We start from the raw sequence: 56103 nt of genomic DNA on the forward strand, positions 1-56103 counted from the left end.
TGATCGCGGGTGAGGCAGAGTTACTGACGATTGCGACTCACCCCACGTTTCAAAGACAAGGTCTCGGGTTTCAGACCATGCGCATCTGGCACGACCGGGCAGTCACTTTGCAGGCAAACCGCGCATTTCTGGACGTGGCTGCCGACAATGTTGCAGCAATCGCGCTGTACGGGCGATGCGGGTATCGCCAGTGCGGTCGGCGCAAAGGTTATTATTCTAGAAAAACAGGCCCAAATATCGATGCTCTTGTGATGGAACGCGCACTGCCCTAACGGCAACCAAAGATTTTTTAGACCATTTGGTCAGAAATCAATTGACCATGACGGTTGCAAACGTCCTTAATTCCCGCCATCACAACACTTATGCTCGCTAAAAGTGGGTAAACGGGGCTAATCTGACCTCGTGCCAACAAAAAAATGGGAGACTTAAATGACCCTGATGAAATCCTTGATGGGTGCTGCCGCTGCTGTCGCTCTGACCGCAGGTGCAGCTTTCGCTGAACCGGCGCTGATCTTTGACCTGGGCGGCAAGTTCGACAAATCTTTCAACGAAGCCGCATATAATGGCGCGCAGCGTTGGGCCGATGAGACCGGCGGCGAATACCGCGAGATCGAGATCCAGTCGGAAGCACAGCGCGAACAGGCTCTGCGCCGTTTCGCAGAATCAGGTGCAAACCCGATCATCACCATGGGCTTTGGTATGGCTGATCCATTGTCGGCCGTTGCAGGTGACTATCCTGAAACCAAATTCGTGGCTGTCGACGTGAACTGGTTGGACATCCCCAACATCCGCCAGATCGGCTTTGCCGAGCATGAAGGATCGTACCTGGTTGGCATGATGGCAGCGATGGCATCGAAATCGGGCACCGTTGGCTTTATCGGCGGTATGGACATTCCGCTGATCCGCCACTTTGGCTGCGGATACGCACAAGGCGCCAAAGCCGTGAACCCGGACATCAATGTTGTCGCCAACATGACCGGCACCACCCCTGCGGCGTGGAACGATCCTGTAAAAGGTTCGGAACTTACAAAAGCACAGATCAGCCAGGGTGCTGACGTGATCTATGCCGCAGCTGGTGGTACAGGTGTAGGCGTTCTGCAAACGGCAGCTGACGAAGGCATCCTGTCGATCGGCGTGGACAGCAACCAGAACCACCTGCATCCGGGCAAGGTCCTGACGTCGATGCTGAAGCGTGTGGACGTCGCGGTGTATGACGCGATGAAAGCAGGTGACGCCGTAGAAACCGGCGTGTTCACAATGGGTCTGGCCGAGGAAGGTGTTGGCGTCGCCATGGACGATAACAACAAAGAACTTGTTTCGGCCCAAATGAACGATGCGGTGGAAGAAGCCCGCAAAGCCATCATCAACGGCGATATCACCGTTGTCAGCTATTACGAGAACGACAGCTGCCCCGCACTGCAGTTCTGATACCGCGCGGGGCGGAAGGAACCCTCCCGCCCTGCCATCCACTCTGCCATCCGTGCCACCTGCCGGATGGGCTTTTCGGCAGTTGAGGGTAAGACATGACCGTCCCCGCCATTGAGCTCAAAGGGATTTCCAAATCCTTTGGGCCGGTTCAGGCCAACAAAGACATCTCAATCAGCGTCGCCCCCGGTACGATCCATGGGATTATCGGTGAAAACGGTGCGGGCAAATCCACGCTGATGAGCATCCTCTACGGCTTTTACAAAGCCGACAAAGGTGAAATTTGGATCAACGGGACAAAGACCGAAATCCCTGACAGCCAGGCGGCTATCGCCTCGGGCATCGGGATGGTGTTTCAGCATTTCAAGCTGGTGGAGAATTTCACGGTTCTGGAAAACATCGTTCTGGGTGCTGAAGATGGCGGCCTTCTGGCTCCGTCTCTGGCCAAGGCGCGTAAAGAACTGAAAGAATTGGAAGAAGAATACGAACTGTTCGTTGACCCCGACAAACGCATTGATGAGATCGGTGTGGGGATGCAGCAGCGCGTCGAGATTTTGAAGGCTTTGTATCGCAAGGCCGAGATTCTGATTCTGGATGAACCGACTGGTGTTCTGACCCCGGCTGAAGCTGACCAGCTGTTCCGTATCCTGGATCGTCTGCGGGCCGAAGGGAAAACGATCATTGTGATCACCCACAAGCTGCGCGAAATCATGGAAAACACCGATACCGTTTCGGTCATGCGCCGTGGGCAGATGACAGCTACGGTGAAAACTTCGGACACCAGCCCGGAAGAACTGGCCGAGCTGATGGTAGGCCGCAAGGTTTTGCTGCAAGTCGACAAGGTGCCTGCGACGCCGGGCAAACCCATCCTTGAGATCGAAAAGCTGAGCGTTTTTGATTCCGCTGGTGTTGAACGGGTTAAAGGTATCGACCTGACCGTTCGTGCCGGTGAGATCGTTGGCATTGCCGGTGTGGCGGGCAATGGACAGTCGGAGTTGCTAGAGGTTCTGGGCGGGATGCGTCCGGGACAAGGCTCGATCAAGCTGAATGGCGAACCGCTGGCACTAAGCGGTGCCGGATCAGACGGTCAGGCGCGTCGTGCACAGCGCATCGCGCATGTGCCCGAAGACCGTCAGCGCGAAGGCCTGATTATGGATTTCCACGCGTGGGAGAACGTGGCCTTTGGCTATCACCGGGACCCCGCTTATCAGCGTGGCCTGTTCATGGACAATTCCGCGCTGCGCGCTGATACCGAAGCCAAGATCGAGAAATTCGATGTTCGGCCACCGGATCCTTGGCTTGCCGCCAAGAGCTTTTCGGGCGGGAACCAGCAGAAAATCGTCGTTGCCCGCGAAATCGAGCGAAACCCTGACCTGCTGCTGGTCGGCCAGCCGACACGTGGCGTTGATATTGGTGCGATCGAGTTCATTCACAAGCAGATCGTTGCCCTGCGCGACCAAGGCAAGGCGATCCTGCTGGTTTCGGTTGAGTTGGAAGAGATCTTCTCGCTGTCCGACCGGATCGCAGTGATGTTCGACGGGCATATCATGGGCGAACGCCTGCCCAGCGAAACAGATGAAAAAGAACTTGGCCTGCTGATGGCCGGTGTTGCAGGAGAGGCCGCGTAGGATGGAAAAAATGCCTAAATGGGCCGATGTCGTTCTGATCCCGCTGATCAGTCTGTTGCTGGCCGCTTTCCTGTCTGCGCTAGTCATCCTCGCCATCGGAGAAAACCCCGTCGAAGCTGTTAAGCTGATGGTTACAGGCGCGTTGGGGTCAACCTATGGCTGGGGCTATACGCTCTATTACGCGACAAACTTCATGTTTACCGGCCTTGCGGTCGCCGTCGCATTCCACGCCCGCTTGTTCAACATTGGTGGCGAAGGTCAGGCGATGTTGGGCGGTCTTGGGGTGGCCATGGTTTGCCTGTACGTCGACTGGCCGCATTGGAGCATTGCATTGCTTGCGGCCTGCGCGGCATCAATGCTGTTCGGTGCGTTTTGGGCCGCTATCCCAGCCTACCTTCAGGCCAAGCGCGGCAGCCATATCGTGATTACCACGATCATGTTCAATTTCATTGCCGCTGCCTTTCTGAACTACATGTTGGTCAACATCATGCGCCCGCAAGGGTCGCAGGACCCGGCAACCGCGCGATTCCCCGAAACCGTCCATCTGCCAACTTTCCAGTCAATGTTCTCGACCGCAGAAAACGTGGTGTTCCGGGGGGCTCCGGTAAACATTACATTCTTCATTGCGTTGCTGGCCTGTGTCGTCGTCTGGGCGCTGATCTGGCGGACCCGGCTGGGCTATGAAATCCGAGCTTATGGCCACTCTGAAACCGGCGCGGTCTATGCCGGTATCTCACCGGTTCGCATTACTATTGTTGCGATGCTGATCTCGGGTGCGCTGGCAGGTTTGATGGCCATCAATAACGTCATGGGCGAGGCGGAGCGCCTTGTCCTGAACTCGACCGAAGGCGCTGGGTTCATCGGGATTGCCGTGGCCCTTATGGGGCGCTCACATCCTTTCGGCGTATTGCTGGCCGCGCTTTTGTTCGGGTTCCTGTATCAGGGCGGGGCCGAGCTGGCACTGTGGGCATCGATCCCGCGCGAGCTGATCGTGGTCATTCAGGCGCTGGTGATCCTGTTCACCGGTGCGCTGGACAACATGGTACGGATGCCGCTTGAGAAACTGTTCCTTGGTATGCGGAAGAGGGCAGAGTAATGGACTTCTTTGTAACCCTCATCCAGGTTCTGGATTCGACCATCCGCCTATCTACGCCTCTTTTGCTGGCCTGTTTGGCCGGTCTGTATTCGGAACGGGCTGGCATTTTCGACATCGGGCTGGAAGGCAAAATGCTGGTGGCCGCGTTCTTTTCTGCGGCTGTCGCGGCGGTTACGGGTTCAGTCTGGCTGGGCTTGCTGGCAGGCATCGGATCCTCATTGGCGCTGTCAGGGCTGCACGGGTTGGCATCGATAACCTTCCGGGGCAACCAGCTGATTTCGGGTGTCGCAATAAACTTTCTCGCCTCGGGCCTGACAGTGCTTGTCGCCCAAAGCTGGTTCCAACAGGGCGGTCGAACGCCCTCGCTCTTTGGTGGCGGCCGGTTCGAGCCTATCAACTTTCCATTTGCCGATGCGCTTGGAGGGGTTCCGATTGTCGGCCCGATCTATTCCGAACTGCTCTCGGGCCATTCGATCCTTGTTTATGTGGCATTCCTGATGGTTCCAGCAACGTGGTGGGTGCTTTTCCGCACACGGTTCGGCCTGCGCCTGCGGGCTGTGGGTGAAAACCCGGCAGCCGTCGACACGGCAGGTGTATCCGTGGTTGGCCTGCGCTTCGCAGCCGTCGCGATCTGTGGCGTACTTTGTGGTATCGCGGGCGCTTATCTGGCGACGGCTTTGCAGGCGGGGTTCGTCAAGGAAATGACCGCTGGTCGTGGCTTTATTGCGCTGGCCGCCTTGATCTTTGCCAAATGGCGCCCGTGGCACGCCATGTGGGCCTGTTTGCTGTTTGGCCTGCTTCAGGCGGTAGCACTTCGGTTCCAAAACATCGATCTTGGTGGCGTAGTGATTCCGGTCCAGGTGATGGACGCCCTGCCCTATATCCTGACAGTTGTTATTCTGGCCGGTTTTGTCGGCAAGGCCGTGCCACCACGGGCAGGCGGAGAGCCCTACATCAAAGAGCGCTGATAAGGCCAGTTCCGAATGGAGTTTCAGTCCTGTTCGCTGCAAGGCGGCATGCAGAGTTGATTTTGCATGCCGCAACCGTTCTAAGAGGGTATGCACGTATACCTTCCCATAGCCGAAGTTTCTGTCAGCCCATTCCTGCTGTTGGGGATCGGTGGGGTCGTCGGTGTTTTATCTGGCATGTTCGGTGTCGGCGGAGGATTTTTGATCACTCCGCTGCTGTTTTTTATCGGCATTCCCCCGGCGGTTGCCGTTGCGACATCAGCCAATCAGGTTGTCGCTTCCTCCATTTCGGGATTGTTGGCCCATCTCAGGCGCAAGACCGTGGACCTGAAAATGGGAAGCGTTCTGCTGACCGGAGGGTTGTTTGGCGCGGCCCTGGGTATGGTGGTTTTCAATTTTCTCAAGCATCTCGGACAGGTCGATCTGGCTGTACAGATTTGTTATGTCGTGTTTCTGGGGGCCATCGGAACCCTGATGTTCATTGAAAGCCTTGCCGCCATCCGAAAAGCCAGAAAGTCCGGGTATCAACCTGCCCCCAAGCGACGCCAGCGTACATGGGTTCACGCACTGCCCTTCAAGATGCGGTTTCGGGCATCAAGCCTGTACATCTCGGTCATACCACCTGCACTGGTCGGGTTTGGTGTTGGCATCCTGTCGGCGATCATGGGTGTCGGCGGCGGGTTCATCATGGTACCCGCGATGATCTATGTTCTTGGCATTCCGACCAAAGTGGTTATCGGGACATCCCTGTTCCAGATCATTTTCGTCGCCGGTTTCACAACCATGATACATGCGTCGACAAATTTCAGCGTCGACATAGTGCTTGCCCTGTTCTTGTTGCTTGGCGGCGTTCTGGGCGCGCAATTGGGGACGCAGATCGGTGCACGTCTGAAAGCCGAACAGCTGCGCATTTTGTTGGCGTTGCTGGTCATGGGCGTTGCCGGAAAGATCGGATTTGACCTTCTATTGCCGCCGTTGGAGATCTTTTCTCTGGCAGAGCCTGGAGGGGTATGATGTTGTTTTCCCCGTACCACGCGACAATAACCGCTCTTGAATTCGAGTTTGATAGAAGGCAAGCCAAGACCCAGAGCAAAGTGACGGTATCATGCATATTTACCTGCCCATAGCCGAAGTCTCGGTAAATGCATTTCTACTCCTTGGTCTGGGTGGAATGGTTGGAATTCTGTCGGGGATGTTCGGGGTCGGCGGCGGGTTTCTCATGACGCCGCTGCTGTTTTTCATTGGCATACCACCGGCTGTTGCGGTTGCGACAGAGGCCAATCAGATTGTTGCATCGTCCTTTTCCGGGGTGCTGGCCCATTTTCGACGAAAGACCGTTGACCTCAAGATGGGTACGGTTTTGTTGACAGGCGGTCTAGTCGGGGCTGCATTGGGCGTTGTTGTCTTTAACTATCTAAAAAGCCTGGGCCAGGTCGACCTTCTGGTAACCCTTTGTTACGTGGTCTTCCTTGGTATCATTGGCAGCCTGATGTTCATCGAAAGCCTGAGGGCGCTGCGCAAAGCCAAGAAAGGCGGGGCAGCTCCAGCCAAGCGCCGCCAACGTGGCTGGGTTCATTCGATGCCCTTCAAGATGCGCTTTCGCACATCAGGTCTTTATATCTCGGTCATTCCACCGGTTGTAGTTGGTCTAAGCGTCGGGGTCTTGTCCGCGATTATGGGGGTCGGTGGCGGCTTCATCATGGTCCCGGCGATGATTTACCTGCTGGGAATGCCCACGAAAGTCGTTGTCGGCACATCGTTGTTTCAGATCATCTTCGTAACCGCATTTACCACGATGCTGCACGCGACCACCAACTATACAGTGGACATTGTCCTGGCGGTTTTGCTGCTGGTCGGGGGCGTCATTGGCGCCCAGATCGGAACCGTAATCGGTTCGCGCATGCCGGCAGAACAACTACGCGTTCTGTTGGCGGCGCTGGTTCTGGTCGTCTGCGGCAAGCTGGCCCTTGATTTGCTTCTTGAACCATCCGAGCTTTATTCGCTTGGCAACAGCGGGGGGCATTAAGAATGCTGCGCTATGTCTTTGCCGCTTTGTGCCTGTTCTGCCTGCCCGCCGCAGCCGATGAAGAGCAGGTCGTCCTGGGCCTCAGCCAGGATCGTGTTGCGATCACTGCCGACTTTGACGGGTCTGAGATCCTCATTTTCGGGGCCATCAAACGGGAATCACCCATTCCGCCAGGCCCACCAGTCGCGGTTATTGTAGCGGTTGCAGGCCCGTCCGAGCCCGTAACGGTTCGCCGCAAAGAGCGAAAGCTTGGGATTTGGGTAAACACCGATAGCGTTCTGGTCGACCTGGCACCAAGTTTCTACGCAGTTGCCACCAGCGAACCGTTGGATCAAATTCTGACCGATACCGAAGACCTGCGTCACCGCATTTCGATCGAACGCGCGATCCGGTCGGTCGGAGCGGCGATGCACATCCGTGGTGCTCAGGATTTTGCAGATGCCGTGATCCGTATCCGTGAATCTGAACAGCTGTATTCCATCCGCGAGAACACTGTGGCCGTGGACGAACAAACCTTGTTCCGGACGTCAATTGACATGCCTGCGGACCTGACCGAAGGGGATTACTCAGCTCGGATCTTCCTGACCCGCGGAGGAGAGGTTGTATCGCAATACGAAACCAAAATCGACGTCCGCAAAGTCGGGTTGGAGCGGTTTCTGTACAATATGTCCCGTCAGCAACCCGTTTGGTACGGGCTGATGTCATTGGTTATCGCAATTGCCGCGGGTTGGGGCGCGTCGACAGCGTTCCGACTGTTGCGGGAAAACTGACACTCACCCCCTGCCGATATAGGGCATGGTCGTGGCCATGACCGTCATGAACTGCACATTCGCCTCGGGCGGCAGGGTGGCCATATGCAGAACGGAACGCGCGGCATCTTCAACCGCCATGGTTGGGTCCGGCGTCTGGCCTGCCGCCTGCGCCGCATCCACCAGATCCTGAACCATCTGCGTGCGTGCATTGCCGATATCGATCTGACCACATGCAATTCCAAAGGATCGCCCATCCAGTGAAAGGCTGCGCGTCAGCCCGGTAATGGCATGTTTGGTCGCCGAATAATGTACAGAATTCGGGCGCGGAACATGCGCAGCAATCGAGCCGTTATTGATGATCCGCCCGCCCTGCGGGCTTTGATGACGCATGATCCCAAAGGCCTCGCGCGCGCATAGAAACATACCGTTCAGGTTGACGTTGACGGTTTGATACCAATCGTCCAGCGCGATTTCGTCGACTGTGCCGCCGCGGGCAAAAATACCAGCGTTGTTAAACAGAACATCAAGTCGCCCTGTCCGATCCATGAAGGCGTGGAACGCCTGTTTGACGGCGTCCGGGTCGGTCACATCTGCGGGTAATGCTATGGCCGCCGGGTATTCCTGCGCGAGGGCATTCAGCTTGTCCGCGCTGCGCGCCAGCAGCCCGACCGTCCAGCCCTGCACCAGAAAAAGCTCGGCGGTGGCCCGACCTATGCCAGAGCTTGCACCAGTTACGATGATGGAACCCATGTCTCTTCTGTCTCCAGTGTGAGTGAAACTGCGGGGACCGCGCGCAAATCATCAATCTGCAACGGGTGGGTGGGTTTCGACAGCCGGTTACGGACCACCCAGATCAAACGCTCTTGTGCGCGTGTGATCGCAACATAAGCCAAACGCTTCCACAAAGGTTGCCCAGCCTCGGAACGGCCCATACGGGCCGCGGCGTAAATGTCAGGGGCAAACACCTGAACCGTGTCCCACTGTGATCCTTGTGCCTTATGTATCGTCACCGCAGCCCCGTGCAAAAACGTCGCCCCCATACGGGCAGCAAAAGGAATGAAGGGCTCTTCCTCATCCGGTTTTTCGATCTGGACAATCGACGCAGCGCTGACCTGTGGGTCTTCGGCCCCCATCACATGCAAGCGCGAAAACCCCGGTTTGCGACCGGGACCAAGATAAACAACCTGGGCTCCTTTGATCAGGCCGCGCGCCTCAAGATCCAACCGCTTCTTGCGGTGCTTCAACGGCAACTCGATCCCGTCGCAGATCAGCGGCTCACCTTCCAAAAGCTCTGTATCCGGTGCGCCATGAACTTGCCTGAACGCCTGTATCAAACGAATGCGCGTGGCGTTGCGCCAGACGAGAACCGGGCTGCGCGCCATCAGATCAACTTCGACCCGCTGCCCCCAAACGACCCTGTCATCCCGCCGGGCAGTGTCTTCGACCAGACGCTCAAATTCTTCATATCCCATCGACGGATCGGCAAGAGCGTGCGCCAGATCCAGGATCGGGTTATCCGCGTCCTGCCGATGCACCCGCTGAAGCGTCAGCTTTCGCGGTTCGGGCAAGGCTTCAAACACCATGCTGCCGGACTGATTGACTGGAGCCAGCTGTGCGGGATCACCGAACAGTAGAAGGGTCGGGAAAATCTCTTTCAGGTCCTCGAACTGACGATCATCCAGCATCGATGCCTCATCGACAAACCCGATATCCAGCGGTTCCTCACGTCGTTTCCAACCGGTTATGAAATCTGAACCGCGCAATCCGGCTGCGGCCAGCGCACCGGGGATCGATTTGTTGTTACGATAAAACGCAGCAGCACGGTCCAAAGCTTCGTCTGTCAGACCTTCGATCTCGGGGCGCTCATCATTTCCGGCCAGCCACTCGGCGATACGCTCGTATTCCGGGTCATAGACCGGCGTATAAAGGATGCGGTGAATCGTGGTCGCAGGCACGCCGCGCAATCGCAGAACGCTTGCAGCCTTGTTCGTCGGGGCCAGGATGGCAAGGCTGCGCTTGTCTTTCGATTTGCGGCTTTCGTAATCGCCGGACACGACCTGAACACCGGTCTCAGCCAGCGCCTTATATAGTTCTGCCAGCAGCAACGTTTTGCCGGACCCGGCCTTGCCGATGACAGCCATCACGCCAGACTTCCTTGCCCCCGGTAATTTCAGAAGGGCATCGTCCTCGAGGTCGACACCGGCTGAGCGCAGCATCTCGGCGATGCTGTCATACGCGGCGGCCTGATCATCTGAGAAGGTCACGTTGGGCAAAGACATGGCGCGACCCTACAGGGCCGCGCCAACCATCACCAGATGCGGAATTGCGTTTTCCGGTCCTTAGGCAGACAAGGCAAATCGGTGCAGTTTGGATCGCCCGAAAGCCGCCTTGAACCACATGCGCGAAAGCTCACGCGGGATCCCTGCCCGTTCAGCCACGCGGTTGCAATCATCCGCTGAATAGGGCCACAACCCAACCGAGATCTGGTCACGCCCTTTGCCTTGGGTTCCAAGAACCTTGGGGGACGACCCGATCAGACGATAGATCCGGATCATACGGGCATCAAAAACACCGGCAATATGCGTCAGGCCAAAGCCTTCCATCATCTCGCCCCCGCTTAGCATGATGGCCCCGGCAGTGTGCGGGCTGGCTGTGCGGGACAGGCAGAACCGGGTCACCTCCCAGATCAGCGGGCTGCAAATCGGCTTGCCGCCGTTGAGATGCCCAAACACGTCATTGATCATTACCCGGCCTGTTGTCGGCAATACCCGCATCGACCCGCCATGGCTGCCATCCGGTTCTTCCCAGATGACATAAAGCGGGTTGAGGTCGTCGTACTCATCCCGCTCTTCTCCTTTTTTGTTGACATGGACATCCCACCCCAACCGGGTTTTGAACTGATCTGCGCGATCCTTGAACATCCCCTCAGCCAGAGTCGGAAATCTGTGTAACTCATCGGCATATAGATAACGCAACATGACTTTTCCCCTTGTCGTCCTGTGCAGGAACGAAGGGGGTACAGAGTCGTGGTTAATATTGCGTTTTGAGGACGCTCTGGCCTTAAACGACTATTAATCCCCGGCTGAGTGCCGTTGCGATTGCGTGGGTCGTGTTAAGGGCTCCGAGTTTCGACCGGGCGCTTTCAATGTAAACGCGTAGCGTGTGTTCGGAAATCGACAGGGAATGCGCCACCTGAGCACGGCTGTAACCCAGTGCCAAAAGGGTAATGGCGTCGATTTCACGGGGTGACAGGCCGCGCGTGGCATCCGGTTGCCTGTCCTTTTCAAACTCCAGCGCTTTGCGGTTGATGTAGTGCGCAACAAGAATCAACTCACGCCCGTAGGTCGAGATAAAGGTCTGCCAGGTTTGATCGTCGCAGCTGTGGTTAACGGTAAAAAGAGCGAACTGACCGTTTGGCCCTCGGATCGGGATCGAGTATCCCTGATTGCCGACCCCATGGTCGTGGGCATCCTGAAGGAATGATTTGGCCACCTTGCTGGACCAGTCCAGAGACTTCCAGTCAACTGGGTGAAATCGCTGGAAACACCCCAGAATTACAGGGTCGATACGATGATAGTTTTTTTCCCTGTATCGTTCGTCCCAGGCGTCTGAGTAGGTCGTATAGCCGTATTGGTCCCCCGCGCCGTCAACCCAATGATATGTCAGATGTGCGACCTTCAAAGTGTCTCGCAGACACTCGGCAACGATGCTGAGCTCTTCAAGCGTGCTGGTGTTTTCCAAATCCTGCAGGATTTGACCCAAATCGGTTTTCGTTCCCATCCGCGGGCGCCCGTGCCTCGTTCTTCAGGGACGCAATCTCGGCCGCGGCAATCAGTCTTGTATCATCAAGCTGTTCTGCAAGCGCGCTCAACCCATTCGCAACGGCGAACGCATTGAGGTCCGATAGTACGTCCAATATCCACTCATTTTGCGCCATCAGGGTCTCTCTGAAACAGTTAACGAAGCGTTAACACAACCATAACATGTATGATCTTTTTCGACCTATTCACCGGTTTCTACTCCCCAAAAATAGCGGGAGTAAGAATCGCAAGCATTTGAAACCATGAAAAAGGTCTGCAAACAGCAAACCACCCGCGAACCGGCAGTGCGATTCGCGGGTGGTTTTTGTCTAACGTCCTTAACTTTATCAGCCTGCGTCCAAAACTTCTTCGAGAGTGCGCAGCCCGGTACGCGGCGCCTGAACAAGCACAGACATGTTGCCCGGCTTGTGTTCATTCCGCAGCATTTTCATATGTGCTTCCGGTAGGTCGTTCCAGGCAAACACCTCGGACATACAGGGATCCAGGCGGCGCTCGACCATCAGCTTGTTCGCCGCCGCCGCCTGTTTCAGATGGGCAAAATGCGAACCCTGCAGGCGTTTCTGGTGCATCCACATGTAACGCACATCGAATGTGCAGTTGAACCCGGACGTCCCCGCACAAATCACAACCATGCCGCCTTTTTTCACCACGAAAGTCGAGACCGGGAAGGTGCTCTCGCCCGGATGCTCGAACACCATGTCGACATTGTTGCCCTTGCCGGTGATGTCCCAGATTGCCTTGCCGAATTTGCGGGCCTCTTTGAACCACTCGGCGTATTCGGGCGTATTGACCGTGGGCAGTTGACCCCAGCAATTAAAGTCGCGGCGGTTCAGAACCCCCTTTGCGCCCAGACCCATGACGAAATCACGCTTGCTTTCGTCCGAGATCACCCCGATCGCGTTTGCCCCGGCTGTGTTGATCAACTGGATTGCATAAGATCCCAGACCGCCCGAGGCACCCCAGACCAGAACGTTCTGACCCGGTTTCAGGTCATGCGGTTCGTGACCAAACAGCATACGATAAGCTGTCGCGAGTGTCAGCGTGTAGCAGGCCGCTTCTTCCCAAGTCAGGTGCTTGGGGCGCGGCATCAACTGCTGAGCCTGCACGCGTGTGAACTGGCTGAATGAGCCGTCAGGTGTTTCATAGCCCCAGATCCGCTGGCTGGTCGAATACATTGGGTCGCCGCCGTTGCATTCTTCGTCGTCGCCATCGTCCTGGTTGCAGTGGATGACAACTTCGTCGCCAACCTTCCACCGCTTGACCTTGTCACCAACGGCCCAGACGATACCCGATGCATCAGAGCCCGCGACATGGTACGGTGCCTTGTGGCCATCAAAGGGGCTGATCGGCTGGCCCAGTGCAGCCCAGACACCGTTGTAATTAACGCCTGCAGCCATCACCAGAACAAGCACCTCATTGCTGTCCAGCGTGGGTACATCGACCACTTCCTGCTGCATCGCAGTGTTTGGCTCGCCATGGCGTTCCTTTCGGATGGCCCAGGCGTACATTTGTTTCGGGACATATCCCATCGGAGGGATCTCACCCATTTCATAGAGGTCTTTTTCGGGTGCCTCATACGACGCGATACCGGTTTCGGTGTCCAAAGCCATGCTGGCCTCCTTTTCCAATACTTTTGCCGCGACGCAGAATCGCGCGCTTTATCAGATGAAATATTGGCCATAGCGAAATATTGCAACCGTTTTTGATGCAATATTGTAATTTTATGACCCAGCAGTTGCAGAAATTATTTTGCAGACGCAGAATTTGAGGGGCGCGCGGAAACCGGTACAGATGCTGCATAATACTCCAGCAGATCACCGCGTTGCCCAGATGCAGAAAGAATATCTCCCTGCCGCTTGAGAATCCGTCGTTCAATCAACTGGTCCAAAGCGCTTGATATGGCCGGCGCATTGTCTTGGGTCTGCTTACCGTCGCGTTCCATCATCGTCTGAATAGAGGACCGCAGATCCTGTTCCGCCATCGGCCCATTGTCACGTATCAGCAAACAGGCCGCAGGGGCCGGAACCAACGGGATCGCGTTCTGGATACGCTGCATCAATGTGCGCGCCAGATCGGTCATCATGTCGTCACTGCCTTCGGCCCGGAACTCTTTCAGGGAAATCGGCATTCCGTACCGGACCGATGCCAGCCCAAACCGCTTGTAGCGCCCGATCACTCGCCGCCAGAACTGCTTGAAAATCCATCGCGCGATGACACCGATCCGGGCTCGAAAACGACGCTCTTTTCCCAGTGCCGCACGGGTAAGAATAGTGTCTTCAAGCACACGGTCATAATTCAAAGCGACGGGAACGAATACAACATCACGCCCCTGCGACGTCGTCCCATCCATTATGTACTTGAGCAATCCAAGCTTTGGGCGGGCGAGCGCTCCTGTCAGGCTTAAACCACCTTCTGGAAACATGGCTTGCGTCACACCGGCTTCGGTCGCATGGCGCACATAGGTGGACAAAACCTGCCGGTAGAGCTCGCTGCCTGACTTGCGCCGGATAAAGTAGGCCCCCATTGCACGGATCAACCGGCTGAGCGGCCAAACCCGAGCCCATTCTCCTACCGCGTAGGATAAAGCAGAGTGCGGGGCCGCCAGATATGTAACCAACACATAGTCCATGTTGCTTCTGTGGTTCATCACAAAAACAACGGTTGCATCAGGGTCGATGGTCCTGACCGCGTCTTCGTCTTCGTAGCTAAGCCGCACCTCGTAGAACGTGTTGCTTAGCAGCCGGGCCAAACGGATCGCAAAACTGAAATAGGCGAAGGCGGAAAAGGACGGCACGATTTCGCGGGCATAGCGGCGTGCCTGCTCGGACGCGACGGCTTCGGGTATTCCGGTTTCAAGGGCGTGATGCTGGACCGCTTTACCGACCTGTGGATCATAAATCAGCCGTTGAATCATGTCGTGCCGACGAGCCAGCTTGAACGGTTGGATCGGACGTTGCAAGCGCTGGTTCAAACGCGCCACGGCACGTTCCAACCGGCGGCGGAAGAACCATCGGACTGACGGGAACAGGAAATGCGAAGCGAAAGTAACCATGGCAAAGACCACGATCAGCACAAAAAGCCAAAGCGGAAGTTCCACGGTTTGCGTCATGGCCGCACCTTGCCACCAATCGCAGCTGCTCACAATCTGAACAATTGCAGGATGCCGCAACGCAGCGAATTGACTTGTCCCGAAAATTGCGCTTTAGAACCCATAGACGTAATTTTATTGCCCACCGAAACGCGAGGCCCCTTCATGACGCAGATGCAGAAAGATCGCCCCTGGCTCATCCGGACCTATGCCGGTCATTCTACCGCCAAGGCCTCGAACGCGCTATATCGTGGCAACCTCGCCAAAGGGCAAACCGGTCTTTCGGTAGCCTTCGATCTGCCCACCCAGACCGGATATGACAGTGACCACACGTTGGCACGTGGCGAAGTTGGCAAGGTCGGGGTGCCCGTCTGCCATCTGGGCGATATGCGGGTTTTGTTCGATCAGATTCCGCTGGAACAGATGAACACGTCAATGACGATCAACGCGACCGCCCCTTGGTTGCTTGCCCTTTACATCGCCGCAGCCGAGGAACAAGGCGCTGACATTTCCAAGTTGCAGGGCACAGTCCAGAACGACCTGATCAAGGAGTATCTGAGCCGGGGCACTTATGTCTGTCCGCCAAAACCGTCGCTGAAGATGATCGCGGACGTGGCCGAGTATTGCTATTCCAATGTCCCCAAGTGGAACCCGATGAATGTGTGTTCCTATCATTTGCAAGAGGCTGGCGCGACACCGGAACAAGAACTTGCTTATGCGCTGGCAACAGCCATCGCCGTGCTGGACGAATTGCGCCCACGAGTACCTGCCGAGGATTTCCCCGCGCTTTGCGGCCGGATTTCCTTTTTTGTGAATGCTGGTATCCGCTTTGTCACTGAAATGTGCAAAATGCGCGCATTTGTCGATCTTTGGGACGAAATCCTGCAACAGCGATATGGTGTCGAGAACCCAAAGTTCCGCCGCTTCCGCTATGGTGTGCAGGTGAACTCTCTGGGGCTGACCGAGCAACAACCTGAGAACAATGTCTACCGCATCCTGATCGAGATGCTGGCCGTAACCCTGTCGAAGAATGCACGCGCCCGTGCGGTGCAGTTGCCTGCCTGGAACGAGGCGCTTGGCCTGCCACGCCCCTGGGACCAGCAATGGTCCATGCGGATGCAGCAGATTCTGGCCTATGAAACTGACCTGTTGGAATTCGATGACCTGTTCGATGGCAACCCTGCCGTTGATGGCAAGGTCGAAGAATTGAAAGCAGGCGCGCGGGCAGAGCTTGCGAATCTGGATGCGATGGGCGGTGCGGTTGCATCAATCGAGTATATGAAATCCCGCCTTGTGGATTCCAACGCTGAACGTCTGAACCGGATCGAACGCAACGAAACTGTGGTCGTCGGCGTGAACAAATGGATGGAAGGCGAGGCTTCGCCCCTTCAGACCGAAGATGGCGGCATCATGGTCGTTGATCCTGCGGTAGAACAGGAACAGATCGACCGCCTGAACGCGTGGCGGGCTGAGCGCGACGAAGCGGCTGTTACAGCGACCTTGTCCGCGTTGCGCCAGGCGGCTCAGACAGGAGCGAACGTCATGGAGCCGTCCATTGCCGCTGCCAAGGCGGGTGTGACAACCGGGGAGTGGGCCGAAGAGATGCGCAAGGTTTTCGGCACTTATCGTGGCCCGACCGGCGTTTCCGGTTCGGTCTCGAACAAGACCGAAGGGTTGGAGGACCTGCGCGCGGCGGTTGATGCCGTCAGCGACAAACTGGGACGGCGCCTGAAATTCCTGGTTGGAAAACCGGGGTTGGACGGCCATTCCAACGGCGCCGAACAAATCGCGTTCCGTGCCCGCGACTGCGGCATGGATATCAGCTATGAGGGTATCCGGCTGACCCCGGAAGAAATTGTCACCTCAGCCCGCGATGATGACGCACATGTCATCGGGTTGTCGATCCTGTCCGGTAGCCATCTGCCTTTGGTCGAAGATGTAATGGATCGGCTGCAAAAGGCTGGCCTGTCTCACATTCCCGTGGTTGTCGGCGGAATTATTCCGGATGAAGATGCCGCAAAATTGAAAGCCATGGGTGTAGCCAAGGTTTACACCCCCAAAAACTTTGAACTTAATGCGATCATGAGCGATATTGTAACGCTGGTTGACCCCAAAAACCTCGCAGCCGAGTAACTGAGGTTTTAGAACCTTAATTCCCCGTTTCTTCGCTTTGGATATTTGGGATGGAATAAACCATTCGCTAGAATTACGGTGCGCGCTCAAGTGTACCGTAAAATATATCCTTTGGAGATGAATGATGGGGTTCAATCTTGAACAGATGTCGCGCAAAGACCTTTTGGCATTGCGCGACGATGTCGAAAAAGCCTTGGTAGGAGCGGAAAAACGCGAGCGCCGTGAGGCTTTGAAAGCCGCAGAAAAAGCTGCCGCAGAATTCGGGTATTCGCTGTCCGAACTTTCAGGCGATGCACCCCGCGCATCCAAGCAAAAGAAAACAAAAGAAAAATACCGCAATCCTGGCAATCCGGAACAAACCTGGACAGGTCGCGGCCGCAAGCCGAAATGGGTGCACGATGCGTTGCAGGCGGGTACCGATATCTCCGATCTTGAAATCTGATCAGGGCGGATCAAAACAATGACAATTCATATCGGCGCTGAAAAAGGCGAAATTGCAGACACTGTCCTATTACCCGGAGATCCTTATCGGGCGAAATGGGCAGCCGAGACGTTTTTGGACGATGTGAAACAGGTCAATAACGTCCGGGGAATGCTTGGGTTTACCGGAAATTGGAAGGGAAATCCTGTAACGATACAGGGTAGCGGCATGGGAATGCCCTCGCTCTCCATTTACGTAAACGAGTTAATTCGCGATTACGGTGCAAAAACCCTGATCCGAATTGGGTCGTGTGGCGGAATGCAGGACAGTGTCAAAATTCGAGACGTCATTCTGGCAATGACTTCGACGACGCTGAGTACGCCGTCACGCGGTATCATGAAAGAACTGAATTTTGCGCCCTGCGCCGATTGGAGCTTGTTGCAGGCGGCCGCGAAGGTGGCGGCTGCCAAAGGAACCCCTACCCATGTCGGTGGGATTTATTCTTCGGACGTTTTCTATGATGAGCGCCCGGACCTGAACGAACAGATGGTGCGTCACGGGATTCTCGGCGTCGAAATGGAGGCGGCCGAGCTCTATATCCTGGCAGCGCGCCACAAATGTCGTGCTCTGGCAGTTCTCACCGTTTCCGATCACCTTCTGACGGGAGAGGCTCTGCCATCCTCGGAACGTGAAAGCAGCTTTGGAGACATGGTGGAAATCGCGCTACAGGCCGCATTCCCGGGCAACTAGCAGTAAGGTGGGTGCCCGCCGATCCTAACGCCCGTGCGTGCGATCATAGCCATTGCGCGCCGGGCTTTCCCAGCCATCCAGGTCTGTGACCGTCGCGGCAAATGTTTCGACCAACAAGGGATAACACGCGGCGGTGTCCGAGGAATGCTCGGACGAGCAATCCCCACCCGGACAGGCGCTGAGATTGCCAAGCAGATCGATTTCGGCAAAGAATTCCAGATAGTCGCCGGGGCGAACGGGCGATGCTTTCATGAAATACTGACCAGTATCCCGAGTGAAACCAGTACACATGAAGACGTTCAGAACGTCGTGCACCGCGGGTTCGGCCTCATCCATCGGGATATTCAGATGATCCGCCAACGCGCGGGTCAGGTTGGAATGGCAGCAATGATGATACTGCGTGCCGGACAGCAAATTGCCCGTATATGGATCACAACGCGTGCCAATCACGTCATGAACCGACCCCCCATGGGTATCGATCCCGTACCATTCCAGTGTATCCGCTATGATCGTGGCCATCGGCCGCAGATGTGGGAAACTGGACCACATCCGCTCTCCGGTGGTCAGGTGCGTGCCATGCAGAGCCCGCGTTTTTCCGGAATAAAAGCGCTCGGACAAATCATTGCGGTTCCACAGGTTCAAATCGCCAACCTGCGGTCCTTCAACCGATGTGATACGAAAGAAATGCCCGGCAGGTACATCAAAACAGCGCGCCTCACGCGGAGGAACCAGGACTTCGCCGGTTTGGACTGCCCGTTGGCGTACAGATCTGATCCAGGGCAAATCTGGTCGCGGCAAGGCATCGTTCGGATAACAAATGACAGGGGCGACCGAACGACGGGCTTCGGCATCTTCTGGGGGGCGGGCAGTATTCTCAGAACCGGTCATGGCGTGCAGAGTGGCGGATTCTATGGCTCGCGAAAAGCCCTATTCTCAACCATCACTTGCCTTAAGACAGCGCATAGGTTGGTCCGGCGCAGCGACTGCCGCTCCACAAAAGCTACACCGCCAGATGCCATGGCGTCTGTCCTGTCGCCAACGACAATCCCGTGTCAGCGTGGAATGGCGCGACCGCCAGAAAAAATAGGCGAACACTCCGGCGGCCAACAAAAGCAGAAGAACAGGCATTCCTCTGCTTTGCCGATTGACCGAAGTTTTTCAAGGGCTGTCGTATTGGATCAGGCCGCGTTTGCGTATTCGAACAGCTCGGGCTCTTTGTCGGCTTTAACCGGTTCCGGCGTGTAGTAGGCCCATGCCTGCTCCAGCAGTTTCAGCGCTTCTTTAGTGTCGATTTTTTGTTTGGATGTGTTTGCATTCATTGGAGTGATCCTGACTTAAACTCATCACTCCTCCCTGAGCGAAAAATAAGGCAATGCAGCCGGGGCTACATCGCCTTATTTTGCAAGATCGACATGCGTTTGCCGCAATTCGGTGCAGGTGATTATACCGCGCGTTCGACCATCATCTTTTTAATCTCGGCAATCGCCTTGGCCGGGTTCAGACCTTTGGGACAGGTCTTGGCGCAATTCATGATGGTGTGGCAGCGATAAAGCTTGAACGGATCTTCCAACTCGTCCAGGCGCTCACCCGTGGCCTCATCCCGGCTGTCGATGATCCAGCGGTATGCGTGCAACAGAGCAGCGGGGCCAAGATACCGATCGCCATTCCACCAATAGCTCGGGCACGAGGTCGAGCAGCTGGCGCACATCACACACTCATAGAGACCATCCAGCTTTTTCCGGTCTTCGATCGACTGCTTCCACTCCTTTGCAGGGCGGTTGGTCTTGGTTTCCAGCCACGGCATGATCGACGCATGCTGGGCATAAAAATGGGTCAGATCAGGGATCAGATCTTTGACCACAGGCATATGCGGCAGCGGATAGATTTTCACGTCGCCCTTGATCTCATCCATGCCATAGATACAGGCCAGTGTGTTGATCCCGTCGATATTCATCGCGCACGAGCCGCAGATGCCTTCACGGCATGATCGGCGAAATGTCAGGGTCGGGTCGATTTCGTTCTTGATCTTGATCAGCGCGTCCAAAACCATCGGCCCGCACGTGTCCATATCGACAAAGTAGGTATCGACACGGGGGTTCTGACCATCATCCGGGTTCCAGCGATAGATCTGGAACTTGCGCACATTGGTCGCGCCATCCGGCTTGGGCCAGGTCTTGCCGGTCGTAATCCGGGAATTTTTGGGCAGGGTCAGTTGAACCATGTCAATTCTCCATTCAGCACAAGGCCGCCTTTCAGCCTGTCCGGGCGCGCTGGGACGCCCCTCGGTTATAATGCCCCCAATGGGCGATGTTCACGTCAAAATCCGGCGCGAGCCAGTCCGCAACGCACTGCGGATCATCACAGTCGATATCAAAGCGCAGGAATCGCGAGTTGCCGTCGAAATAGGTCTCTACCTCGGCATGGTGCACATCATACATATGCGCCCAGCCGTGTTTCACTTCATCCGCACTCTGCCCATTGGCTTTGCAGCACCGATCCAGATACCCGCCACCGGAATGGTTGGCGCGCGAAGCTATCCAGTCATCCCTGTCCCTCGTGTTCAGCAAGAAATAGGCATTCGGGTAAGCTGCATGCAATTCACGGAAGAAACGCGCCCCGTCCAACATGAAGCGCGAACTGACAAAAGCGATGTCAGTGAAGGCCCGCACCGCTCCGAACCCGTCCAGTGGTCGTCGCCCCATTGCAATGTTGGTCAGCATGCGGTGCGCAAGATTTCGACCCTGGTCATCTTCCCAATGAACCGACGGTATCCCGCTTTTCTGAAACAGCCTGTGAAACGAGGTCGTCGCACAGCGGTTCAGCCCGATCAGGATGATCTTGGGATCGCCTGAACCGGATTGCAGGACCTCGACCGTCATGACAAACACCGGACACGGACCGACCCTTGGCCAATGGCCGTTGCGGTCTTCGTGGGTATTTGGCGCTTGCTCACCATTGCCTGCTGTCCGAGCCTTTTAGAACGTACGTGCCTTGGGCGCGATTTTCTTCAGGCTGATGCCACCTTCGTCTTCGGTCGTCAGCGGATCGACGATCACGGGACGATAGCTAAGCTCGACCTGGTTGCCTTCGACCCGGCTAACCGTATGGACGCGCCAATTTTCGTCATCACGTGCAGAGAAATCCTCGTGCGCGTGGGCACCACGGGATTCCTTGCGCGCCTCTGCGCCGACGATCGTGGCCAGCGCGTTGGGCATCAGGTTGGTCAATTCCAGCGTTTCCATCAGGTCACTGTTCCAGACCAGCGACCGGTCGGTGACTTTCAGATCGTCCATCTTGGCAGCGATTGCCGTCATCTTCTCGACGCCTTCGGCCATGGTCTTGGCGGTACGGAATACGGCAGCATCCGCTTGCATGGTTTTCTGCATCTCAAGCCGCAACTCGGCGGTCGGGATGGAACCGCTGGCATTGCGCACCGCGTCGAACCGATCAAAGGCCTTGTCGACCGATGCCTGGTTCAGAACTGGGTTCGCAGCTTCCGCATCCACGACTTTGCCTGCCCGGATCGCCGCCGCGCGGCCAAAGACCACAAGGTCAATCAGCGAGTTCGAGCCCAAGCGGTTCGCGCCGTGGACCGAGGCGCAACCGGCCTCGCCCACTGCCATCAGGCCCGGCACCACAGCTGTCGGGTTCTCGGCCGTTGGGTTCAGAACTTCACCCCAATAGTTTGTGGGGATACCGCCCATGTTGTAATGCACGGTTGGCAGAACCGGGATCGGTTCCTTGGTGACATCCACGCCGGCAAAGATCTTGGCGCTTTCCGAGATGCCGGGCAGACGTTCTGCCAAAGCCTCGGCTGGCAGGTGACTGAGGTTCAGGTGAATATGATCCCCCTCCGCACCGACACCACGACCTTCGCGGATTTCCAAGGTCATCGAACGCGAGACGTAATCGCGCGGTGCCAGGTCCTTGTACTGGGGCGCATACCGCTCCATGAACCGTTCACCTTCCGAGTTGGTCAGGTAACCACCCTCACCACGCGCACCTTCGGTGATCAGGCAGCCCGAACCGTAGATGCCGGTCGGGTGGAACTGGACGAATTCCATATCCTGCAGCGCCAAGCCCGCGCGGGCCACCATACCGCCACCGTCACCGGTGCAGGTATGGGCCGAGGTCGCGCTGAAATAGGCGCGGCCATACCCGCCGGTCGCCAGCACAACCATCTTGGCATTGAAGACATGCATCGTGCCATCGTCCAGCTTCCAGCAGACAACACCCTGACACTGACCGTCATCGGACATGATCAGGTCGATAGCGAAGTACTCGATATAAAACTCAGCATTGTTCTTCAGCGACTGGCCATAGAGCGTATGAAGGATCGCGTGGCCGGTCCTGTCCGCAGCGGCACAGGTGCGCTGTACTGCCGGGCCTTCGCCGAATTCAGTGGTGTGACCACCAAACGGGCGTTGATAGATCTTACCCTCTTCGGTTCGGCTGAACGGAACGCCATAGTGCTCCAGTTCGTAAACAGCCTTGGGCGCTTCCCGCGCGAGGTATTCCATCGCATCAGTGTCGCCCAGCCAATCCGAGCCTTTCACAGTGTCGTACATATGCCACTGCCAATGGTCGGGGCCCATGTTTGACAACGACGCGGCGATTCCTCCCTGAGCCGCCACGGTGTGCGAACGGGTTGGGAAAACCTTGGTCACACAGGCCGTGCGCAGACCCTGTTCCGCCATACCCAGCGTCGCCCGCAAACCGGCCCCACCGGCGCCGACAACGACCACGTCATATTCATGCGTTTCGTATTCGTATGCAGCCATTTCTTTCAGCTCCGGGAATTAGAGGGCAATGCGCGCGATGGCGAAGATACCAGCCGCTGCTGCGCCGTAGGACAGGCAGGTCAACAGAATGATCAGGACCTTTTCAAGCGTGCCGTGAACATAGTCTTCAAGCATCACCTGCGCACCGTCCGCGAAGTGTTTGAAGCCAACCGCCAGCGTCAGTGCTGCTACGATGGCAGGGAAAGGTCGCGAGTAGTAGTCGAGAACGACCTCGAATGGCTGGCCCAGGATCGGACCAAATGTAAATACAAACAACGGCACAAGGATCAGCAAAGCAACCGAGCTGACTTTCATCGCCCAGAAATGGGCAGTGCCGGATTTCGCCGAGCCAAGTCCAGCGGCACGTTTGCGGTCGGTCAGATAACGCATGTCAGGCCTCCAATCACGCGACGAGGACAAGGGTCAGAAGGGTCAAGACGACCGATCCGATGACAACGGCCCAACCCAGCTTGGTCGCCGTCGGAAGGTCCAGACCAACCGCGTTGTCCCAGATCAGGTGCCGCACACCGGCCAACGTGTGATACCAAAGCCCCCAAACGGATAGCGCCATCACAAGGTCTCCAAGCATCGAGGTTATTACCCCATTCGCTACCGCAAACGCCTCGGGCGAAGTTGCTGCGGCCAGAAACCACCAGACGATCAACAGAGCTGCGAGCAGAAGGGCGTTGCCGGTGATGCGCGTCAGGATGGACGTGATCGACGTCAACTGCGGGCGATAAATCGACAGATGCGGCGAAAGTGGGCGATTGCCCCGATTTACATCGGCCATGGCGGCTCCTTTTCGGTTGGCTACCGAACGTTTTACTGGTTTTTGCGACACTGTCACGTGCTGCGAGTGCAAAAACCATCAAATTGCGCTCAATTACACGGATAATTCGAATATGTGATCACACAAAATAATCTCGTGATCACATATCACTTTCCGCGCTGTCAATGTTAGCGTTTTCAAGGCCAAAGAGATGTGATCACGAATCTCTCAAGCCGTCATTTCAGGTCTGCTGTTTGCTGCGTCACTTCGCGCAGCAGTTTTCGGCGAATTCGTTCCGGGTAATCCGCGAACCCGGTGGCGGAAACGACAAAAGCACCTTCGCCCACGATGACATTCTCAAAGAAATACGCCGTCAGATCCGGTTCGCTTTCCTCAATAGCCAGCGCGTTGACAACGATCCCCTCGGCGCGCAGGGCCGCATGTACCCGCGTCGGCTCAATCCCTTCATTGGACACACCGTCCCCTGACAGGTCTATCAGGTGCCGTCGGCAGTCTGAAACCGAATCGAATGAACTCAGGGTCATTTGAAGCGCCTCGCCGATTGCCGTCGAAAAATTCCGCCAGATGCGCGGATCGGCGGCGACCTGGTCTGAAAACTGATCCAGCGTGGCAAAGCTATCGATACGGGTCCAAGGAATAGTGATCCGCTGGCGCGATGAGCCGGTCCACTGCACCAGCATCAGCCGCGCCTGCCCCCGCACCAGCGCCTCGGACACGATCGGGTCGCGCAAACCTGCGGCCAACCCATCCATCTGAATGCGATATTCGCTGCTATCGACTGAACCAGAAACATCCACGGCTAAAGCCAAGGCCAGATCGCAGGCCTGAGCCGCCGGTGCCAGAGTGACGCTGGCCAATATTGCGCGTAGCAGGTTCATTGTGCAAACCTATCACGCCTTGCAAGCCGTGGCGTCACATATCCGTCAGATCACCTATTTGGGCATCAAAGCCCAATAATCGAGATCCAGCAGAACGTCTGGCAGGTAACGCCCTTCTTCGTTTTTCAGCTTGAACGGATCACCGCCCTTGGTCGCGACCAGACGCAATCGCACAGCGCCTATGCCGGCAACCCCGGTTTCCGCTTTGTCCAGAACTTCGGACCACGCCTTGATCGTATCACCCGCAAAACACGGGTTAGCATGGGCACCACCATTCAAGCCGACAATCATCTGCGCATTTGCAAGGCCATTGAAGGACAATGTCCGCGCCATCGAGATTACATGCCCACCATAAATGAGCCTGCCTTCCGGACGGAACGTCAGGTCGTAATGCACCTTGGCGGTGTTCTGCCACAGACGTGTGGCCAGCATATGTTCGGCCTCTTCGACGGTGACACCATCCACATGATCGATGGTTTCACCGATCTTATAATCGCCCCAGCGATGCGCCTCGCCCGCGAGGGCAAAATCATAGTTTGCAAAATCGAGCCCTTCCGGCACGGTCAGGTCCTGCGGATCAAGTACAGCCTTCAAATCAGGAACAACCGTCTCGGGCGCGGGTGCATCCATGTTTGCCTTGCGCACCATGACCCAGCGCACATATTCAAGAACCACCTCGTCCAATTGGTTCAACCCGCGGGTACGAACCCAGACAACACCGGTTTTTCCGTTGGAATTCTGCTTCAGGCCGATAACCTCTGATACGGATCGCAGCGTATCGCCAGCATAAACGGGCTTCAGCCAACGGCCTTCGGCATAGCCAAGATTGGCAACCGCGTTCAAGGAAATGTCAGGCACGGTTTTGCCGAACACAATGTGGAACGCGGCCAGATCATCAATCGGGCTTTCCGGCAACCCACAGTCCCGGGCAAATTCGTCCGAAGAGTAAAGCGCATGACGTGCGGGATAAAGCGCGTGATACAAGCCGCGCTCTCCCTCGGTCACGGTGCGAGGTACTGCATGCTGCAACACCTGCCCTACAGAATAGTCCTCGAAAAATCGGCCCGGATTTGTTTTCGCCATTACTGCTGTCCCAGTTTCATGTCGGGGGAATAGTCGGCCTCGGCCTCTTTGGTCACGGCCTGCGCACAACGCATTACGTTGCCGTTGGCATCAAAGGCGTAAGCCGGGTCGCCATACAGCTCCCATCCCTTTGACAGGGCGTCGGACACCTTGTGACAGAAGGCCGAAGTGTCTTCTTCGGTCAGCAAGCGATAAAGTTTCGACATCAAATCAAATCCTTATGAGCCGAACGGAGATGGGCCAACCAGCCCGTGGATGTATCCGATAATTCCCATCAGAACGATCGAAGCCACGAAGAACATCGCATCCTTGCCGTAAGTGCCAGGCTCTGCCGGGGTCCACTCGGGTTCAGACTTGTTGATTACAATGACTTCGACCACCGCCCAGGCCAGAAGGCCACCAAACAGAATGATCGAGGCCAGATCGCCGTTCACCAACAGGTGCGCAAAAGCCCACAGCTTGAACCCGCCCAGCATCGGGTGGCGCAGCTTGTTCAGCAGCCGGCCTTTTGTGCCCGCAGGGCTCATCATATAAATCGCGATCAAAACCAACAGGTTGTTGACGTGAACCAGAAAGGTTGGCGGCGCCCAAACATGGATGAAGTCGGTCATGCGATACCCGAAGATCATCAGTAGGATCGACGCGACCAAAGCCAGGGCAACAGCGCCTTTACCCGCGTCACCCATTGCGGCGCGGCGTTCAGGTGCCACACGTTTGAACAGATGCGCCCCCCACCACAGCGCCACACCCAAGATCAGAAGAACAAAGCCCATGCTGGCCTACCCCGCTTGCAAAGCTAATATCGCCTCTGCTTTTGCCAGAATTTCGCGGGCAGTTACAACGTGCAGATTTTCAACAATCTTGCCATCAACAACGGCGACCCCTTGGCCAAGGGCTTCGGTCTCTTCAAAAGCCGAGATCTGGCGGCGAGCCAGGTCGATCTCATCCTCCGATGGCGCGAAGGCGGTATTTGCCACTTCGACCTGGGCCGGGTGGATCAGCGTTTTGCCATCAAAGCCCATATCGCGGCCCTGCGCACATTCGAAAGCCAGACCTTCGACATCCTTGAAGGCGTTGTAAACGCCGTCGATGATAATCAGCCCTTCGGCCTTGGCGGCCAGCAAGCACAGCCCTAACGAGGACATCATAGGCAGGCGATCTGGGCGGAAGCGGGTTTGCAACTCTTTCGCCAGATCATTTGTTCCCATCACGAATCCGGCCATCAGCGGATGCGCGGCAATTTCTGCCGCGTTCAGAATTCCACGCGGGGTTTCCATCATGGCCCAGATCGGCAAATCTCCGGTGATCGCAGCCAGCGCATCCACGTCAGCCGCCGAATTCACTTTAGGCAACAGGACTACGTCGGCATCCATTTCGCGCGCAGCCTCGGCATCCGCACGGCCCCATTCGGTGTCCAACCCGTTTATCCGGACAATCTTGACGCGTGACTCGTAACCTCCGGCAGCCAAGGCCGCCTTAAGCGTTTCGCGCGCATTGTCCTTTTCGTCGGCCGCGACCGCATCTTCCAGATCGAAGATGATTGCATCTACCGGCAGAATGCGGGCCTTTTCCAAAGCCCTCTCCCGGGACCCAGGGATATAGAGAACCGAACGATAGGGGCGCTGACGAGGATCCATGGACCACTCCCATTGAAATAAAGTTGCGCGGAATGGGGCATTTTTTACCGGAAAGTTCAAGCCCAAAATTGCCGCACCGCAGCAAACAGGGCGCAACGTGCTTTGCCTTAACTGAATTTCGGCCCCTACGCCGCACCCTGACCAGCAGAGGGAACCGAAAGGATTCGGGATGCGAAAGACAATGTTCAAGATGACGATGGGACTTGGGATCATGGTTCTGGCGGCACAACAGGCACAGGCCCAGGGGCAAAACTGCGCACCGCGAGAGGATGTGCTAAGAAGGTTGACCGACACTTATGGCGAAACGCGCAGGGGCTTTGGTCTGGCCCAGCAAGGCGCAGTCATGGAACTTTTCGCCTCAGCTCAAAGCGGCAGCTGGACCATCACGGTGACCTTGCCCAACGGGGTCACCTGCCTCGTCGCTTCGGGGCAAGCTTTTGAGGCTGTAGCCGAAGCGCTGCCCCCGAACGCCTGATCAGGTAAGTGCGTCCCAGATCAGTTTACTGCCTGTGAGGGTCAGCAGCACATAAGCAATTCCAAAGAACAGGCGTTCGGACAACATGAAATGTGCGCGGACGCCCAGCCACGCACCGAGAACAGCAAACGGTGTTAACAGCATATCGGCCCATGCCGTCTGCCACGTGAACATGCCCAGATAAGCGTAGGGTACAAACTTCGCGATATTAATCACCCAGAAAACCAATACCGTACTGGCTTGAAACTCGGTCTTTGTCAGCCGTTGGGACAACAGGTAAACGGCAGCTGGAGGGCCTCCGGCATGGCTGACGAAGCTGGTGAAGCCCGCGACCAGCCCTGCAAACAGGCCAGCGGAGGGTGGCAACCGTCTGGCAAACCCGCGCACCCAGCCTTTTGACTGTGCGATGTGCCAGATCACGAACCCGACCGAGATGCCGCCGATCAGCAGGCGCAGCAGGTCATCATCCGTTGAGCGGTAAAGCCATGCCCCCATTGCCACACCGGGTACAGCACCCAGGATCAGCAGGCGCGCATCCCTCCAGCTCCACCGCTTCCAATAAGGGCCCAAAGTGGCCACATCGATCACCATCAGAATCGGCAGCATCAGGGCCAGGGCCTGCCCGGGCGTTAGGATCAAGGCCAGAATCGATGATGACGCAAAAGCCACGCCCGAGCCGAAACCGCCCTTTGAGATACCCGCAAATATCACCGCTGGGATCGCCACTGCAAAAAACATCAGGTTTAATTCAAACATGCACCGGTCCCGGTTTTGGCTTGTCTCAAAGGCCCTTTAGCGCAACCACATGGGGTCTCGCAAACGGTATGCGGTTGTATGCCACGTCGCAGAACTCTTGCCTAATGCCGTTTTAGCGACTAGCACAGCCGCGATTTCAAAACCGACCGGAGATATTCCAAATGGCCAGACCCAAGATTGCGCTGATCGGCGCGGGGAACATCGGCGGCACGCTTGCGCATCTTGCAGCTGTCAAAGAACTGGGTGACGTTGTCCTGTTTGACATTGCTGACGGATTGCCACAGGGCAAGGCGCTCGACATCGCCGAATCCGGCCCGTCCGAAGGCTTTGACGCTTCGATGAAAGGCACCAGCGACTATGCCGATATCGCTGGCGCGGATGTCTGCATCGTGACCGCAGGCGTAGCCCGCAAACCGGGCATGAGCCGCGATGACCTGCTGGGCATCAACCTGAAAGTCATGAAGTCGGTCGGCGAAGGTATCGCAGCGCATGCGCCCGATGCGTTCGTGATCTGCATCACCAACCCTCTGGACGCCATGGTCTGGGCGCTGCGCGAATTCTCGGGCCTGCCGCACAACAAAGTCTGCGGCATGGCTGGCGTGCTGGACTCAGCACGTTTCGCGCATTTCCTGTCGGAAGAGTTCAACGTCTCGATGCGCGATGTAACCGCGTTCGTATTAGGCGGACATGGCGACACCATGGTGCCGTCGGTTCGTTATTCGACCGTTGCCGGTATCCCGCTGCCTGATCTGGTTGAAATGGGCTGGACCTCGCAAGAAAAGCTGGATGCCATCGTACAGCGCACCCGTGATGGTGGCGCGGAAATCGTAGGCCTGCTGAAAACCGGGTCGGCTTATTACGCGCCCGCCACTTCGGCGATCGAAATGGCCGAAGCCTATCTGAAAGACCAGAAGCGTGTTCTGCCTTGTGCGGCGTACTGCAGCGGTGAGTTGGGTGTTAACGGCCTTTATGTCGGGGTGCCGACTGTCATCGGCGCTGGTGGCGTCGAGCGCATCGTAAACATCAAGCTGAACGAAGACGAGCAAGCCGGTTTCGACAATTCGGTCAACGCCGTGAAAGGCCTGATCGAGGCATGCAAAGGCATCGACAGTTCACTGGCGTAAAACTGCCAGACAATTTGAATTTGAGGCCGGCCCAATTGTGGGCCGGTTTTCATTTGCCACCGCGGAACCCGGCCGCATATGTTGGCGCAAACGTCGCAAATCCCTTTTTTCGAATGTGATTTCAAAAAACTGTGCAGGATTATCGAATCAATTGATGACACTCGAGCTTTTGTGATCACACCCTAAAAACCCGTGATCACAAATGTTGAAAATCTTCGGCAATTTCCCGTCACAGATCAAAAAGCCCTTTAAATTTACCCGCTAGACACGCCTATAACGGTTAAACGCAGTCAGACGGGACAATTTCGATGAACATTCACGAATATCAGGCCAAGGCTCTTCTTCGCAGCTACGGCGCTCCGGTCTCCGATGGTCGCGCCGTGCTGCGCGCCGAGGAAGCCAAAACCGCAGCCGGCGAACTGGATGGACCGCTTTGGGTCGTCAAGGCGCAGATACACGCGGGTGGCCGTGGCAAAGGATCCTTCAAAGAAGCCGACGCTGGTGAAAAAGGCGGTGTCCGTCTGACGAAATCGGTCGAGGAAGCGGCCGAAGAAGCCAAGAAGATGCTGGGTCGCACTCTGGTCACCCATCAGACGGGTCCGGCAGGCAAGCAGGTCAACCGCATCTATATCGAAGCCGGTTCCGGCATCGAGCGTGAGTTGTACCTGGCCCTGCTGGTAGATCGTCAGACCAGCCGTATCTCGTTTGTCTGCTCGACCGAAGGCGGTATGGACATCGAAGAAGTCGCCGCCGCGACGCCCGAGAAAATCCTGTCCTTCTCGGTTGACCCGGCCACCGGCTACCAACCCTACCATGGTCGCCGCATCGCGTTTTCGCTGGGTCTGGAGGGCGCGCAGGTCAAGCAATGTGTCAGGCTTATGGGCATCCTCTACAAAGCCTTCGTCGAGAAGGACATGGAGATGCTGGAGATCAACCCGCTGATCGTATCCGACAGCGGCGACCTGAAAGTGCTGGATGCCAAAGTTGGCTTTGATGGCAACGCGGTCTACCGCCACCCGGATATCGCTGAACTGCGCGACACGACCGAGGAAGACCCCAAGGAACTGGAAGCCAGCAAATACGACCTGAACTACATCGCACTGGACGGTGAGATTGGTTGCATGGTGAACGGTGCCGGTCTGGCGATGGCCACGATGGACATCATCAAGCTTTATGGGGCCGAGCCTGCCAACTTCCTCGACGTGGGCGGCGGTGCGACCAAAGAGAAGGTGACCGAGGCGTTCAAGATCATCACCTCGGACCCGCAGGTCAAAGGCATTCTGGTCAATATCTTCGGCGGCATCATGCGCTGTGATGTTATCGCAGAGGGCGTGGTGGCTGCGGTGAAAGAGGTCGGGCTGCAAGTTCCGCTGGTCGTGCGTCTGGAAGGCACCAATGTCGAGAAAGGCAAAGAGATCATCAACAATTCGGGTCTGGACGTGATCGCGGCGGACAACCTGAAAGACGGTGCCGAGAAGATCGTGAAGGCGGTTAAGGGTTGAGCAGAGTGGGAGGAAGATTTGCAGAAATGCAAACCTTCCTCTGTCCTCGGGATGAGTATCACTTTCAAAGGCCGATTGAATGAATTTCCAGAAGATCTCCTTGGCAACCGCAATTCTTTTAGCTGGTTGCACGAACGCGCCGGTAACACGAAGCAGTGCAATTGAAGAAGCGAGTGTGCTGTTTGAAACGGTCTGCATGGCCAGCTTGGGTAATCCTTCTCAAGCAACTCAAACGCTGGAGAACTCAGACCTTGAACGTATTTCTAACACGTCCGAGGGAGGAACTCGGTTCTTCAGTGAGCCGAATTGGATCTATGCAGTCACCGGAACCAGAACTTCTGATTTTGGAACCAGGGGCAGGGTCGAGTATGACTACTGCTATATAGCGTCGAAAAACCTAACTTCCACTGACGTAGAAGAAATACAAAAGCGGATGGCTGCAAAGCACATCGATGGTTCATCTACTTATCAGACGACCAGAAGCTCTTCGAGAACTACGCTGAGAGCCGACAAACCCATTGCAGGGCGAAATGTCTACATCGTCTCCGGGCAACCTCCGAAACAACCCGCTGGACAGCAATACTCGTCCATCGAACTTCAACAGATAAGATAGCAAGCGAAGGAGCCACTAAAATGGCAGTCCTCATCGACGAAAATACCAAAGTGATCTGTCAGGGCTCTACCGGCTCGCGGACCAAATCGCTGTTGGTACAGACTGCCTGATCTGACTGGAATGTAACCCCATGACCATCCCCATCTTCCTCATAGGCCTAGAACGCGCCACCGGGCGGGCGCGTTTGATGGCGCAGGAGCTGCAAAAGGCAGGCCTGTCGGCAACGCGCATCAACGCTGTTGATTGCGACGCCGCCACCCGTGAGGAATTCCTGCGTGAATGCCGGTCTGAGGGACCCTGGGGTTATTTCCATACCAAGGACATGGCCTGCACCCTCAGTCACGCCAAAGCGTGGGAGGCCGTTGTCGCCTCCGGCGCGGAGCAGGCTTTGATACTTGAGGATGATGTTTTCCTGTCGCCAGAACTGGCGGATTGGTTGAACGATGCATCCTGGTGGCCAGAGGATGCCGATATCGTGCGGTTCGAACGCTGGCGCAGCACAAAGCTTTTCCTCGCACTTGAGCGCAAAAGCTCATCCCATCTGGGTCGGGAACTGCGCCTGATGCACTCACGCCACCCCGGCGGTGCCGCATATGCGTTGACCCGGCAAGCGGCAGAACACTTTCTGGCGCAAAAGCCCTATGACATCACGCTGGATGGCCTGTTGTTCAACCCGTCAGCCTCGGCTGCGGCGCGTCGGGTCAATGTCTATCAGGTGGTTCCTGCGATGGTCGAGCAAGGCAACGAAGCGCCGGGCGAAATCCAGATGGGTTTCCCCCGCGCACGCCCTACGGGCTGGCCGCTGGTCCGACAAAAAATCAGGCGCGGTATCGCCGAAATCAGCAGCGGCCTGCGCACGATGGCCGATCTGGCCCTTGGTCGCGCCACGCTTCAGAAAATCACCTATGCGCCGCAGGTTCTTCCAGCGGCTGAACCCTATCAATCCCACACCGCCTAGAGAAAGGGACAAAATGGCAGTCCTCATCGATGAAAACACCAAAGTGATCTGTCAGGGCTTTACCGGCTCGCAAGGTACATTCCACAGCGAACAGGCTATTGCCTATGGCACCAAGATGGTCGGCGGCGTGACCCCCGGCAAAGGCGGGATGGAGCATCTGGGCCTTCCCGTGTTCAACTCGGTCCACGAGGCCAAGCACGTGACCGAAGCCAACGCATCGGTGATCTACGTACCGCCCCCATTCGCGGCGGATTCGATCCTCGAAGCGATTGATGCCGAGATGGAAGTGATTGTCTGCATCACCGAAGGTATCCCGGTTCTGGACATGATGAAGGTGAAACGCGCGCTGGAAGGCAGCAAGTCGCGCCTGATTGGCCCGAACTGCCCCGGTGTCATCACGCCTGACGCCTGCAAGATCGGCATCATGCCCGGCCATATTCACAAACGCGGCAGCGTGGGTGTCGTTTCCCGCTCGGGTACGCTTACTTATGAAGCCGTGAAACAGACAACGGACGTAGGACTGGGCCAGTCCACCTGTGTGGGCATTGGCGGCGACCCGATCAAAGGGACTGAGCATATCGACGTGCTGGAATGGTTCCTGGCAGATGACGAGACCACGTCGATCATCATGATTGGCGAGATCGGCGGCTCGGCCGAGGAAGAGGCCGCACAGTTCCTGGCCGATGAGGCCAAGAAAGGCCGCAAAAAGCCGGTTGCAGGATTCATCGCAGGCCGCACAGCCCCTCCGGGCCGCCGCATGGGCCACGCAGGTGCCATCGTCGCCGGTGGCAAAGGCGGTGCCGAGGACAAGATCGAAGCCATGCGCTCGGCCGGTATCGTCGTGGCCGAAAGCCCAGCGCAGCTGGGTGAGGCCGTGCTGGAAGCGATTGGGTAAATTGTGAACTGGGGCACAAAAATCCTTTTTGGCCTTGTGGCTGCCATCTCGGCAGCCACTACTGCCCCTGCTGTTGCCGACAGCTCGAGCTTCGCTTCTGATACCGTTGCGGCTTGCCAGTCCGCAATTGATCTAGCGACAGTGACCGATACCCTAATCGAGATTGGCTGGTCTCCGGTGGTCCCAGCGGAACTTGACGAACGCGCAATAAAGTCTTTTGCCGCAACGTTACTTGCAGAACAGTTTGGCTATGGTGACGTTGCCAATCCGCGCATAACAAGAACATGGGAACTTGCACTCAAGAATGCCGCCGGGACTCGTAATCTAAAGATTGTCGAAAGCACACAACAAAAAGATCGTTGGTTTGTTAAACTTCAAACCGGAAGCGTTTTGCGCATCGACAGTTATGTGCATGACACCTACGGCCATCTAAGTTGCGTGATTGCGCTCAAAAATGAAGAATCGCCAGTGACATTTGAGCGTTTGCTTGGGGACACAGGACGTGATCCTGCGACCTTGCCTCCAGTGCATCGTCTTCGATCGCAATCATATGAAAGAAACGGCCTAAAACGGGTTCTGAACGGTGCGGTCCTGAACACCGAGCGCATTTCCGCCGTGTCGGGCATTGACATTGATGTGTCCTCTGTTTTCTCAACTTATGTCACGAAACAGTCAGAGAACTAAGAATGACCTTCTCCGACGCCATACGCACCTGCTTCTCCAAGTTCTTCACTTTCTCGGGCCGTGCTTCGCGGCCCGAATACTGGTTCTTTTTCCTGTTCATCGTGATCTGGAACATCATTGCCGGGATCATCGACTGGCAGTTCTTCACGCAGGTCGCGGTGACGGAAACCGAAACCTCGAAATCCGTGTCGACCACGTCCTCGCAACCGGTGCAGGGCATCGTCAGCCTGATCGTCTTCTTTCCCCATCTGGCAGTTGCTTTCCGGCGGATGCATGATACCGGTCGCAGCGGGCTGTATGCTCTGCTGCCGATCCTGTTGATCCTTGGCGCCGGAGCCGTGCTCGTTTTCGGTATCGGCCTGGCCTCTCATTTCCAGCATGGTGGCAGGCTGGATATCCTGTTTACCCGCGCCACGTTGCTCATCGTTCTTCCGACACTACTGGTACTGGTCGTGTCGCCCCTCCTGGTTCTATGGTGGCTGACACGCCCCAGCCAGCCAGGCACCAATCAATACGGTCCCAACCCAACAGAGGTAGCCCTATGACCGAACATTCGCCCAATTCCGCCTTTCATGCCTCAAGCTTCATGCAGGGGCATAATGCCGAATATCTGGAGCAGCTTTATGCGCAATACACAAAGAACCCCGGTGCGGTGGATGCCGCATGGGGCGCGTTCTTTGATGCCATGGGCGATGATGCCCCCGATGTTCAACGCGAAGCCGAAGGTCCGTCCTGGGCGCGCACCGACTGGCCGCCGATGCCAGCAGACGACCTGACTGGTGCGCTGACTGGTGAATGGGCCGAGATTGACGCCAAAGCGGCGGGCAAGAAGATCAAGGACAAGGCGGCTGAAAAAGGGGCTGAGGTCAGCGACGATCAGATCAAACGCGCCGTGCTGGACAGTTTGCGAGCACTGATGCTGATCCGGGCCTACCGCATCCGGGGCCATCTGGCCGCAGATCTGGACCCGCTGGGTATGCGCGCTGCCAGCACCCATCCTGAGCTGGACCCGAAGACTTACGGTTTCACCGATGCCGACATGGATCGCCCGATCTTTATCGACAACGTGCTGGGATTACAGGTCGCTTCCATGCGGCAGATCGTTGAGATCGTGAAACGCACATATTGCGGCACCTTTGCGCTGCAGTACATGCATATCTCGAACCCGGAAGAGGCCGCGTGGCTGAAGGAGCGGATCGAGGGCTATGGCAAGGAAATCGCGTTCACCAAGGAAGGCCGCAAGGCGATCCTGAACAAGATGGTCGAGGCCGAGGGCTTTGAGAAGTTCCTGCACGTCAAGTACATGGGCACCAAGCGGTTCGGTCTGGACGGTGGCGAGGCGCTAATCCCGGCGATGGAACAGATCATCAAGCGTGGTGGCGCGCTTGGCCTCAGTGACATCGTCATCGGGATGCCGCACCGGGGTCGCCTGAACATTCTGGCCAACGTGATGGGCAAGCCTTATCGCGCGATTTTCAACGAATTCCAGGGCGGTAGCTTCAAGCCAGAGGACGTGGACGGCTCTGGCGATGTGAAATATCACCTCGGCGCCTCAAGCGATCGCGAATTCGATGGCAACAGTGTGCACCTGTCATTGACCGCCAACCCCTCTCACCTTGAGGCGGTAAACCCGGTAGTTCTGGGTAAGGTTCGCGCCAAGCAAGACCAACTGGGCGACACGAACCGTACCAGGGTCATGGCGATATTGCTGCACGGTGACGCGGCCTTTGCCGGTCAAGGTGTTGTGGCCGAAGGCTTTGGCCTGTCAGGCCTGAAAGGGCACAGAACCGGCGGCACCATGCACATCGTGGTCAACAACCAGATCGGGTTCACTACCGCGCCGCATTTCAGCCGCTCGAGCCCCTATCCCACCGATATCGCGCTGATGGTCGAGGCCCCGATCTTCCATGTGAACGGCGACGACCCCGAGGCGGTAGTTCACGCCGCGAAGGTGGCGACCGAGTTCCGCCAGAAGTTCCATAAAGACGTGGTTCTGGACATCTTCTGCTATCGCCGGTTTGGCCATAACGAGGGCGATGAGCCCATGTTCACCAACCCGATCATGTACAAGAAGATCAAAACCCATAAGACAACGCTTTCCTTGTATACCGAGCGGCTGGTCAAGGACGGGCTGATCCCCGAGGGTGAGATCGAAGATATGAAGGCCGCTTTTCAGGCCCACCTGAACGACGAATTCGAGGCCGGGAAAGACTATAAACCCAACAAGGCCGACTGGCTGGATGGGCGCTGGTCGCATCTTGACAAGAACAAGGATGACTATGTCCGGGGTGAAACAGCGATCTCGGCAGAGACACTGGCAGAAATCGGAGCCGCGCTGACCAAGGCTCCTGGCGATTTCGCAATGCACAAAACCGTTGAGCGGTTGCTGGAACATAAGAAACAGATGTTCGAGACTGGTGCAGGCTTCGACTGGGCCACGGGCGAGGCACTGGCGTTTGGCTCGTTGCTGACCGAAGGATATCCCGTGCGTCTGGCCGGACAGGACGCAACACGGGGCACCTTCAGCCAGCGTCACTCTGGGTTTGTTCATCAGGAAACCGAAGAACGGTATTACCCGCTTAACAACATCCGTGCCGGGCAATCCCAATACGATGTCATCGACTCGATGCTGTCGGAATACGCGGTGCTGGGTTTCGAATACGGCTATTCGCTAGCAGAACCGAACGCTCTGGTTCTGTGGGAGGCGCAGTTCGGCGACTTTGCCAACGGTGCGCAGATCATGTTCGACCAGTTTATCAGCTCGGGCGAAAGCAAGTGGCTGCGGATGTCCGGTCTTGTCACATTGCTGCCGCATGGCTTTGAAGGGCAAGGCCCGGAACACTCGTCAGCGCGTCTGGAACGGTTCCTGCAAATGTGCGGTCAGGACAACTGGATCGTGGCGAACTGTACGACACCCGCGAACTATTTCCACATCCTGCGCCGTCAGTTGCACCGTACTTTCCGGAAACCGCTGATCCTGGTGACACCGAAGTCGCTGCTGCGTCACAAGCTGGCCGTCAGCACGGCGGACGACTTCACCACAGGCTCCAGCTTCCACCGGGTGCTGTGGGATGACGCGCAGAAGGGCAACTCTGACACCAAGCTGGTGGCCGATGACAAGATCAAGCGCGTCGTCATGTGTTCCGGCAAGGTCTATTTCGACCTGCTGGAGGAACGCGACGCGCGTGGCATCGATGACATCTACCTGATGCGGATCGAACAATTCTATCCGTTCCCGGCACATTCACTGATCAACGAACTCGAACGGTTCAAGAATGCCGAGATGGTCTGGTGTCAGGAAGAGCCCAAGAACCAGGGTGCGTGGACCTTTATCGAACCCAACATCGAATGGGTCCTGTCCCGTATCGATGCAAAACACACTCGCCCGACCTATGCCGGTCGCGCCACATCGGCCTCGCCCGCAACGGGGCTGGCCAGCCAACACAAAGCCCAACAAGAAGCGCTGGTTAACGAAGCGCTGAGCATTGAAGGAAAGTAAGCGATGACGATTGAAGTTCGTGTTCCCACGCTTGGCGAATCGGTCACCGAAGCCACAGTTGCAACCTGGTTCAAAAAGCCCGGTGATGCGGTCGCCATGGATGAGATGCTGTGTGAGCTGGAGACAGACAAGGTCACCGTCGAGGTTCCTTCTCCCGCAGCGGGTGTAATGGGTGAAATCGTGGCAGCCGAAGGCGAAACCGTCGGTGTTGACGCCTTGCTGGCAACGATTGCGGCGGGCGAAGGCGCAGCCCCGGCGCCAGCCGCAGCCCCGGCAGCGGCACCTGCCGCATCAGGTAGGTCGGTTGACGTGATGGTGCCGACACTTGGTGAGTCTGTGACGGAGGCAACCGTTTCGACCTGGTTCAAGAAGGTCGGCGACAACGTCGCGCAGGACGAGATGCTGTGCGAATTGGAAACCGATAAAGTCTCGGTTGAAGTTCCCGCACCGACTTCGGGTGTTCTTGCGGAAATCGTTGCTCCAGAAGGATCGACCGTGGATGCGGCTGCCAAGCTGGCCGTCATCTCCGGAGCTGCCGCTGGTGCAGCAGCCGCGCCGGCCCAGGCAGCGGCGGCGGCGCCCGCAGCAACAAGCACCGGAAAAGACGTCGCAAACGCACCGTCCGCCCAGAAAGCAATGGCCGAAGCCGGACTGTCGGCTGATCAGGTCACCGGAACAGGCCGCGACGGTCGCATCATGAAGGAAGACGTAGCCAAAGCCGTTGCAGCAGTTTCAGCCCCGGCACCTGCGGCGACTGCGCCCGCCCCTGTGGCCCAAGCCCCTCGCGCCCCTGTGGCTGCCGAGGACGAGGCCCGCGAAGAACGCGTGCGGATGACCCGCCTGCGCCAAACCATTGCCAAACGTCTCAAGGACGCACAAAACACCGCTGCGATCCTGACCACCTACAACGAGGTGGACATGACCGAGGTCATGGCCCTGCGCAATCAGTACAAAGACCAGTTCGAGAAGAAGCATGGCGTGCGTTTGGGCTTTATGTCCTTCTTCACCAAGGCATGCTGCCACGCGCTGAAAGAAGTGCCCGAGGTCAATGCCGAGATTGATGGAACCGACATCGTCTACAAGAACTTCGTGCATATGGGCGTCGCCGCCGGTACGCCGCAGGGTCTGGTCGTTCCCGTGATCCGTGATGCCGACAGCATGTCCTTTGCCGCGATCGAAAAAGCCATCGCCGAAAAGGGCAAGCGCGCCCGTGACGGCAAGCTGAGCATGGCTGAGATGCAGGGTGGCACCTTCACCATCTCGAATGGTGGTGTCTATGGTTCGCTGATGTCCTCGCCGATCCTGAACCCCCCTCAGTCGGGTATTCTGGGCATGCACAAGATCCAGGACCGCCCGATGGTCATCAATGGTGAGATCAAGATCCGCCCGATGATGTATCTGGCCCTGTCGTATGACCACCGGATCGTCGATGGCAAAGGTGCCGTTACCTTCCTCGTTCGTGTGAAAGAGGCGCTGGAAGACCCGCGCCGCCTGCTGATGGACCTGTAAGCATGGCAACGCATGTACTTTGGCAAGCCGACGTGGCCGATTTCAACGCCTGGCTGAAAGTGTTCCGCGAGGACAAACCGATGCGCAAGGCCGCGGGTATCCGCGACCTGCACGTCTGGCGCGACCCCGACCAAAAAGACCACGCCATCGCGATGTTCGAGGTTACAAACCTGGACAAGGCCAAAGCCTTCTTTGGTTCTGAAGAATTGGCGATGCATCACGAGCGGGGCGGAATTGCCCATATCTCGATCAAGCTGCTGGAACCTGTTTGACAATGACTATTTCCGACCCGCCAAATCGGGTCGGGGAAGCGCCGGTACGTCCGGTCGATTTAGGAGAATGTAATGGCAAATTATGACGTCATCGTAATCGGCGCCGGACCCGGCGGCTATGTCTGCGCGATCCGCTGCGCTCAACTGGGTTTGAAAACAGCCGTGGTCGAAGGGCGCGAAACACTGGGCGGTACTTGCCTGAACGTGGGCTGCATTCCCTCCAAGGCGCTGCTGCATGCCAGCCATCAGCTGCACGAGGCCGAGCATAACTTTGCCAAGATGGGCCTGAAGGGCAAAGCGCCTTCAGTCGATTGGAAGCAGATGCAGGCCTACAAGGACGAGGTCATCGACGGCAACACCAAGGGCATCGAATTTCTGTTCAAGAAGAACAAGATTGACTGGCTGAAAGGCTGGGGATCAATCCCAGCCGCAGGTCAGGTCAAGGTGGGTGATGAGGTCCACGAGACCAAGAACATTATCATCGCCTCTGGATCGGAACCATCTTCCCTGCCCGGTGTTGAAGTTGATGAGAAGGTCGTCGTGACTTCGACCGGTGCTTTGTCGCTGAACAAGGTCCCGAAGAAAATGGTTGTGATCGGCGCGGGTGTGATCGGGCTGGAACTGGGATCGGTTTACAGCCGCCTGGGCGCCGAGGTGACGGTGATCGAGTTCCTCAAGGAGATCACGCCGGGCATGGACCCTGAGGTGCAAAAAACCTTCCAGCGCATTCTCAAGAAACAGGGCCTGACCTTTATCATGGGTGCAGCGGTGCAGAAAACCGAAGCGACCAAGACCAAGGCCAAAGTTACCTACAAGCTGCTCAAAGACGACAGTGAACATGTGATCGACGCCGACACTGTGCTGGTTGCCACAGGCCGCAAACCCTATTCGGATGGTCTGGGGCTGGACGCTTTGGGCGTCGAGATGACCCAACGTGGTCAGATCAAGGTTGGTGCCGACTGGCAGACCAACGTGCCGGGCATCTATGCAATTGGCGACGTGACCGAAGGCCCGATGCTGGCACACAAGGCCGAAGACGAAGGAATAGCCGCTGCCGAACAGGTTGCAGGCAAGCACGGTCATGTGAACTATGGCGTGATTCCGGGCGTGATCTACACTTGGCCAGAAGTCGCGAATGTTGGTGAAACCGAAGCGACGCTCAAGGAACAGGGTCGTGCCTATAAGGTCGGCAAGTTCATGTTCATGGGCAATGGGCGCGCCAAGGCGAATTTTGCGGCTGACGGGTTCGTCAAGATTCTGGCCGACAAGGAAACCGATCGCATCCTGGGTGCCCATATCATCGGCCCGGGCGCAGGTGATCTGATCCACGAGGTTTGTGTGGCGATGGAATTCGGTGCTTCTGCCGAGGATCTGGCGCTCACCTGCCACGCGCATCCGACGTATTCCGAAGCGGTTCGCGAGGCTGCCCTGGCCTGCGGAGACGGCCCGATCCACAGCTAACACCCCTGACCCCTGCGGCGATCAGCTTGCCGGGGTCAGCCATGCATCCAGATATGTTTCCAGTCTGTCTGTGAACGTTGTCGCTGAATGCAGCGCGCAATACTGTAAGGACATGGCCTGAATGGCAAAGGCCTGCACGCCTTCTGCCAACAGCTCGGATGGTACATCCTTGCGTACCTCTGCGGTTTCAAGCCACATCATCACGACCCGGAAATACCGTTCAAAACAATAGGCAATCGGCCCAATATCTGCGATTGCCGTTGCCCCCGAGTATCTGATCAACAGATCGAACACGTACCGTTCGGACGTCATGAATTCGTGGACCGGTTCCAGCGAAGCGATAATCTCTGGTACCGTTTTGGGTGGGGTACCGGATTGGGCCTGATCCAGGCAAGCATTCAGCTTGTCCGCTATCAAGATTTCCATCAGCGCATCCTTGTCGCGGAAGTGTGCAAAGAAGGTCCCCTTGGCAACACCCGCGGCCTTTACAACTTCATCCACCCGCAAGGCTTCATATCCGCCATGTCGGATAACCTGTTCCGCAGCTGACAGAAGCTTGGCGCGGGTCTTGATGGTACGTTTCTGGATCGTTTTTTGCATAACGCCCAATCGCACATTTTTTGACCGTGGTCAAATTTAATATTGACCGTGGTCATTTTTTGATTCTATAAACTGACCGTGGTCATTTTTAGGAGAACCCCGATGCACCCCAAGAAAATCCTCATCCTCGATGGACATCCGGCAGAAAGCAGCTTGTCACGCACATTCGCAGAAACCTATGGCGAGGCAGCCCGCAAAAACGGACATGATGTCCGAATAGTCCACCTGAGCGACCTGCAATTCGATTTTGATTTCGGTCAGGGCAACTATCACGACTTCAAGCCGCTTGAACCAGTTCTGGAACACGTGTTGCAGGACTTCGAATGGAGCGACCATCTGGTCCTGACCACACCTATGTGGTGGGGCGGGCTGCCTGCAAAACTCAAGGGATTGATTGACCGGATGTTCATACCGGGGCGGACATTCGACACCCGCAACACCACGATGGCTGGCCTGCCAGCCCCGATGCTGACCGGACGCACGGCACGCGTTATCCTGACCTCAGATACGCCGGGCTGGTTCATGCGCCTGATGTACAGGCAAGCGCTTATTCGACAGGTTCGGGGCCAGATCCTCGGTTTTGTTGGCTTCAAACCAACGCGATTCACTTACTTTGCAGGCGCAAGCTATCCCAAACCGGGCAGCGTTGATCGCTGGATCAAAAAAGTGTCCAGAATCGGAGCCGCCGCAGCTTGACTGAACAACCGTCCGCTACCTACCACATTGTCTTGGCGGCGCGTGCAGCCCAGTCTTTGTCATATTGCGCGCCGCCCTCTTCACCCTCTGACGCCTCCGACAAAAGCTGCCCAATCGTCGGAAGGTCCTTGCTTTCGTCGCCACAAGTCCAAGTGCGGGCGCGCATCAGTGCACGCGCGCACTGACTGTAAATCTCGTCAATCTGCACGACGATAACCGTCGCCGGAACCTTGCCAGCCTTTTCGAACTGGTTGCGCAATGCCGCGTCTGCGGTCAATCGGGCTGTTCCGTTTACCCGAACGACATTGTCAGAACCCGGCACAAAGAACATCAGCGAAACGCGCGGGTCCCGAACAATGTTGCGCAAGCTGTCCAGGCGGTTGTTTCCCCGCCAGTCAGGCAACGCCAGCGTTTTTGGGTTTAACTCACGCACAACAGCACCGTCGTCCCCACGTGGGCTTCCGTCCACACCCTCGGGACCAACTGTACTGAGAACACAAAGGCGCGCGGCTTCAATCCACTTGCGATAGAGCGGAGTTAAGTGTCGAACGACCTTTCGCAACGAAGCAGCACCCGGCGTTCCGTACAACGCCTCGAGATCTTCTACTTTTTCAATGAATTCCATCAGGATCAAACCCCACTTCGCGCATCAATTCGTTCGAACGTGTTTCGATCACTTCCTCCAACCGCGCGAGGAACTCATCGCGGGCAACACCCGGTTTGATCGGCTCCAGAAAATCTACAATGGCAAGGCCGGGTTTACGCATCACGCCTGTGCGGGGCCAGAACACGCCAGCATTCGTCGCAACCGGAACGCATGGAAAACCAAGGCCTTCATACAGGACCGCTGTACCAACCTTGTAGGGTTTCTTTGCACCCGGCGCCACACGCGTGCCCTGCGGATAGATCACCAGCTGTCCGGGTTCGGAGAATTCTTTTGAGACGTCCTTGACCATTTTTGCCACAGCCGCACCGCGTTTGCCGCGATTGACCGGGATACAACCAAGGCGTCGTGCATACATGCCAATGACGGGTGTGAACAACAGCTCGCGCTTCATGATAAATTTGCCGTGCGGAATGGCGTCGAAAATCATGATGATATCAAGGAACGACTGATGTTTAGCCCCGATGACCACTTCATTCGTTGGGGCATTGCCCCGCACCTCACAGCGGATACCAACCATCCACCGGGCCAGCCACATGGTGCTTTTGGCGTAGGTTTTGCACGCTTTCAGGGCACCGTTTTTGGAAAACAGCGCATAAGGTAGAAACGCGATGCCAAGGATCAGCATCCAAGCATAGATCACAATCATGAAGATGAGGGAACGAACCCACTGAATTGCCATCAACATCAGGAAAGCTCCTTCAACTTGCGTCGGGCCGCGGCCCATGTGGCAACAAAGGCAACGGCTGCCCCAAGGACGGGGATAAGAACCGGCAATACCCAGTCTTTGCCCTGAAATCCAACTCCGGTCAGAAACCCGCCCGCGTCCGAAGCTTCGGGCAAAAGCAAGACACCTGTCATTCCCAGCAGAGTCCCAACCGAAGCGCCGAAAAACGCGCGATAGGTAAACCGCCGTACAAAAGCCCCTGCGATGAAACCATCCTGCGCGCCAACCAATCGCAGAACCTCGATAATCTGCGCATTGGCCGCAAGTGAGGCGTTGGCTGCAAGGGTAATCATCGCAGCGGTCGCGCCACCGATCAGCAGGATTGATATCCATCCCAGACGACGCAGGGACATCGCTGCATCGACCAGCGGTTCGCGCCATCGCGTGTGATCATCCAGAACCGCGCCGGGCACCTCGGCCCCCAATCGCAATCGCAGCCCGATCGCATCCAGCCCCGGTTCGCCCTCGATAATCTCGATCAGCTGCGGGATTGGCAAAGTATCCAGCGGCAGGTCCGGCCCGAACCAAGGCGCCAGCAATGCGGCCTGTTCTTCTGTGCTAAGCGCACGGGCGGAGGCGACACCTGGCGTCTGGCTGAGGACGGTCAATGCCGCTTCTGTCTGGGCAGCAAGCTGCTCGGCCGGTGCGTTGATGCGCAAGGTCGCAGCGCCCGCCAGTTCCGAGGCCCACCGATCCGCGATGCGGCCAGAGGCGAGGGACAAAGCCAAAGCAAAAACAGCAAGAAATGCCATGGCACCAGCGACAAACAGCGTCAGATGCGCGGTGTAGCCGGTTGGCGGAACAACGCGGTCAGCACGGGTATCGCCGCGCAGCAGGTTTCGGATATCAGCCCCAGTCACAGGTCTGCCCCCGCCAGATGCAGCTTTCGCTGCGAAATCCGCAAAACACGGGCCTGAACATGACTTTTTGCCGCGCGGATCAGGCTCAGGTCATGGGTGGCAATCAGAACGGTCTTTCCCATACGGTTCAGCTCGACCAGCAGGTGCAACAAACGTTGCGACATCTCCCAATCGACATTGCCCGTGGGCTCATCAGCCAATATGACATCGGGCGACAGGATGACGGCGCGCGCCAGAGCCGCCCGTTGACGTTCACCGCCGGACAATTCCGGTGGCCGCGCTTCGAGACGTGCACCAAGCCCCACCCAGCTGAGCAGTTCGGTCAGATTGTCTTGCCCGGACGATTCCCCGCGCCCAGAGACCATCAGTGGCAAGGCGACATTCTCGGCAAGCGTCATATGGTCAAGGAACTGGCAATCCTGATGAACAACGCCAACACGGCGACGCAGCACGGCCAGCTGATCCCGATCAAGGGCCGAGATATCCTGATCAAACACGCTGAGACGTCCCGAGGTTGGTAACAGTGCCCCGTAACACAGCTTGAGCAATGTCGTCTTTCCCGCCCCCGATGGCCCGGTCAGAAAATGGAACGACCCCGGCTGCAATTGAACCGAGACATCGCTCAGCAACTCGCCACCACCGTAGGTATAGCTGACATTTTCCAGCTCGATCACACGTGCCCCCAATATTTTGCCGCTCTTCTTGCCCGAGCATGGCGACGGTTTCAATGGCTCTACCGAGTCCAATTGGTGACACTTGGCCCATGAAACCGAAAACGCCCTTTGCTGTTGGGTCTTAACGGAATATCATCCCTGAAAAAACTATTATCGGCCCTTCATCCGGCCGAGGAGGCAGTATGCGTCTTACATGTCCGAATTGCACTGCGCAGTACGAAGTTCCTGACGAGGTCATCCCCGAGGAAGGCCGCGATGTGCAGTGTTCGAACTGCGATCAGACCTGGTTTCAGGCCAAGCATCCATCCGAGCCGACGGATGAACCGAACGCGCCCGAGGACAAGCCTGTTGAGGCAGATACATCGGACACCGAGGTCGAGGCCCAGAAGGACGCCGAGCCCGCAGATAAATCAGCGCCAGAGGTTGAAAAACCTGGTGCATCTACAGGAAATGTTGCCCCATCAGTCGCCAGTATCCTGAAAGAAGAAGCCGCACGAGAAGCGGAGTTACGTGCTCAGGAAGGCGGTGGTCTGGAAAGCCAGCCCGATCTGGGCCTGGAAGCACCGCCAGAACCTAAGGTCAGGCCCAAACGCCCTGCAACTTCGGAAACCGCCGTAGATGCCGGGCAAAAGGATGCACTGCCGGATGTCGATGCCATCAACTCGAGCATGCGGTCGGACCCGGCAGAAGATGAGGCGCAGGCGCCTCGCAAGTCCGGTGGGTTCTTGCGCGGTTTTGCGCTGATGCTGATCATCGGCGTGGTTCTGTACCTGATCTACGGGAATGCCCGCCAGATCAGCGAGGCTGTACCGCAGGCCGATCCGTTGCTCAGCTCATATGTGTCGCTGGTGGATCAGGCGCGCATCTGGCTCGAAACTCAGGCAGGATCCGGTGCGCAGAACTAAGGGCTAGAACCGCTCCAGCAACCGCTTGAGGTATTCCAGCTCGATCTGGGGACGATCTGTTTCACCGGTCCGACGGCGGATTTCATCCAGCAACTCGCGCGCCCGGCGATAAACGTCTTCGCCCTGCAACAGGTTCTCGTCGGTTGAAATCGAACCCGCAGCGCCTGGGTTTCGGCCCAGAGGATCGCGGTTGTTGGCCTGCATGTCGCCGTCCTGCGTTCCCTGCCCTGGTTGGTTCTGCTGTTCCTGCGCCATGGCTTCACCCAGCGACCGCATCCCTTCGCGCAACGCTTCCATCGCTTCGGATTGACGGTCGATAGCTTCGGCGAGATCATCGCCACGCAGGGCCTGCTCGGCCTCGTCCATGGCGCGCCCGGCCCGATCCAGCGCCTCGCGCGCGGCGTCACCTTCGGGTGTGCCGACACCGGGGAGACCTTGTTGCTGACGACCCAACTCGTCTCTCAACGCTTGCTGTCGGTCGGCGAGCGAGCCTTGCCCCTGCTCACCGTCTCCAGCCTGATCCGAACCTTCACCTTGTCCGCCCTGACCTTCGTGGCTTTGCCCCCGACCTTGCCCGCCGTTGCGACCTTCGTTCCCTTGGCTTTCACCTGATTGCGCGCCGGGGTTGAATTGTTCCTGCAAATCACGAAAGGCCTGATCGCTAAGACCCTGCTGTTCGCGCAGGGTTTCGGCAAGACCTTCCATGGCCTGCTGGCCTTCGGATTGCTGCCCTTGGCCCTGACCCTGAGTTACACGCATGTTCTCCATCATCTGCTGGAATTCTTCCAGCGCCTGCTGGGCTTCGGCCATGCGACCTTGTTCCATCAGTTCCTGAATACGGTCCATCATGCGCTGCAGGTCATCCTGCGTCATTTGCAAAGATTCACTATTCTGGCCGGGCTGACGTTCGCCGTCTTCTCCATCTTGCTGTGCCAGACGTTGTAGTTGCTGAAGGTAATCCTGCGTCGCCTCGCGCAATTCCTGCATCAACTCCGCTATTTCTTCATCGCTGGCCCCGTTCTTCATCGCCTCGGTCAGACGTTCCTGCGCGCGGCGCATCCGTTCCAATGCATCCGCCAGCGTCCCGTCCTCGATCACCACGGCAAGGTCCCACAGGGCTTGTGCAATCTCTTCCTGTTGTTTGGGTTTCAACCCGTATCGATGAAAAGTTTCCAATCGCCTCAGAACAACCCGCAGACGCAGATAGGCTGTGTCAGAACGAAACAGATCCTCAGGGCGGTGCGACACAGCCCTCAGCAATTGCGAGACACGAGGCGCATTGGATCGCGACCAAAGCAGATCGCGCCTTTGCTCAATCACGGCTGCCGCCAGCGGATCAAAGAAGCGCCGTGCTGGCAAAGCCGTCTCATAGGAATCCGAAGACGTTTGCTGCTCCGCTGCATCCGTTGCCATCAAGGTAATCCTGACCGGCAAATGCGCCCACGGATGCTGCGAGAAGTCCTCGATCAGGTCTTCGGTGAAATCTGCCCGATCACCGGTGATCGGCATGGGTAATTCAATTTCGATCACCTCGCGCGGCTCTGGCTCGGCCGCCAGTCCGTACCGACGGTCAATCGCCGCCAAATCCAGCTCGATCCGGGCCAAGCCCGAAACCACTCCGTAATCGTCGCTGGCGGAAAATGGCAGCTTCATCTGCCCGCCCGCTTCAGACTCGGCGGTACCGGAAACTGCAATCTGCGGAGCCGCGTCGTCAATGACCTGCACCGACCAGTCCCGCCCCACCGGACCATCAATGCGCAACTGACCCGAGCGTTCGGCGACAAACTCCTGTTCCGGGTCTGTTGCCGCCTCGGTTCCGCTGGCAGAACTGCTTTCGGTCAGACTATGTGCACCGACCTCACCGTAAAGTCGCAAGGTGATGCGACTGCCCTTGGGAACAGAAAGCGCCGCCCCCGTCTGATCAGCAAGATATAAGGTCGGCAAACCTGTGTATCTGGGGGGTTCCACCCATCCTTCCCAAGTTGGGCCCTGTCCAGCGACGGCTGTACCCGGCGCCATGTCCGCCACTGAACCCACGCGCCACAACGAACCAAAGATCAGCGCCACGACAAATGCCAGCAGAGCGGCATAGCGCAGCGCATACGGATCACGCGACGCAAGCCGAAGATCTGGTTTCACAGCCTCAGCAGTGGCCGCACGCTGTGCCATGCGGGCTTTGTGCGCCTGCCACAAGGCAACCGAGTCCCCATCGTTGGTACCGATTGCCTGATCATCCAGCAAAGCCTGAATAGGTCGACCGGGCAGAGCCTCATCCAGCCGCGCCAGCGCATCAGCGCGGGACGGCAGTTTGAATTTCGTGACACCGCGGACGGATGCTACACCAAAAGAGATCAACGAGAGCGCACCAGCACCCCAGACGATTTCAACGGGCAGATGATCCTGCAGCCCCAGCATCAGAGCGGCGAGCAAAGCCAGAACAATCGAGAACGCAGGCCAGAACGCGCGCAGCACCTGTTCAGCCACCATGCCAAGATGGGTTAGCCACAGGGACAGGCGCGGAATGGGCAGGTTCGTACTGTTGGTCAAGACGGGCCTCCGGGACAGGCCCGCGCGGTTATCGCGTCAAAGCCACGATGGTATGGTATCGCGGTTTATGATTTCGTCAAAGCTTGGCCGTTTACGAATGACTGCAAATTGATCACCATTCACCAGAACTTCAGGGATCAACGGACGGGTATTGTATTCGCTGGACATCACCGCACCGTATGCACCCGCGCTGCGAAATGCGACCAGATCACCCGATTTCAACGGTGGCATATTGCGCTGCTTGGCAAAGGTATCCCCGGATTCGCAGACCGGGCCTACGATGTCATAGGCTTGCTGTTCCACGCCAGCCGCCGGTTCTTGCACCGCTATGATATCGTGGTACGCTTCGTACATTGCAGGCCGGATCAGGTCATTCATCGCCCCATCAAGGATCAAAAAGTCGCGACCTTCGCCTGATTTCACATAGATGACCTTGCTGACCATGATCCCGGCATTGCCCGCGATCAGGCGGCCCGGCTCAATCTCGATCTCACAGCCCAGATGGCCCAGTGTTTTCTTGACCAGCGCACCATATTCAATCGGCAAGGGCGGTGCGTCGTTCGACCGGGTGTATGGAATGCCCAAACCACCGCCCAGGTCAAGGCGCCTAATGTTGTGACCTTCAGAGCGGAGGCGCTCGGTCAACTCGGCCAACTTTGTGTAGGCCAACTCATACGGTTCAAGTTCGGTCAGTTGCGAGCCGATGTGAACGTCGATGCCGATCACCTCCAGCCCCGGCAGGTCGGCGGCGTGAGCATAAACTTCCGAGGCGCGGGCTATCGGAATGCCAAACTTGTTCTCGGACTTGCCCGTGGCAATCTTGGCATGCGTCCTGGCATCAACATCCGGGTTCACCCTGACGGTAATCGGCGCGATCACGCCAAGCTCAAGCGCAATGGCGTTGATCACTTCCATTTCGGGCTCGGATTCGACATTGAACTGGCGAATGCCGCCGCTCAGCGCCATGCGTATCTCGTCCGCTGTTTTCCCCACACCTGAGAACACGATCTTGTCACCGGGAACACCAGCCGCCTTCGCACGCAGATATTCTCCGCCCGAGACCACGTCCATCCCCGCACCTGCTTGGGCCAATGTCTTAAGGATCGCCTGATTGCTGGCCGCCTTCATCGCGTAGCAGACCAGATGATCGGTGCCGTCCAACGCGTCATCGAACAGCTTGAAATGCCGCAGCAATGTAGCCGTGGAATAGACGTAGAACGGTGTTCCAACCGCGGCTGCGATTTCGGAGACGGGGACATCCTCGGCGTAAAGCGCGCCGTCGCGGTACAAAAAGTGATCCATGCTTGCGCGCTTAGACCATAAAAGGACTTCGGATCAATGGATTCTGTATCCTTAGTCCCGGTTTAGTTTTGCGTTGAAACACCAACTCGGCCATAGCCCGAGATTGAAATGCCGGTGCCCGATTGTTTTGGTTCGGCCGCAGGTTCCGGACGTCGCGCTGACGAAGGCTCGCAAGCCGCCAAAACAGCAAGAGCACAAACCAATCCCAGAATTTTCATTTCAATACCATTTCTTTGTGTGACAGGTAATCGATACGTGGACCCAACATGAGGTGCCGGGACCATGGGCGCAACATTCAAAAGGATCAGAATCCAAGATAAATGCCCAGCGGTCCGCGGCTTAGGCCGACACCCCCGCCAACATACGCGCCGCTTGATCCAACCCCAATGGTGGCACTGACCGTGGGTTGAGGGGCAGTTGGTTGATCAGGCTCGCCATCAGCCCCGCACCCGGCCAGCACCAGACCGGAAACCGCAATCAGGATCGCACGTAGCGCGGTTGTCATACCATTGCCTTCCATCGTTCGATCTGGGCCCGCACCTGATCGGGGGCGGTACCACCGTAGGACTGCCGCGAGTTTACCGAATTGTCGACGCCAAGGACAGAGTAGACATCATCCGAGATATCACCATGGACCGATTGCATATCATCCAGCGTCAGGTCGGGCAGATCACAATCCTTGCCTTCGGCCATGGCCACCAGTGATCCGGTGACGTGATGCGCATCCCGGAACGGCAGGCCCAGCACCCGCACCAGCCAGTCGGCCAGATCCGTAGCGGTCGAGAAACCCGAGCCGGCGGCGGCGGCAAGGCTGTCGCGGTTGGCGGTCATGTCCTTGACCATCCCTTCCATCGCAGCCAGTGCCAGCATCCAGTTGTCGGCGGCATCAAAGACCTGTTCCTTGTCCTCCTGCATGTCCTTTGAATAGGTCAGCGGCAGGCCCTTCATCACCATCATCAGCGCGGTATTGGCCCCATAGATACGCCCAACCTTGGCGCGGATCAGTTCGGCTGCATCCGGGTTCTTTTTCTGCGGCATGATCGACGAGCCGGTCGAAAACCGGTCGGACAGGGACACGAAACGGAACTGGGCCGACGACCAAATCACCAGCTCCTCGGCAAAGCGCGACAGGTGCACAGCGCAGATCGAGGCGGTCGACAGGAACTCCAGCGCGAAATCGCGGTCGCTGACGGCATCCAGCGAGTTGGCGGCGGGGCGATCAAAGCCCAACGCCTGCGCCGTCATATGGCGATCAATGGGGAAAGATGTACCCGCCAGTGCGGCGGCCCCCAACGGGGATTCGTTCATTCGGGCACGGGCGTCGCGGACTCGGCTCAGGTCGCGGCCGAACATCTCGACATAGGCCATCATGTGGTGGCCCCATGTTACGGGTTGCGCAGTTTGCAGGTGGGTGAAGCCGGGCATGACCCAATCGGCGCCTGCTTCGGCCTGTGCCAAAAGCGCGCGAATCAGAGCCAGCAGACCAGTTTCAGCCGCGTCTAGCTGATCCCGGACCCACAGTTTGAAATCCGTCGCCACCTGATCATTGCGCGAACGCCCTGTGTGCAAACGGCCAGCAGGCTCGCCGATGATCTCTTTCAGCCGCGCCTCGACATTCATGTGTATGTCTTCCAACGCAGTTGAAAACTGAAACGTGCCGCTCTGGATTTCTGACAAAACGGTGAGCAGCCCTTCCCGAATGGCCTGCGCATCACTATCACTTATGACGCCTGTAGCAGCCAACATGGCCGCATGGGCGCGCGAGCCTTCGATGTCCTGGGCTGCCATCCGCTGATCGAACCCGATCGAGGCGTTGATCGCCTCCATGATCGCGTCTGGACCGGCGGCAAAGCGGCCGCCCCACATCTGGTTCGAGGAATGATCGGTCATGTAAGAAAACCCGGAGTTGATATGCGCCTATTTCGTTTGATCCCCCTTTATATGGCCCTTGCGCTAGGTGCAAATGCCGCTTTGGCAACCGATGCCGCGACACTGGGCCCCTTACGGGAAGGCAGTCTGAAGCGCCTTATCCTGCATGAAGAACCCAAACCGGCAAAAGTGATCGAGTTTCAGCTGGAAGATGACGGGGGTGTCGGCACGCTGGCCGATTATGAGGGCAAGTATGTTCTGCTGAACTTCTGGGCCACCTGGTGCGCCCCCTGCCGCAAAGAAATGCCTCAGATCGCCGAGTTGCAGGACGAGTTCGGGGGGGACAAGTTTCAGGTTCTGACCCTTGCCACAGGCCGCAACTCACCAGCAGGAATCAAGAAGTTCTTCGAAGAAAATGGCATATCCAACCTGCCGCGTCACCAGGACCTCAGCTCGGCTGCTGCGCGCGAATTCGGTATCATCGCATTGCCCATCACGGTCATTCTGAATCCCGAAGGTCAGGAAATCGCGCGGTTGATCGGCGACGCCGAATGGAACTCGGACAGCGCGAAGGCGATTATCTCAACGCTTGTTGGCGCAGAAAGCTGAGGAATAGCCTAAAGATCAGTGAATCATCATATCCTCCGGGCATTCAACCCGGAGGATATTCTGGTGAAACCAATTGCAGGAATTGCGGCGACGGCGGGTGTTTTCTGGATGGCCGCCGATGCTGCTATCACCAAGGTTGTACTCAAGAAGGGCAAGGGAGATCCGGTAACCTACACGATCTCCGACCTGTATTCCCGCTTGTCGAATGGTTCCGGTCAAAGCCTTGGTTTTGGAACACAACTGACGCGACGCCACCTTTGACAGTTTCCATCCTCCTTTGCACTCTGCGCTCAGGAGGATGGAATGCCGCTGGAAATTCTATTGGTGTTGGTCGTTGGGGGCATAGCCGGGATTACGGTATTGTTGCATCTGACGGGCAAGTCGCGGTTGCACGTGCTGACGCCGGACACGGCGCCACGCCAGTGGCTGCGGCATTTCCCTGATGACACGGTGATCGACGTGACAATCGCCCATGACGGTCACGCGGCGCTGGTAAGAACCCAGAACGGGGCTGGGTTGATCTGGTCCTTCGGGGCCGACACAGTAGCGCGGCATCTCCTGGACTTCGACTGGTTTGAGACCGCCAATGGCATCGAAGTTCGGTTTCACGACTTCAGCACACCGCGCGCCACCCTTCACCTTGACCAGACCGAACGCCAGCACTGGCAACACTTGATGAGGCCCGCATGACAGACCAGATAAGCTTTCCCGATGCGGTGCAATGGGCCGTCCCGTTTTTCATCGCTGCTATTCTGGCAGAATTCCTGTGGATCGCAGTCAAAGGCAAAGGCGGGCGGTATGAAACGCGCGATGCTGTGACCTCGCTGATCATGGGGGCCGGGAACATCGCGTCGGGCTTTTTGCTGGGCTTTATTGCCTATGCGTTTTTCATGTGGCTGTGGCAGATCACTCCTTTGGATCTGGGCACGTCAATTCCCGTTATCATTCTGTGCTTTGTTCTGGATGATCTTCGCTATTACTGGGTACACCGTTTTGGGCATCGTATTCGCTGGGTCTGGGCCAGCCATGTCAACCACCACAGTTCACAGCACTACAATCTGACCACAGCTCTGCGGCAGACTTGGACCTATACCTTTACGTTCATGATGGTCGTTCGCGCGCCGCTGATCCTGCTGGGTTTCCATCCGGCCATGGTTCTGTTCGTCGGCGGATTGAATCTGATCTATCAGTTCTGGATTCACACCGAGGCCATCGGCAAAATGCCCCGATGGTTCGAAGCAGTCATGAATACCCCCAGCCATCATCGCGCGCATCACGGCAGGAACGCGCGGTACCTGGATTGTAATTACGCCGGAGTTTTCATCATCTGGGACAAGCTGTTTGGGACATTTGTGCCTGAACTGGAAAACGACCGTGTCGACTACGGGTTGGTTCACAATATCGGCACCTTCAACCCGTTGCGCGTTGCGTTTCACGAATGGGTCGGCATTTGGCACGATGCCACGCAGCCAGGCCTGACACTGCGGCAACGTCTGGCCTATTGTTTTGCACCTCCTGGGTACAGCCACGACGGCAGTCGCGACAACTCGGAACAGATAAAAGCCAAGCACTTGGCTCGCCACCCCGAGGACCGGGGAACGCCCGGTTTTGAGCAGGTCGACAAGATCCTGCCCAAAGGACAGGCAGAACAGGCCTGATACAGCCGTCAGGCCCCGCTAAACTTGAACTCCGGTCTTTGCACGCCATATCGGTGATTGAACGTGGCGCATAGATGAGCGAGGGGCGGATGAAACGTTTGGCAACCATATCAACCTTCGTGGGGTTGTTTGGCCTGTTGCTGGCCATGCTTGCTGCGCTTGGCAGCTTTGTTGGTGCACTGGTTGCATTGGGTTTTGTCCTGATGTTTCTGGGTGCGACAGGAGCCCTTCTTGGAGCCGCGGCGTCGCTGGCCCGTGCCGGGCATTCCGCGCGCTGAAAACCGCAATAAGCAACTTCATCTGACGCTTTAACCGCAGATTCATCTGTTTGCCCCGAAACTGTGTCAAAACACCTGTTCCGGACACACGGGAATCTGCGCCTATGGGAAACAAAAAGCTCACCAATCTTCCCGAAGGGTTGGACACCCCTTTGAATGCAGCAGTGTCAACACGGGATCGTTCGGTGGTTCAGATGGCAACCGATGCTGTGAAGCACAAGCAATGTCGGTTGGCCTTTCAGCCGGTTGTTCAGGCGCACCCGCCGCATGACATCGCGTTTTACGAAGGCTTCATTCGTGTATTGGATGAAACAGGGCGTGTTATCCCCGCGCGCGAGTTCATGCCACAGGTTGAAAACACTCCGATCGGACGTGATCTCGACTGCGTCGCGTTGGAACTTGGTCTGCGCACGTTGGTGAAGAACCCCCAGATCCGCCTGTCGATCAACATGTCCGCTCGCTCGATCGGTTATTCCAACTGGTCCGGTATACTGGACCGGTTTCTGAAACGGGATCCGCAGCTGGGCGAACGGCTGATCCTAGAAATCTCCGAAAGTTCTGCCATGCAGGTGCCGGAATTGGTGGTCGACTTCATGGACCGCCTACAGGATCGCGGCATCGCCTTTGCGCTGGACGACTTTGGTGCCAGCAACTTCAGTTTCCGCCACTTTCGCGAGTTTCTGTTCGACGCCGCCAAGATCGATGGTCAGTTTATCAGGGGCATCAGCAACAGCCCCGACAACCAGGCTTTGGTGCGGGCCCTGATTGCCGTAGCGCGTGAGTTTGAAATTCTGGTCACTGCCGAATCGGTCGAAACTCAGAAGGATGCGGCATTTTTGCTTGAAAGTGGCGTGGATTGCATGCAGGGTTTTCTGTTTGGCGCGCCCAGTGTTTCACCCCCGTGGAAACAGGAAAAAATTTCAAAAACAGCAAGTTGACCCGTGGGTGATCGACATTTTTCCGCCATTTCCCAAGCTGAGACAAGCTGCCCGTTGCTGCAAGTGCAGCATTACGCTATTGCAGAAGTACTTGAGCGGGGGATAACGGGGCGCTCTTGTTTCGAGAGGGAAACTCTCGGCCTGCGCCGTCAGACATTCCGCCAGACAATGACGGTAAAGGACTGATCATATGACCAACGTAGTAATCGCATCCGCCGCACGAACAGGTGTCGGCAGCTTTAGTGGTTCGTTTGCGAACACCCCCGCACATGATCTGGGCGCGGCCGTCCTGGAAGCAGTTGTTGAGCGCGCCGGGATTGAAAAAGGCGAAGTCAGCGAAACCATCTTGGGTCAGGTGCTGACTGCGGCTCAGGGCCAGAACCCGGCTCGGCAGGCGCATATCAACGCCGGTTTGCCGCAGGAAAGTGCCGCCTGGGGAATCAACCAGGTTTGCGGCTCGGGCCTGCGTGCGGTCGCATTGGGCGCTCAGCACATCCAACTCGGCGATGCCGACATCGTCGCCGCTGGTGGCCAAGAGAACATGACCCTGTCGCCCCACGCAGCTGCCCTGCGCGCCGGTCACAAGATGGGTGATATGAAATATATCGACACCATGATCCGCGATGGTCTGTGGGATGCCTTCAACGGCTATCACATGGGCCAAACGGCGGAAAATGTTGCCGAAAAATGGCAGATCAGCCGCGACATGCAGGATGAATTCGCTGTCGCCTCGCAGAACAAGGCTGAGGCG

60 protein-coding genes (2 of these 60 cut by a window edge) are annotated in these 56103 nt (G+C 57.1%); 32 read left to right on the top strand and 28 right to left on the bottom strand.

The window, feature by feature from the left end:
* The 8 genes from ACR0D9_RS12240 to ACR0D9_RS12275 form a co-directional block, all read left to right on the top strand.
* A protein-coding gene (locus ACR0D9_RS12240) for a GNAT family N-acetyltransferase (protein ID WP_480506752.1) crosses the window boundary here: on the top strand, window positions 1–272 show its 3' portion. The gene continues 142 nt to the left of window position 1, outside the view; the window shows 272 of its 414 coding nt (coding positions 143–414); its start codon lies off the left edge, out of view; the stop codon is at window positions 270–272.
* 157 nt (window positions 273–429) lie between these two features.
* Window positions 430–1428 carry a BMP family lipoprotein gene (locus tag ACR0D9_RS12245; RefSeq protein WP_480483186.1) on the top strand — a complete coding sequence of 333 codons (999 nt, stop codon included), beginning with the start codon at window positions 430–432 and terminating at the stop codon, window positions 1426–1428.
* 95 nt (window positions 1429–1523) lie between these two features.
* The gene (locus tag ACR0D9_RS12250) at window positions 1524–3053 is read left to right on the top strand and encodes an ABC transporter ATP-binding protein (RefSeq protein WP_480475136.1); all 1530 of its coding nucleotides are present in this window, start codon (window positions 1524–1526) and stop codon (window positions 3051–3053) included.
* A gap of 1 nt (window position 3054) precedes the next feature.
* Window positions 3055–4149 carry an ABC transporter permease gene (locus tag ACR0D9_RS12255; RefSeq protein ID WP_480475134.1) on the top strand — a complete coding sequence of 365 codons (1095 nt, stop codon included), beginning with the start codon at window positions 3055–3057 and terminating at the stop codon, window positions 4147–4149.
* Window positions 4149–5117, top strand: a complete 969-nt coding sequence (locus tag ACR0D9_RS12260; protein WP_480475132.1) for an ABC transporter permease — start codon at window positions 4149–4151, stop codon at window positions 5115–5117. Before ACR0D9_RS12255 ends, ACR0D9_RS12260 begins: the two co-directional genes overlap by 1 nt.
* Before the next feature lie 90 nt (window positions 5118–5207).
* The gene (locus ACR0D9_RS12265) at window positions 5208–6131 is read left to right on the top strand and encodes a sulfite exporter TauE/SafE family protein (RefSeq protein WP_480483182.1); all 924 of its coding nucleotides are present in this window, start codon (window positions 5208–5210) and stop codon (window positions 6129–6131) included.
* 91 nt (window positions 6132–6222) lie between these two features.
* A complete protein-coding gene (locus ACR0D9_RS12270; RefSeq protein ID WP_480475128.1) occupies window positions 6223–7143 on the top strand; it encodes a sulfite exporter TauE/SafE family protein in 921 nt (306 codons plus the stop codon).
* Window positions 7144–7145: 2 nt separating this feature from the next.
* Window positions 7146–7913, top strand: a complete 768-nt coding sequence (locus ACR0D9_RS12275; RefSeq protein WP_480483180.1) for a TIGR02186 family protein — start codon at window positions 7146–7148, stop codon at window positions 7911–7913.
* A gap of 3 nt (window positions 7914–7916) precedes the next feature.
* Here the strand turns inward: ACR0D9_RS12275 and ACR0D9_RS12280 are convergent, their stop codons facing one another.
* The 6 genes from ACR0D9_RS12280 to ACR0D9_RS12305 all read right to left on the bottom strand — a co-directional run bounded on the left by ACR0D9_RS12280 (window position 7917) and on the right by ACR0D9_RS12305 (window position 14825).
* The gene (locus ACR0D9_RS12280; RefSeq protein WP_480486666.1) at window positions 7917–8645 is read right to left on the bottom strand and encodes an SDR family oxidoreductase; all 729 of its coding nucleotides are present in this window, start codon (window positions 8643–8645) and stop codon (window positions 7917–7919) included.
* Complete coding sequence (locus ACR0D9_RS12285) at window positions 8627–10174, bottom strand: ATP-dependent DNA helicase (protein ID WP_480538977.1); 1548 nt, start codon at window positions 10172–10174, stop codon at window positions 8627–8629. The genes ACR0D9_RS12280 and ACR0D9_RS12285 overlap by 19 nt, the downstream gene beginning before the upstream one ends.
* Before the next feature lie 60 nt (window positions 10175–10234).
* Window positions 10235–10873 (bottom strand): acyl-homoserine-lactone synthase, encoded by a 639-nt coding sequence (locus ACR0D9_RS12290; protein WP_480538979.1) that lies wholly within the window; start codon window positions 10871–10873, stop codon window positions 10235–10237.
* Window positions 10874–10955: 82 nt separating this feature from the next.
* Complete coding sequence (locus ACR0D9_RS12295) at window positions 10956–11675, bottom strand: helix-turn-helix transcriptional regulator (RefSeq protein WP_209506490.1); 720 nt, start codon at window positions 11673–11675, stop codon at window positions 10956–10958.
* Window positions 11676–12042: 367 nt separating this feature from the next.
* On the bottom strand, window positions 12043–13326 hold the full coding sequence (gene ccrA / locus ACR0D9_RS12300) for a crotonyl-CoA carboxylase/reductase (RefSeq protein WP_480475116.1): 1284 nt from the start codon (window positions 13324–13326) through the stop codon (window positions 12043–12045).
* Between the two features lie 134 nt (window positions 13327–13460).
* Window positions 13461–14825 carry a 1-acyl-sn-glycerol-3-phosphate acyltransferase gene (locus tag ACR0D9_RS12305; protein WP_480483172.1) on the bottom strand — a complete coding sequence of 455 codons (1365 nt, stop codon included), beginning with the start codon at window positions 14823–14825 and terminating at the stop codon, window positions 13461–13463.
* A 51-nt stretch (window positions 14826–14876) separates the two neighbouring features.
* Here ACR0D9_RS12305 and ACR0D9_RS12310 point away from each other — a divergent pair, with 51 nt between their 5' ends.
* The 3 genes from ACR0D9_RS12310 (at window position 14877) to deoD (ending at window position 18108) form a co-directional block, all read left to right on the top strand.
* Window positions 14877–16937 carry a methylmalonyl-CoA mutase family protein gene (locus ACR0D9_RS12310; protein ID WP_480538981.1) on the top strand — a complete coding sequence of 687 codons (2061 nt, stop codon included), beginning with the start codon at window positions 14877–14879 and terminating at the stop codon, window positions 16935–16937.
* Between the two features lie 124 nt (window positions 16938–17061).
* Window positions 17062–17379, top strand: a complete 318-nt coding sequence (locus ACR0D9_RS12315) for an H-NS histone family protein (protein ID WP_480483168.1) — start codon at window positions 17062–17064, stop codon at window positions 17377–17379.
* An 18-nt stretch (window positions 17380–17397) separates the two neighbouring features.
* The gene (deoD, locus tag ACR0D9_RS12320; protein ID WP_480486656.1) at window positions 17398–18108 is read left to right on the top strand and encodes a purine-nucleoside phosphorylase; all 711 of its coding nucleotides are present in this window, start codon (window positions 17398–17400) and stop codon (window positions 18106–18108) included.
* A gap of 24 nt (window positions 18109–18132) precedes the next feature.
* On the opposite strand, the gene ACR0D9_RS12325 is transcribed toward deoD, so the two are convergent.
* The 12 genes from ACR0D9_RS12325 to ACR0D9_RS12380 form a co-directional block, all read right to left on the bottom strand.
* Window positions 18133–18996, bottom strand: coding sequence for an urea carboxylase-associated family protein (locus ACR0D9_RS12325; RefSeq protein WP_480483164.1), 864 nt, complete (start codon window positions 18994–18996; stop codon window positions 18133–18135).
* A gap of 290 nt (window positions 18997–19286) precedes the next feature.
* Window positions 19287–19427 (bottom strand): hypothetical protein, encoded by a 141-nt coding sequence (locus ACR0D9_RS12330; RefSeq protein ID WP_480483162.1) that lies wholly within the window; start codon window positions 19425–19427, stop codon window positions 19287–19289.
* A gap of 122 nt (window positions 19428–19549) precedes the next feature.
* Window positions 19550–20329, bottom strand: a complete 780-nt coding sequence (locus ACR0D9_RS12335) for a succinate dehydrogenase iron-sulfur subunit (protein ID WP_152456842.1) — start codon at window positions 20327–20329, stop codon at window positions 19550–19552.
* A 31-nt stretch (window positions 20330–20360) separates the two neighbouring features.
* Window positions 20361–20987 carry a sulfotransferase gene (locus ACR0D9_RS12340; protein WP_480483160.1) on the bottom strand — a complete coding sequence of 209 codons (627 nt, stop codon included), beginning with the start codon at window positions 20985–20987 and terminating at the stop codon, window positions 20361–20363.
* Window positions 20988–21083: 96 nt separating this feature from the next.
* Window positions 21084–22889, bottom strand: a complete 1806-nt coding sequence (sdhA, locus tag ACR0D9_RS12345; protein ID WP_267363813.1) for a succinate dehydrogenase flavoprotein subunit — start codon at window positions 22887–22889, stop codon at window positions 21084–21086.
* Window positions 22890–22907: 18 nt separating this feature from the next.
* Entirely contained in the window at window positions 22908–23279 is a 372-nt protein-coding gene (gene sdhD / locus ACR0D9_RS12350; protein WP_267363812.1) for a succinate dehydrogenase, hydrophobic membrane anchor protein, read from the bottom strand.
* 13 nt (window positions 23280–23292) lie between these two features.
* Window positions 23293–23679 carry a succinate dehydrogenase, cytochrome b556 subunit gene (gene sdhC / locus ACR0D9_RS12355; protein ID WP_267363810.1) on the bottom strand — a complete coding sequence of 129 codons (387 nt, stop codon included), beginning with the start codon at window positions 23677–23679 and terminating at the stop codon, window positions 23293–23295.
* Window positions 23680–23894: 215 nt separating this feature from the next.
* The gene (locus tag ACR0D9_RS12360; RefSeq protein ID WP_480483156.1) at window positions 23895–24557 is read right to left on the bottom strand and encodes a DUF1194 domain-containing protein; all 663 of its coding nucleotides are present in this window, start codon (window positions 24555–24557) and stop codon (window positions 23895–23897) included.
* Window positions 24558–24611: 54 nt separating this feature from the next.
* On the bottom strand, window positions 24612–25640 hold the full coding sequence (locus tag ACR0D9_RS12365) for a MaoC family dehydratase (RefSeq protein ID WP_480483154.1): 1029 nt from the start codon (window positions 25638–25640) through the stop codon (window positions 24612–24614).
* Window positions 25640–25846 carry a DUF1737 domain-containing protein gene (locus ACR0D9_RS12370; RefSeq protein ID WP_480538983.1) on the bottom strand — a complete coding sequence of 69 codons (207 nt, stop codon included), beginning with the start codon at window positions 25844–25846 and terminating at the stop codon, window positions 25640–25642. The genes ACR0D9_RS12365 and ACR0D9_RS12370 overlap by 1 nt, the downstream gene beginning before the upstream one ends.
* A 12-nt stretch (window positions 25847–25858) precedes the next feature.
* Window positions 25859–26413, bottom strand: coding sequence for an NnrU family protein (locus ACR0D9_RS12375; RefSeq protein ID WP_209506524.1), 555 nt, complete (start codon window positions 26411–26413; stop codon window positions 25859–25861).
* Window positions 26414–26419: 6 nt separating this feature from the next.
* Entirely contained in the window at window positions 26420–27277 is an 858-nt protein-coding gene (locus tag ACR0D9_RS12380; RefSeq protein ID WP_480538985.1) for an HpcH/HpaI aldolase/citrate lyase family protein, read from the bottom strand.
* 169 nt (window positions 27278–27446) lie between these two features.
* Between ACR0D9_RS12380 and ACR0D9_RS12385 the strand changes: the two genes are divergently transcribed.
* Window positions 27447–27752 (top strand): hypothetical protein, encoded by a 306-nt coding sequence (locus ACR0D9_RS12385; RefSeq protein ID WP_480486649.1) that lies wholly within the window; start codon window positions 27447–27449, stop codon window positions 27750–27752.
* Here ACR0D9_RS12385 and ACR0D9_RS12390 read toward each other — a convergent pair whose 3' ends face one another.
* Window positions 27753–28508 carry a sulfite exporter TauE/SafE family protein gene (locus ACR0D9_RS12390; RefSeq protein WP_267363195.1) on the bottom strand — a complete coding sequence of 252 codons (756 nt, stop codon included), beginning with the start codon at window positions 28506–28508 and terminating at the stop codon, window positions 27753–27755.
* Window positions 28509–28669: 161 nt separating this feature from the next.
* Between ACR0D9_RS12390 and mdh the strand changes: the two genes are divergently transcribed.
* From mdh to lpdA, 11 genes are all read left to right on the top strand, one after another.
* Entirely contained in the window at window positions 28670–29632 is a 963-nt protein-coding gene (gene mdh, locus ACR0D9_RS12395; RefSeq protein WP_267363196.1) for a malate dehydrogenase, read from the top strand.
* 308 nt (window positions 29633–29940) lie between these two features.
* Window positions 29941–31134: an ADP-forming succinate--CoA ligase subunit beta gene (sucC, locus tag ACR0D9_RS12400; RefSeq protein ID WP_267363198.1), complete on the top strand. Its 1194-nt coding sequence runs from the start codon at window positions 29941–29943 to the stop codon at window positions 31132–31134.
* 79 nt (window positions 31135–31213) lie between these two features.
* Window positions 31214–31747 carry a hypothetical protein gene (locus ACR0D9_RS12405; protein ID WP_480483144.1) on the top strand — a complete coding sequence of 178 codons (534 nt, stop codon included), beginning with the start codon at window positions 31214–31216 and terminating at the stop codon, window positions 31745–31747.
* A gap of 130 nt (window positions 31748–31877) precedes the next feature.
* Window positions 31878–32705, top strand: coding sequence for a glycosyltransferase family 25 protein (locus ACR0D9_RS12410; protein WP_480486647.1), 828 nt, complete (start codon window positions 31878–31880; stop codon window positions 32703–32705).
* Window positions 32706–32718: 13 nt separating this feature from the next.
* Window positions 32719–33600 (top strand): succinate--CoA ligase subunit alpha, encoded by an 882-nt coding sequence (gene sucD / locus ACR0D9_RS12415; RefSeq protein ID WP_209506539.1) that lies wholly within the window; start codon window positions 32719–32721, stop codon window positions 33598–33600.
* Window positions 33601–33603: 3 nt separating this feature from the next.
* Complete coding sequence (locus tag ACR0D9_RS12420; protein ID WP_480483141.1) at window positions 33604–34284, top strand: hypothetical protein; 681 nt, start codon at window positions 33604–33606, stop codon at window positions 34282–34284.
* Window positions 34285–34286: 2 nt separating this feature from the next.
* Entirely contained in the window at window positions 34287–34829 is a 543-nt protein-coding gene (locus ACR0D9_RS12425; RefSeq protein ID WP_480483139.1) for a DUF805 domain-containing protein, read from the top strand.
* Entirely contained in the window at window positions 34826–37783 is a 2958-nt protein-coding gene (locus tag ACR0D9_RS12430; protein ID WP_480538987.1) for a 2-oxoglutarate dehydrogenase E1 component, read from the top strand. Before ACR0D9_RS12425 ends, ACR0D9_RS12430 begins: the two co-directional genes overlap by 4 nt.
* Before the next feature lie 3 nt (window positions 37784–37786).
* Entirely contained in the window at window positions 37787–39292 is a 1506-nt protein-coding gene (gene odhB / locus ACR0D9_RS12435; protein ID WP_480486645.1) for a 2-oxoglutarate dehydrogenase complex dihydrolipoyllysine-residue succinyltransferase, read from the top strand.
* A gap of 2 nt (window positions 39293–39294) precedes the next feature.
* A complete protein-coding gene (locus ACR0D9_RS12440; protein ID WP_480483134.1) occupies window positions 39295–39564 on the top strand; it encodes a hypothetical protein in 270 nt (89 codons plus the stop codon).
* 72 nt (window positions 39565–39636) lie between these two features.
* Entirely contained in the window at window positions 39637–41025 is a 1389-nt protein-coding gene (gene lpdA / locus ACR0D9_RS12445; RefSeq protein WP_480483132.1) for a dihydrolipoyl dehydrogenase, read from the top strand.
* A gap of 21 nt (window positions 41026–41046) precedes the next feature.
* Here lpdA and ACR0D9_RS12450 read toward each other — a convergent pair whose 3' ends face one another.
* Complete coding sequence (locus tag ACR0D9_RS12450; RefSeq protein ID WP_480486643.1) at window positions 41047–41625, bottom strand: TetR/AcrR family transcriptional regulator; 579 nt, start codon at window positions 41623–41625, stop codon at window positions 41047–41049.
* A 102-nt stretch (window positions 41626–41727) separates the two neighbouring features.
* Between ACR0D9_RS12450 and ACR0D9_RS12455 the strand changes: the two genes are divergently transcribed.
* A complete protein-coding gene (locus ACR0D9_RS12455; RefSeq protein WP_480483129.1) occupies window positions 41728–42321 on the top strand; it encodes an NAD(P)H-dependent oxidoreductase in 594 nt (197 codons plus the stop codon).
* A 19-nt stretch (window positions 42322–42340) separates the two neighbouring features.
* Here ACR0D9_RS12455 and ACR0D9_RS12460 read toward each other — a convergent pair whose 3' ends face one another.
* Genes ACR0D9_RS12460 through ACR0D9_RS12475 form a run of 4 tightly spaced genes read right to left on the bottom strand, consistent with a single transcriptional unit; the run spans window position 42341 to window position 45246 of the window.
* On the bottom strand, window positions 42341–42946 hold the full coding sequence (locus ACR0D9_RS12460; protein WP_480483127.1) for a pyridoxamine 5'-phosphate oxidase family protein: 606 nt from the start codon (window positions 42944–42946) through the stop codon (window positions 42341–42343).
* The gene (locus ACR0D9_RS12465; RefSeq protein WP_480538989.1) at window positions 42933–43673 is read right to left on the bottom strand and encodes a lysophospholipid acyltransferase family protein; all 741 of its coding nucleotides are present in this window, start codon (window positions 43671–43673) and stop codon (window positions 42933–42935) included. Before ACR0D9_RS12465 ends, ACR0D9_RS12460 begins: the two co-directional genes overlap by 14 nt.
* Entirely contained in the window at window positions 43673–44572 is a 900-nt protein-coding gene (locus ACR0D9_RS12470) for a cell division protein FtsX (protein ID WP_480486639.1), read from the bottom strand. The genes ACR0D9_RS12465 and ACR0D9_RS12470 overlap by 1 nt, the downstream gene beginning before the upstream one ends.
* Window positions 44569–45246, bottom strand: a complete 678-nt coding sequence (locus ACR0D9_RS12475) for a cell division ATP-binding protein FtsE (RefSeq protein WP_209506709.1) — start codon at window positions 45244–45246, stop codon at window positions 44569–44571. Before ACR0D9_RS12475 ends, ACR0D9_RS12470 begins: the two co-directional genes overlap by 4 nt.
* Window positions 45247–45428: 182 nt before the next feature.
* On the opposite strand from ACR0D9_RS12475, the gene ACR0D9_RS12480 reads away from it, so the two are divergent.
* The gene (locus ACR0D9_RS12480; RefSeq protein WP_480538991.1) at window positions 45429–46151 is read left to right on the top strand and encodes a zinc-ribbon domain-containing protein; all 723 of its coding nucleotides are present in this window, start codon (window positions 45429–45431) and stop codon (window positions 46149–46151) included.
* Window positions 46152–46154: 3 nt separating this feature from the next.
* Here the strand turns inward: ACR0D9_RS12480 and ACR0D9_RS12485 are convergent, their stop codons facing one another.
* The 4 genes from ACR0D9_RS12485 to argH form a co-directional block, all read right to left on the bottom strand.
* Entirely contained in the window at window positions 46155–48638 is a 2484-nt protein-coding gene (locus ACR0D9_RS12485) for a TIGR02302 family protein (RefSeq protein WP_480483367.1), read from the bottom strand.
* 96 nt (window positions 48639–48734) lie between these two features.
* Complete coding sequence (lysA, locus tag ACR0D9_RS12490; protein WP_480486635.1) at window positions 48735–50000, bottom strand: diaminopimelate decarboxylase; 1266 nt, start codon at window positions 49998–50000, stop codon at window positions 48735–48737.
* 304 nt (window positions 50001–50304) lie between these two features.
* On the bottom strand, window positions 50305–50505 hold the full coding sequence (locus ACR0D9_RS12495; protein WP_480486634.1) for an argininosuccinate lyase: 201 nt from the start codon (window positions 50503–50505) through the stop codon (window positions 50305–50307).
* Window positions 50502–51890, bottom strand: coding sequence for an argininosuccinate lyase (gene argH, locus ACR0D9_RS12500; RefSeq protein ID WP_480538993.1), 1389 nt, complete (start codon window positions 51888–51890; stop codon window positions 50502–50504). The genes ACR0D9_RS12495 and argH overlap by 4 nt, the downstream gene beginning before the upstream one ends.
* A gap of 21 nt (window positions 51891–51911) precedes the next feature.
* Between argH and ACR0D9_RS12505 the strand changes: the two genes are divergently transcribed.
* The 7 genes from ACR0D9_RS12505 to ACR0D9_RS12535 all read left to right on the top strand — a co-directional run.
* Window positions 51912–52478, top strand: a complete 567-nt coding sequence (locus ACR0D9_RS12505; RefSeq protein ID WP_267363231.1) for a TlpA disulfide reductase family protein — start codon at window positions 51912–51914, stop codon at window positions 52476–52478.
* Window positions 52479–52541: 63 nt separating this feature from the next.
* The gene (locus ACR0D9_RS12510; RefSeq protein WP_480538995.1) at window positions 52542–52739 is read left to right on the top strand and encodes a hypothetical protein; all 198 of its coding nucleotides are present in this window, start codon (window positions 52542–52544) and stop codon (window positions 52737–52739) included.
* A gap of 42 nt (window positions 52740–52781) precedes the next feature.
* Complete coding sequence (locus tag ACR0D9_RS12515) at window positions 52782–53168, top strand: hypothetical protein (RefSeq protein WP_480538997.1); 387 nt, start codon at window positions 52782–52784, stop codon at window positions 53166–53168.
* Window positions 53165–54136: a sterol desaturase family protein gene (locus ACR0D9_RS12520; protein WP_480538999.1), complete on the top strand. Its 972-nt coding sequence runs from the start codon at window positions 53165–53167 to the stop codon at window positions 54134–54136. Before ACR0D9_RS12515 ends, ACR0D9_RS12520 begins: the two co-directional genes overlap by 4 nt.
* Window positions 54137–54225: 89 nt before the next feature.
* On the top strand, window positions 54226–54414 hold the full coding sequence (locus tag ACR0D9_RS12525) for a hypothetical protein (RefSeq protein ID WP_480539001.1): 189 nt from the start codon (window positions 54226–54228) through the stop codon (window positions 54412–54414).
* 104 nt (window positions 54415–54518) lie between these two features.
* On the top strand, window positions 54519–55352 hold the full coding sequence (locus tag ACR0D9_RS12530; RefSeq protein WP_480539003.1) for an EAL domain-containing protein: 834 nt from the start codon (window positions 54519–54521) through the stop codon (window positions 55350–55352).
* Window positions 55353–55542: 190 nt separating this feature from the next.
* On the top strand, window positions 55543–56103 hold the 5' portion of the coding sequence (locus ACR0D9_RS12535) for an acetyl-CoA C-acetyltransferase (protein ID WP_209598663.1). Its footprint extends 615 nt past the window's final position; 561 of the gene's 1176 nt are visible here — the first part of the coding sequence; the start codon lies at window positions 55543–55545; its stop codon lies beyond the right edge, outside the window.

It is taken from the genome of Ruegeria sp. AK11 (genome assembly GCF_056541095.1).

Bases quoted from the DNA above. Each gene is read 5' to 3' on its own strand.
- ACR0D9_RS12245 (WP_480483186.1), top strand. From the start codon at position 430: ATGACCCTGATGAAATCCTTGATGGGTGCTGCCGCTGCTGTCGCTCTG.
- ACR0D9_RS12250 (WP_480475136.1), top strand. From the start codon at position 1,524: ATGACCGTCCCCGCCATTGAGCTCAAAGGGATTTCCAAATCCTTTGGG.
- ACR0D9_RS12255 (WP_480475134.1), top strand. From the start codon at position 3,055: ATGGAAAAAATGCCTAAATGGGCCGATGTCGTTCTGATCCCGCTGATC.
- ACR0D9_RS12260 (WP_480475132.1), top strand. From the start codon at position 4,149: ATGGACTTCTTTGTAACCCTCATCCAGGTTCTGGATTCGACCATCCGC.
- ACR0D9_RS12265 (WP_480483182.1), top strand. From the start codon at position 5,208: ATGCACGTATACCTTCCCATAGCCGAAGTTTCTGTCAGCCCATTCCTG.
- ACR0D9_RS12270 (WP_480475128.1), top strand. From the start codon at position 6,223: ATGCATATTTACCTGCCCATAGCCGAAGTCTCGGTAAATGCATTTCTA.
- ACR0D9_RS12275 (WP_480483180.1), top strand. From the start codon at position 7,146: ATGCTGCGCTATGTCTTTGCCGCTTTGTGCCTGTTCTGCCTGCCCGCC.
- ACR0D9_RS12280 (WP_480486666.1), bottom strand. From the start codon at position 8,645: ATGGGTTCCATCATCGTAACTGGTGCAAGCTCTGGCATAGGTCGGGCC.
- ACR0D9_RS12285 (WP_480538977.1), bottom strand. From the start codon at position 10,174: ATGTCTTTGCCCAACGTGACCTTCTCAGATGATCAGGCCGCCGCGTAT.
- ACR0D9_RS12290 (WP_480538979.1), bottom strand. From the start codon at position 10,873: ATGTTGCGTTATCTATATGCCGATGAGTTACACAGATTTCCGACTCTG.
- ACR0D9_RS12295 (WP_209506490.1), bottom strand. From the start codon at position 11,675: ATGGGAACGAAAACCGATTTGGGTCAAATCCTGCAGGATTTGGAAAAC.
- ccrA (WP_480475116.1), bottom strand. From the start codon at position 13,326: ATGGCTTTGGACACCGAAACCGGTATCGCGTCGTATGAGGCACCCGAA.
- ACR0D9_RS12305 (WP_480483172.1), bottom strand. From the start codon at position 14,825: ATGACGCAAACCGTGGAACTTCCGCTTTGGCTTTTTGTGCTGATCGTG.
- ACR0D9_RS12310 (WP_480538981.1), top strand. From the start codon at position 14,877: ATGCCGCAACGCAGCGAATTGACTTGTCCCGAAAATTGCGCTTTAGAA.
- ACR0D9_RS12315 (WP_480483168.1), top strand. From the start codon at position 17,062: ATGGGGTTCAATCTTGAACAGATGTCGCGCAAAGACCTTTTGGCATTG.
- deoD (WP_480486656.1), top strand. From the start codon at position 17,398: ATGACAATTCATATCGGCGCTGAAAAAGGCGAAATTGCAGACACTGTC.
- ACR0D9_RS12325 (WP_480483164.1), bottom strand. From the start codon at position 18,996: ATGACCGGTTCTGAGAATACTGCCCGCCCCCCAGAAGATGCCGAAGCC.
- ACR0D9_RS12330 (WP_480483162.1), bottom strand. From the start codon at position 19,427: ATGAATGCAAACACATCCAAACAAAAAATCGACACTAAAGAAGCGCTG.
- ACR0D9_RS12335 (WP_152456842.1), bottom strand. From the start codon at position 20,329: ATGGTTCAACTGACCCTGCCCAAAAATTCCCGGATTACGACCGGCAAG.
- ACR0D9_RS12340 (WP_480483160.1), bottom strand. From the start codon at position 20,987: ATGACGGTCGAGGTCCTGCAATCCGGTTCAGGCGATCCCAAGATCATC.
- sdhA (WP_267363813.1), bottom strand. From the start codon at position 22,889: ATGGCTGCATACGAATACGAAACGCATGAATATGACGTGGTCGTTGTC.
- sdhD (WP_267363812.1), bottom strand. From the start codon at position 23,279: ATGCGTTATCTGACCGACCGCAAACGTGCCGCTGGACTTGGCTCGGCG.
- sdhC (WP_267363810.1), bottom strand. From the start codon at position 23,679: ATGGCCGATGTAAATCGGGGCAATCGCCCACTTTCGCCGCATCTGTCG.
- ACR0D9_RS12360 (WP_480483156.1), bottom strand. From the start codon at position 24,557: ATGAACCTGCTACGCGCAATATTGGCCAGCGTCACTCTGGCACCGGCG.
- ACR0D9_RS12365 (WP_480483154.1), bottom strand. From the start codon at position 25,640: ATGGCGAAAACAAATCCGGGCCGATTTTTCGAGGACTATTCTGTAGGG.
- ACR0D9_RS12370 (WP_480538983.1), bottom strand. From the start codon at position 25,846: ATGTCGAAACTTTATCGCTTGCTGACCGAAGAAGACACTTCGGCCTTC.
- ACR0D9_RS12375 (WP_209506524.1), bottom strand. From the start codon at position 26,413: ATGGGCTTTGTTCTTCTGATCTTGGGTGTGGCGCTGTGGTGGGGGGCG.
- ACR0D9_RS12380 (WP_480538985.1), bottom strand. From the start codon at position 27,277: ATGGATCCTCGTCAGCGCCCCTATCGTTCGGTTCTCTATATCCCTGGG.
- ACR0D9_RS12385 (WP_480486649.1), top strand. From the start codon at position 27,447: ATGCGAAAGACAATGTTCAAGATGACGATGGGACTTGGGATCATGGTT.
- ACR0D9_RS12390 (WP_267363195.1), bottom strand. From the start codon at position 28,508: ATGTTTGAATTAAACCTGATGTTTTTTGCAGTGGCGATCCCAGCGGTG.
- mdh (WP_267363196.1), top strand. From the start codon at position 28,670: ATGGCCAGACCCAAGATTGCGCTGATCGGCGCGGGGAACATCGGCGGC.
- sucC (WP_267363198.1), top strand. From the start codon at position 29,941: ATGAACATTCACGAATATCAGGCCAAGGCTCTTCTTCGCAGCTACGGC.
- ACR0D9_RS12405 (WP_480483144.1), top strand. From the start codon at position 31,214: ATGAATTTCCAGAAGATCTCCTTGGCAACCGCAATTCTTTTAGCTGGT.
- ACR0D9_RS12410 (WP_480486647.1), top strand. From the start codon at position 31,878: ATGACCATCCCCATCTTCCTCATAGGCCTAGAACGCGCCACCGGGCGG.
- sucD (WP_209506539.1), top strand. From the start codon at position 32,719: ATGGCAGTCCTCATCGATGAAAACACCAAAGTGATCTGTCAGGGCTTT.
- ACR0D9_RS12425 (WP_480483139.1), top strand. From the start codon at position 34,287: ATGACCTTCTCCGACGCCATACGCACCTGCTTCTCCAAGTTCTTCACT.
- ACR0D9_RS12430 (WP_480538987.1), top strand. From the start codon at position 34,826: ATGACCGAACATTCGCCCAATTCCGCCTTTCATGCCTCAAGCTTCATG.
- odhB (WP_480486645.1), top strand. From the start codon at position 37,787: ATGACGATTGAAGTTCGTGTTCCCACGCTTGGCGAATCGGTCACCGAA.
- ACR0D9_RS12440 (WP_480483134.1), top strand. From the start codon at position 39,295: ATGGCAACGCATGTACTTTGGCAAGCCGACGTGGCCGATTTCAACGCC.
- lpdA (WP_480483132.1), top strand. From the start codon at position 39,637: ATGGCAAATTATGACGTCATCGTAATCGGCGCCGGACCCGGCGGCTAT.
- ACR0D9_RS12450 (WP_480486643.1), bottom strand. From the start codon at position 41,625: ATGCAAAAAACGATCCAGAAACGTACCATCAAGACCCGCGCCAAGCTT.
- ACR0D9_RS12455 (WP_480483129.1), top strand. From the start codon at position 41,728: ATGCACCCCAAGAAAATCCTCATCCTCGATGGACATCCGGCAGAAAGC.
- ACR0D9_RS12460 (WP_480483127.1), bottom strand. From the start codon at position 42,946: ATGGAATTCATTGAAAAAGTAGAAGATCTCGAGGCGTTGTACGGAACG.
- ACR0D9_RS12465 (WP_480538989.1), bottom strand. From the start codon at position 43,673: ATGTTGATGGCAATTCAGTGGGTTCGTTCCCTCATCTTCATGATTGTG.
- ACR0D9_RS12480 (WP_480538991.1), top strand. From the start codon at position 45,429: ATGCGTCTTACATGTCCGAATTGCACTGCGCAGTACGAAGTTCCTGAC.
- ACR0D9_RS12485 (WP_480483367.1), bottom strand. From the start codon at position 48,638: ATGGTGGCTGAACAGGTGCTGCGCGCGTTCTGGCCTGCGTTCTCGATT.
- lysA (WP_480486635.1), bottom strand. From the start codon at position 50,000: ATGGATCACTTTTTGTACCGCGACGGCGCGCTTTACGCCGAGGATGTC.
- ACR0D9_RS12495 (WP_480486634.1), bottom strand. From the start codon at position 50,505: ATGACAACCGCGCTACGTGCGATCCTGATTGCGGTTTCCGGTCTGGTG.
- argH (WP_480538993.1), bottom strand. From the start codon at position 51,890: ATGACCGATCATTCCTCGAACCAGATGTGGGGCGGCCGCTTTGCCGCC.
- ACR0D9_RS12505 (WP_267363231.1), top strand. From the start codon at position 51,912: ATGCGCCTATTTCGTTTGATCCCCCTTTATATGGCCCTTGCGCTAGGT.
- ACR0D9_RS12515 (WP_480538997.1), top strand. From the start codon at position 52,782: ATGCCGCTGGAAATTCTATTGGTGTTGGTCGTTGGGGGCATAGCCGGG.
- ACR0D9_RS12520 (WP_480538999.1), top strand. From the start codon at position 53,165: ATGACAGACCAGATAAGCTTTCCCGATGCGGTGCAATGGGCCGTCCCG.
- ACR0D9_RS12525 (WP_480539001.1), top strand. From the start codon at position 54,226: ATGAAACGTTTGGCAACCATATCAACCTTCGTGGGGTTGTTTGGCCTG.
- ACR0D9_RS12530 (WP_480539003.1), top strand. From the start codon at position 54,519: ATGGGAAACAAAAAGCTCACCAATCTTCCCGAAGGGTTGGACACCCCT.